This is a genomic window from Caballeronia sp. LjRoot31 (genome assembly GCF_964253885.1).
In the GTDB taxonomy this organism is placed as follows: Bacteria; Pseudomonadota; Gammaproteobacteria; order Burkholderiales; family Burkholderiaceae; genus Caballeronia.
Window position 1 is genome coordinate 2061158 of sequence record NZ_CAXURX020000002.1, and the last position, 55771, is coordinate 2116928.

55 protein-coding genes (1 of these 55 only partly in view) are annotated in these 55771 nt (G+C 60.8%); 20 read left to right on the plus strand and 35 right to left on the minus strand.

Annotation, left to right across the window (positions count from 1 at the left end; genetic code table 11):
* Positions 1-213: 213 nt before the first annotated feature.
* Positions 214-435 (minus strand): hypothetical protein, encoded by a 222-nt coding sequence (locus ACSQ8V_RS27485; RefSeq protein ID WP_436207790.1) that lies wholly within the window; start codon positions 433-435, stop codon positions 214-216.
* A 299-nt stretch (positions 436-734) separates the two neighbouring features.
* The gene (locus ACSQ8V_RS27490; RefSeq protein WP_436207791.1) at positions 735-1055 is read right to left on the minus strand and encodes a hypothetical protein; all 321 of its coding nucleotides are present in this window, start codon (positions 1053-1055) and stop codon (positions 735-737) included.
* 678 nt (positions 1056-1733) lie between these two features.
* Here ACSQ8V_RS27490 and ACSQ8V_RS27495 point away from each other — a divergent pair.
* From ACSQ8V_RS27495 to ACSQ8V_RS27505, 3 genes are all read left to right on the plus strand, one after another.
* Positions 1734-2357 (plus strand): LysE family translocator, encoded by a 624-nt coding sequence (locus tag ACSQ8V_RS27495; RefSeq protein ID WP_213766090.1) that lies wholly within the window; start codon positions 1734-1736, stop codon positions 2355-2357.
* A 311-nt stretch (positions 2358-2668) separates the two neighbouring features.
* Positions 2669-2833: a hypothetical protein gene (locus ACSQ8V_RS27500; RefSeq protein ID WP_213766089.1), complete on the plus strand. Its 165-nt coding sequence runs from the start codon at positions 2669-2671 to the stop codon at positions 2831-2833.
* 255 nt (positions 2834-3088) lie between these two features.
* The gene (locus ACSQ8V_RS27505; RefSeq protein WP_031363615.1) at positions 3089-3250 is read left to right on the plus strand and encodes a DUF1328 family protein; all 162 of its coding nucleotides are present in this window, start codon (positions 3089-3091) and stop codon (positions 3248-3250) included.
* 135 nt (positions 3251-3385) lie between these two features.
* Here ACSQ8V_RS27505 and ACSQ8V_RS27510 read toward each other — a convergent pair whose 3' ends face one another.
* A complete protein-coding gene (locus tag ACSQ8V_RS27510; RefSeq protein ID WP_436207792.1) occupies positions 3386-4795 on the minus strand; it encodes a PLP-dependent aminotransferase family protein in 1410 nt (469 codons plus the stop codon).
* A 171-nt stretch (positions 4796-4966) separates the two neighbouring features.
* On the opposite strand from ACSQ8V_RS27510, the gene ACSQ8V_RS27515 reads away from it, so the two are divergent.
* Positions 4967-6295: an aspartate aminotransferase family protein gene (locus ACSQ8V_RS27515; protein ID WP_436207793.1), complete on the plus strand. Its 1329-nt coding sequence runs from the start codon at positions 4967-4969 to the stop codon at positions 6293-6295.
* Positions 6296-6462: 167 nt separating this feature from the next.
* Here the strand turns inward: ACSQ8V_RS27515 and ACSQ8V_RS27520 are convergent, their stop codons facing one another.
* Positions 6463-6957: a DUF6496 domain-containing protein gene (locus tag ACSQ8V_RS27520; RefSeq protein WP_436207794.1), complete on the minus strand. Its 495-nt coding sequence runs from the start codon at positions 6955-6957 to the stop codon at positions 6463-6465.
* Between the two features lie 442 nt (positions 6958-7399).
* Here ACSQ8V_RS27520 and ACSQ8V_RS27525 point away from each other — a divergent pair, with 442 nt between their 5' ends.
* Complete coding sequence (locus ACSQ8V_RS27525; protein ID WP_436207795.1) at positions 7400-7981, plus strand: DNA-3-methyladenine glycosylase; 582 nt, start codon at positions 7400-7402, stop codon at positions 7979-7981.
* 27 nt (positions 7982-8008) lie between these two features.
* Here the strand turns inward: ACSQ8V_RS27525 and ACSQ8V_RS27530 are convergent, their stop codons facing one another.
* Both ACSQ8V_RS27530 and ACSQ8V_RS27535 read right to left on the minus strand, forming a co-directional pair.
* Positions 8009-8812, minus strand: a complete 804-nt coding sequence (locus tag ACSQ8V_RS27530) for an alpha/beta hydrolase (protein WP_436207796.1) — start codon at positions 8810-8812, stop codon at positions 8009-8011.
* 118 nt (positions 8813-8930) lie between these two features.
* Entirely contained in the window at positions 8931-9773 is an 843-nt protein-coding gene (locus ACSQ8V_RS27535; protein WP_436207797.1) for an EamA family transporter, read from the minus strand.
* 374 nt (positions 9774-10147) lie between these two features.
* Between ACSQ8V_RS27535 and ACSQ8V_RS27540 the strand changes: the two genes are divergently transcribed.
* The 3 genes from ACSQ8V_RS27540 (at position 10148) to folE (ending at position 11864) form a co-directional block, all read left to right on the plus strand.
* Entirely contained in the window at positions 10148-10603 is a 456-nt protein-coding gene (locus ACSQ8V_RS27540) for a hypothetical protein (RefSeq protein ID WP_436207798.1), read from the plus strand.
* 270 nt (positions 10604-10873) lie between these two features.
* Positions 10874-11095, plus strand: a complete 222-nt coding sequence (locus ACSQ8V_RS27545; RefSeq protein WP_436207799.1) for a hypothetical protein — start codon at positions 10874-10876, stop codon at positions 11093-11095.
* A 112-nt stretch (positions 11096-11207) separates the two neighbouring features.
* Positions 11208-11864, plus strand: a complete 657-nt coding sequence (gene folE, locus ACSQ8V_RS27550; protein WP_436207800.1) for a GTP cyclohydrolase I FolE — start codon at positions 11208-11210, stop codon at positions 11862-11864.
* Between the two features lie 26 nt (positions 11865-11890).
* Here the strand turns inward: folE and epsC are convergent, their stop codons facing one another.
* Both epsC and ACSQ8V_RS27560 read right to left on the minus strand, forming a co-directional pair.
* Positions 11891-12850, minus strand: coding sequence for a serine O-acetyltransferase EpsC (gene epsC / locus ACSQ8V_RS27555; protein ID WP_213766077.1), 960 nt, complete (start codon positions 12848-12850; stop codon positions 11891-11893).
* 116 nt (positions 12851-12966) lie between these two features.
* The gene (locus tag ACSQ8V_RS27560; RefSeq protein WP_213766076.1) at positions 12967-13212 is read right to left on the minus strand and encodes a hypothetical protein; all 246 of its coding nucleotides are present in this window, start codon (positions 13210-13212) and stop codon (positions 12967-12969) included.
* A gap of 296 nt (positions 13213-13508) precedes the next feature.
* Here ACSQ8V_RS27560 and ACSQ8V_RS27565 point away from each other — a divergent pair, with 296 nt between their 5' ends.
* Complete coding sequence (locus ACSQ8V_RS27565; RefSeq protein WP_436207801.1) at positions 13509-14123, plus strand: DUF3005 domain-containing protein; 615 nt, start codon at positions 13509-13511, stop codon at positions 14121-14123.
* An 83-nt stretch (positions 14124-14206) separates the two neighbouring features.
* On the opposite strand, the gene ACSQ8V_RS27570 is transcribed toward ACSQ8V_RS27565, so the two are convergent.
* Positions 14207-14371, minus strand: coding sequence for a hypothetical protein (locus ACSQ8V_RS27570; protein ID WP_213766074.1), 165 nt, complete (start codon positions 14369-14371; stop codon positions 14207-14209).
* Positions 14372-14663: 292 nt separating this feature from the next.
* Here ACSQ8V_RS27570 and ACSQ8V_RS27575 point away from each other — a divergent pair, with 292 nt between their 5' ends.
* The 3 genes from ACSQ8V_RS27575 to ACSQ8V_RS27585 all read left to right on the plus strand — a co-directional run bounded on the left by ACSQ8V_RS27575 (position 14664) and on the right by ACSQ8V_RS27585 (position 16207).
* Positions 14664-15080 carry a hypothetical protein gene (locus ACSQ8V_RS27575; RefSeq protein ID WP_436207802.1) on the plus strand — a complete coding sequence of 139 codons (417 nt, stop codon included), beginning with the start codon at positions 14664-14666 and terminating at the stop codon, positions 15078-15080.
* 95 nt (positions 15081-15175) lie between these two features.
* Entirely contained in the window at positions 15176-15775 is a 600-nt protein-coding gene (locus ACSQ8V_RS27580) for a short chain dehydrogenase (protein WP_436184733.1), read from the plus strand.
* Positions 15776-16207, plus strand: a complete 432-nt coding sequence (locus ACSQ8V_RS27585; protein ID WP_436207803.1) for a GNAT family N-acetyltransferase — start codon at positions 15776-15778, stop codon at positions 16205-16207.
* Between the two features lie 15 nt (positions 16208-16222).
* On the opposite strand, the gene ACSQ8V_RS27590 is transcribed toward ACSQ8V_RS27585, so the two are convergent.
* The 8 genes from ACSQ8V_RS27590 to ACSQ8V_RS27625 form a co-directional block, all read right to left on the minus strand.
* On the minus strand, positions 16223-17152 hold the full coding sequence (locus ACSQ8V_RS27590; protein ID WP_436207804.1) for an SMP-30/gluconolactonase/LRE family protein: 930 nt from the start codon (positions 17150-17152) through the stop codon (positions 16223-16225).
* Between the two features lie 49 nt (positions 17153-17201).
* On the minus strand, positions 17202-18779 hold the full coding sequence (locus ACSQ8V_RS27595; protein WP_436207805.1) for an aldehyde dehydrogenase (NADP(+)): 1578 nt from the start codon (positions 18777-18779) through the stop codon (positions 17202-17204).
* 216 nt (positions 18780-18995) lie between these two features.
* On the minus strand, positions 18996-19814 hold the full coding sequence (gene otnI / locus ACSQ8V_RS27600; RefSeq protein ID WP_436207806.1) for a 2-oxo-tetronate isomerase: 819 nt from the start codon (positions 19812-19814) through the stop codon (positions 18996-18998).
* A 181-nt stretch (positions 19815-19995) separates the two neighbouring features.
* Complete coding sequence (locus ACSQ8V_RS27605) at positions 19996-20334, minus strand: thioredoxin family protein (protein ID WP_436207807.1); 339 nt, start codon at positions 20332-20334, stop codon at positions 19996-19998.
* Positions 20335-20564: 230 nt separating this feature from the next.
* A complete protein-coding gene (locus tag ACSQ8V_RS27610) occupies positions 20565-21095 on the minus strand; it encodes a chromate transporter (RefSeq protein WP_213766066.1) in 531 nt (176 codons plus the stop codon).
* Positions 21092-21700, minus strand: a complete 609-nt coding sequence (locus ACSQ8V_RS27615) for a chromate transporter (RefSeq protein ID WP_436207808.1) — start codon at positions 21698-21700, stop codon at positions 21092-21094. The genes ACSQ8V_RS27610 and ACSQ8V_RS27615 overlap by 4 nt, the downstream gene beginning before the upstream one ends.
* 163 nt (positions 21701-21863) lie before the next feature.
* The gene (panE, locus tag ACSQ8V_RS27620) at positions 21864-22820 is read right to left on the minus strand and encodes a 2-dehydropantoate 2-reductase (RefSeq protein ID WP_436207809.1); all 957 of its coding nucleotides are present in this window, start codon (positions 22818-22820) and stop codon (positions 21864-21866) included.
* Between the two features lie 65 nt (positions 22821-22885).
* Positions 22886-23257, minus strand: coding sequence for a hypothetical protein (locus ACSQ8V_RS27625; RefSeq protein ID WP_436184741.1), 372 nt, complete (start codon positions 23255-23257; stop codon positions 22886-22888).
* A 398-nt stretch (positions 23258-23655) separates the two neighbouring features.
* Here ACSQ8V_RS27625 and gndA point away from each other — a divergent pair, with 398 nt between their 5' ends.
* From gndA to ACSQ8V_RS27640, 3 genes are all read left to right on the plus strand, one after another.
* Entirely contained in the window at positions 23656-25062 is a 1407-nt protein-coding gene (gene gndA, locus ACSQ8V_RS27630) for an NADP-dependent phosphogluconate dehydrogenase (RefSeq protein ID WP_213766062.1), read from the plus strand.
* Positions 25063-25246: 184 nt separating this feature from the next.
* Positions 25247-25816 carry a DUF4365 domain-containing protein gene (locus tag ACSQ8V_RS27635; RefSeq protein ID WP_436207810.1) on the plus strand — a complete coding sequence of 190 codons (570 nt, stop codon included), beginning with the start codon at positions 25247-25249 and terminating at the stop codon, positions 25814-25816.
* Complete coding sequence (locus ACSQ8V_RS27640) at positions 25806-26948, plus strand: hypothetical protein (protein ID WP_436207811.1); 1143 nt, start codon at positions 25806-25808, stop codon at positions 26946-26948. Before ACSQ8V_RS27635 ends, ACSQ8V_RS27640 begins: the two co-directional genes overlap by 11 nt.
* Before the next feature lie 93 nt (positions 26949-27041).
* Here ACSQ8V_RS27640 and ACSQ8V_RS27645 read toward each other — a convergent pair whose 3' ends face one another.
* The 5 genes from ACSQ8V_RS27645 to ACSQ8V_RS27665 form a co-directional block, all read right to left on the minus strand.
* Positions 27042-28097, minus strand: a complete 1056-nt coding sequence (locus tag ACSQ8V_RS27645; RefSeq protein ID WP_436207812.1) for a sugar phosphate isomerase/epimerase family protein — start codon at positions 28095-28097, stop codon at positions 27042-27044.
* 44 nt (positions 28098-28141) lie between these two features.
* Positions 28142-29104, minus strand: coding sequence for a substrate-binding domain-containing protein (locus tag ACSQ8V_RS27650; protein WP_436207813.1), 963 nt, complete (start codon positions 29102-29104; stop codon positions 28142-28144).
* 62 nt (positions 29105-29166) lie between these two features.
* Positions 29167-30183, minus strand: a complete 1017-nt coding sequence (locus ACSQ8V_RS27655; protein ID WP_436207814.1) for an ABC transporter permease — start codon at positions 30181-30183, stop codon at positions 29167-29169.
* A complete protein-coding gene (locus tag ACSQ8V_RS27660; protein WP_436207815.1) occupies positions 30164-31651 on the minus strand; it encodes a sugar ABC transporter ATP-binding protein in 1488 nt (495 codons plus the stop codon). Before ACSQ8V_RS27660 ends, ACSQ8V_RS27655 begins: the two co-directional genes overlap by 20 nt.
* Before the next feature lie 2 nt (positions 31652-31653).
* Positions 31654-32673, minus strand: a complete 1020-nt coding sequence (locus tag ACSQ8V_RS27665; RefSeq protein WP_436184747.1) for a LacI family DNA-binding transcriptional regulator — start codon at positions 32671-32673, stop codon at positions 31654-31656.
* Between the two features lie 204 nt (positions 32674-32877).
* Between ACSQ8V_RS27665 and ACSQ8V_RS27670 the strand changes: the two genes are divergently transcribed.
* Positions 32878-33582, plus strand: a complete 705-nt coding sequence (locus ACSQ8V_RS27670) for a class I SAM-dependent methyltransferase (RefSeq protein ID WP_213766054.1) — start codon at positions 32878-32880, stop codon at positions 33580-33582.
* Positions 33583-33613: 31 nt separating this feature from the next.
* Here the strand turns inward: ACSQ8V_RS27670 and ACSQ8V_RS27675 are convergent, their stop codons facing one another.
* From ACSQ8V_RS27675 to ACSQ8V_RS27690, 4 genes are all read right to left on the minus strand, one after another.
* A complete protein-coding gene (locus ACSQ8V_RS27675; RefSeq protein ID WP_436207816.1) occupies positions 33614-35434 on the minus strand; it encodes a cytochrome c biogenesis protein DipZ in 1821 nt (606 codons plus the stop codon).
* A 119-nt stretch (positions 35435-35553) separates the two neighbouring features.
* Positions 35554-36069, minus strand: coding sequence for a peptide-methionine (R)-S-oxide reductase MsrB (msrB, locus tag ACSQ8V_RS27680; protein WP_436207817.1), 516 nt, complete (start codon positions 36067-36069; stop codon positions 35554-35556).
* 1495 nt (positions 36070-37564) lie between these two features.
* Entirely contained in the window at positions 37565-38044 is a 480-nt protein-coding gene (locus ACSQ8V_RS27685) for a hypothetical protein (protein ID WP_436207818.1), read from the minus strand.
* A 487-nt stretch (positions 38045-38531) separates the two neighbouring features.
* Positions 38532-39479: a GlxA family transcriptional regulator gene (locus ACSQ8V_RS27690; RefSeq protein WP_436207819.1), complete on the minus strand. Its 948-nt coding sequence runs from the start codon at positions 39477-39479 to the stop codon at positions 38532-38534.
* A gap of 345 nt (positions 39480-39824) precedes the next feature.
* On the opposite strand from ACSQ8V_RS27690, the gene ACSQ8V_RS27695 reads away from it, so the two are divergent.
* From ACSQ8V_RS27695 to ACSQ8V_RS27705, 3 genes are all read left to right on the plus strand, one after another.
* Entirely contained in the window at positions 39825-40913 is a 1089-nt protein-coding gene (locus tag ACSQ8V_RS27695; protein WP_213766049.1) for an alpha/beta fold hydrolase, read from the plus strand.
* Positions 40914-41101: 188 nt separating this feature from the next.
* Positions 41102-42259 carry an alpha/beta hydrolase gene (locus ACSQ8V_RS27700; RefSeq protein WP_436207820.1) on the plus strand — a complete coding sequence of 386 codons (1158 nt, stop codon included), beginning with the start codon at positions 41102-41104 and terminating at the stop codon, positions 42257-42259.
* 184 nt (positions 42260-42443) lie between these two features.
* Positions 42444-43325: an NmrA family NAD(P)-binding protein gene (locus ACSQ8V_RS27705; protein WP_436207821.1), complete on the plus strand. Its 882-nt coding sequence runs from the start codon at positions 42444-42446 to the stop codon at positions 43323-43325.
* 161 nt (positions 43326-43486) lie between these two features.
* Here ACSQ8V_RS27705 and ACSQ8V_RS27710 read toward each other — a convergent pair whose 3' ends face one another.
* From ACSQ8V_RS27710 to ACSQ8V_RS27750, 9 genes are all read right to left on the minus strand, one after another.
* Positions 43487-44674 carry a thiolase family protein gene (locus ACSQ8V_RS27710; RefSeq protein WP_436207822.1) on the minus strand — a complete coding sequence of 396 codons (1188 nt, stop codon included), beginning with the start codon at positions 44672-44674 and terminating at the stop codon, positions 43487-43489.
* Positions 44675-44704: 30 nt separating this feature from the next.
* Positions 44705-45409, minus strand: a complete 705-nt coding sequence (locus ACSQ8V_RS27715; RefSeq protein ID WP_436207823.1) for an SDR family oxidoreductase — start codon at positions 45407-45409, stop codon at positions 44705-44707.
* A gap of 69 nt (positions 45410-45478) precedes the next feature.
* Positions 45479-45910 (minus strand): MarR family winged helix-turn-helix transcriptional regulator, encoded by a 432-nt coding sequence (locus tag ACSQ8V_RS27720; RefSeq protein WP_436184756.1) that lies wholly within the window; start codon positions 45908-45910, stop codon positions 45479-45481.
* Positions 45911-45983: 73 nt separating this feature from the next.
* Positions 45984-47039, minus strand: a complete 1056-nt coding sequence (locus ACSQ8V_RS27725) for an ABC transporter ATP-binding protein (protein WP_436207824.1) — start codon at positions 47037-47039, stop codon at positions 45984-45986.
* Positions 47040-47045: 6 nt separating this feature from the next.
* Positions 47046-48689, minus strand: coding sequence for an ABC transporter permease (locus ACSQ8V_RS27730; RefSeq protein WP_436207825.1), 1644 nt, complete (start codon positions 48687-48689; stop codon positions 47046-47048).
* Positions 48690-48701: 12 nt separating this feature from the next.
* A complete protein-coding gene (locus tag ACSQ8V_RS27735) occupies positions 48702-49727 on the minus strand; it encodes an iron ABC transporter substrate-binding protein (RefSeq protein WP_436184758.1) in 1026 nt (341 codons plus the stop codon).
* Positions 49728-49800: 73 nt separating this feature from the next.
* The gene (gene efeB, locus ACSQ8V_RS27740) at positions 49801-51072 is read right to left on the minus strand and encodes an iron uptake transporter deferrochelatase/peroxidase subunit (RefSeq protein WP_436207826.1); all 1272 of its coding nucleotides are present in this window, start codon (positions 51070-51072) and stop codon (positions 49801-49803) included.
* Positions 51073-51127: 55 nt separating this feature from the next.
* Positions 51128-52303 (minus strand): hypothetical protein, encoded by a 1176-nt coding sequence (locus ACSQ8V_RS27745; protein ID WP_436207827.1) that lies wholly within the window; start codon positions 52301-52303, stop codon positions 51128-51130.
* Between the two features lie 38 nt (positions 52304-52341).
* The gene (locus tag ACSQ8V_RS27750) at positions 52342-53883 is read right to left on the minus strand and encodes a carbohydrate porin (RefSeq protein WP_436207828.1); all 1542 of its coding nucleotides are present in this window, start codon (positions 53881-53883) and stop codon (positions 52342-52344) included.
* Between the two features lie 757 nt (positions 53884-54640).
* On the opposite strand from ACSQ8V_RS27750, the gene ACSQ8V_RS27755 reads away from it, so the two are divergent.
* Positions 54641-55771 carry the 5' portion of a branched-chain amino acid ABC transporter substrate-binding protein gene (locus ACSQ8V_RS27755; protein WP_213766039.1) on the plus strand. It continues 30 nt past the right edge of the window, so the window shows 1131 of its 1161 coding nt (coding positions 1-1131); its start codon is at positions 54641-54643; the stop codon falls past the right edge of the window.

The window sequence follows — 55771 nt, forward strand, 5'->3', positions numbered from 1 at the left end:
GATAGTGATCCGATACCACCTGAGACAAGCGAACTTCGATGCACATCCACCCGTACAAGACGCTCGCCCGGATGCGGTCCAAAGTGAACAATGGATGGCGGGATCCGCAGGATCACGACGACGATCAAGCCGCGTTTTACCCCGATTCGCTGAACTTGTTCACTCACGCTCCCGTCACGCGCCGCACGATGTCGCGACCGGGCCATTGGCCCATCAGATAGCTGACCGCAGCCGTAGCGAGCGTCCCGCGAGCGCATAAAAGCTGCCCCAGGCTGCGTCAAACACCAGACCCGTGGATGTAGTCAGCAGCGTGATCGCCACGGATATCGCTGCGGTCAGCACGTAAGCTGGCACGATCGCGAGCGGCGCGAGCGCCAAGACATCGATACGTTGGGCCACTTGTGTGAGCGCTTTCAGATTGAGCGCATCGCCCAAGCGGCGTCCAATGCCAGGCCGCCGCAAAACCGACGATCGCCATCGCGAGCAACGCAAACCCGCCAATCAAACGACGCGGCGTCTCGACCGGCACGAACTGTCCAACGCATTCGTCCGGCTCGACCGGTTTCTCCGGATCGATCAACGCTTCGGGCGGCACAGGATCCCGCGCGACTTCACATACTCGAGCGCGTGAACCCTACCGTCTCCCCCGATATCGATCGGCTCGTCGTCGATCACCATCAATTTGCTGTGCACATTCACGCAACCCGTTTCAAGCGGCGGCACGCTCGGCAACGTCAGGCGATACCGGTCGTGAGAAATCCGTGCAGCCGTGCGCGCAGCACGCCCATTGTCATTTCCTGGAGCCAGCCGCGCTGCTTGCCTGCCGCGACAATGGCGAGATCGAGACCATCGGGCTTCTCAAGGGTCTCGCTCGCAAGCGGCCCGATGGCGCGCGCGGCGTCGCCGTCGAACATGGTATGGACATCGTGAAAGAGTTGATACGGTTGCTCGTTCACATCGCGGCGATGCGGATTCGCAACGGCATGCTCAGGAGTGTCCCGGCGCGAACACGTCAGATCGAGGCCGCGGACGAATGCAAGCTTGTCGTCGATCATCACCCTCTTCTGGTGATGCCCCCATTGGATGTTTGCCGTCCATCTGGAACGAGACCCGCCGGTGCGTCCGCCATCCCATCTTGCAGACCGGCAACCACTCGCGCCCGAACGCATGAAGCATCGCGAAATCCCACGCGGGCATGTCAATGCGCAGCCGTTTTTGGGTCGCCGCAACATCATGCAGGAAGCCGCCGAGCGCGTCGGGTAACCATCGCCGGCAGCTTTCGGCTTGAATTGCATGCGGCTGTCGATATCCCAGCCGAAGATGAACACCATGCATGATGGCCGCGTGATCGCCTTCGTAAGGATAGGAAAATAATCCGAGCCGTCGATCGGCGGGCTAAAACGATCAGCTTGCCGAACGCTGTCGCAATTGCAGCCCGGTTGAAAAACGCTTCGGTGCTCATGCGGCCACCGGGTTCGAACGGATCCTCGAACGGATTTGTCGGCCGCAAAAAGCGCTGAACGTGGGATGGATCGTGTCGATCAAGTAAGAGTTCCTATGACAATTTTTTGCAAGCGCAGTGCCCGATTGCGCGCTGTGCGCAATCGGGCACACCGTACAGGAAATGATTCAATCATCTGTACCGGTACTGTACAGATCACATCTCATACACTGACGCCAGCGGATTACCGATCCGACTCAGTTCTCGTCTCAGGGAAACACCAGGAAACACCATGCATCTCGACACTGCCGCCTTGCTGACAGCCCTCCCCGCCGCCGTGCTGTTCGCGCTCGTCACCACTATCACGCCCGGTCCGAACAACACCATGCTGCTTGCGTCGGGGGTGAACTTCGGATTGCGCCGCACGGTGCCGCATGTGCTTGGCATCAGCGTTGGCGTCGCCATTCTGATGGTGCTGGTCGGTCTCGGCGTGGGGCAGGCATTTGCGCGTTTCACCTGGGCTTACACGTTGCTTGAAACCTTAAGCGTGGCGTACCTGCTGTATCTCGCGTGGAAGATCGCGACCTCCGCGACCATGCAGGTTCGCGACGGCGAGCGTCGGCCCATGCGGTTTATCGAAGCAGCCGCGTTTCAATGGATCAACCCGAAGGCATGGATGATGGTGCTGACAGCCGCGACCACTATCCATTTGCATTCAAGCTTTTCGCTCAATGCCGTCTTCATGGCGGTGGTGTTCATCGTCGTCGGATTGCCGTGCATCACCCTGTGGGCCGCGTTCGGCACGTCCATGCGGCGCCTGCTCACGCAACCGCGCTGGCTGCGCGCTTTCAACTGGACAATGGCTACGCTGCTCGTGTTGTCGTTGTATCCGATCGTCGAGCGTGCGTTGGCGTAATGGCATGGTTACGTGATAACGGACGTATTGAAGTAACCACGTAACCAGTGGTTCCGGCGTTGCACGCGCGGCGCGCCGATTTGGTGGTTCCGGGTTCAGATCCAGCCTATTTTTTCGTAGGCGGCGCATACTGGTTCATGCCTGCCCGTCGCGCAAAATATGCAGCCTGATTGCAACTTTGGCCGTAAAAAGCGGCAAGAAATGCGCACACTCCGTTATCCCGGGGGATCGACAGGCATGTACGAAGCTTGCTGCCCGATCAACTCGCGCCGCTGTTGGCGCAGCTTTGAAATCTCCCAAGGAGTTACGCCATGTCTGGAGCAAACCGCCCGTCCGGTCCCGCAACACGCAAGTCCCTCGATCTCGCCGATCAAATTGAACGCGATGAACTCGAGAACCAACTGCCGGATGCGCTAAACCACGCCGACGATGACGACCTCGACGACGAACCCGACAACGGCAAGCCCCGCCGATAACATTTCTCCTCCATTCCCGCGCCGGTTGGCGCGTCTTCCAAAGCCGCACTCGCGCAACGCAGTGCGGCTTTTTTGCGCGTGGATCTTTTTGCGCCCTGTTTTCCGAGGCGAAGGGTTCTGGGCACGGCGGTTGCTCTAAATTCGGGCGTCGCGGGATACAGCGGCACACTGGCGGCACAGTTCAAGCAGTCAAGGCGGCGAAGGCGTCAAGCCAGCACGCAAACCAATCCGATAATCGACCCTTTGGAGGGCTTCATGCTTCGATACGCTGTCATCTTTTTCATCATCGCGATCATCGCGGCGTTTTTTGGCTTCGGCGGTATTGCGAGTGGTGCAACCGAAATTGCGAAGATCCTGTTCTTCATCTTCATCGTGATCTTCCTGGCAACGTTGTTGCTCGGCGTGTTCCGGAGATGAAGCAGCAGGCCGGCGTTTGATCGATTGATCCAATGCCCGAACGCTGGTCGCACAGGACGAAAAAGCCTCGCTTGAATCTCGATTCTCGCGAGGCTTTTTCATTTGGCGGATCAGCCGATCATGGGCAATCACGCTTTAGCGTTCGATCCACTTCTCGATAAACCCCCACAACGCGTCGTCGGTGGAATACGGCACGTTGAAGCGAAACCAGTTGCTCGCGGCATCGCCTGGACGGAAGTACGAACCTGGCGCGAGCCAGATGCCGTCTTCCAGCGCCTGCGTAGCCAGGTCGCTCGCTTGTTCGGGTTCAACCGGTAACCGTGCCCACACGAACAAGCCTGCACGCGGCCGATGAAACAGCTCAAGCCCGAGCGCGTCCATCCGGTCCTCGACCTGCGCGTGCGCGTCCTTGAGTTTTTCGGTGACGGATTCCACGTGACGCGCATAACGCCCTTCAGTCAGCACCTTCTCGACAATGCGTTCCGTCGCCGCCGATGAAGTCAGCCCCACCGCCATCTTTGTACGCGCCAGTTCACGCAGCACATCACGCTCGGCGACCACATACCCGCAGCGCAATCCCGGCGTGATCGTCTTCGAAAATCCGCCGACGTACAGCACGCGGTTCAAGCCTTCCATGGCGGCCAGAAGCGGCGCACCGGGCGGCGCGAGTTCGCGGTTCACATCGTCTTCCACCACCCACAGGCCATAGCGTTCCGCGATCTGCAACAGGCGAAACGCCGCCGCCATGCCGAAGGTCGCACCGGTCGGGTTCTGCAGCGTCGTGTTGAGAAAGATGGCCTTGGGACGATGCTCGATCACCAGTTGCTCAAGCACGTCGTTGTCGATTCCTGCCGGCGTGCGCGGCACGCCTCGCACGACGAGACCACCCAGTTGCAGGATCTGCAGCAGATTGCAGTAACCCGGATCTTCCACAATGACCGTATCGCCGGGACGTAGTAACGTGCGCACAATCAGGTCGAGTGCCTGCGTAGCCCCGGCGGTCAGCAACACGTTCGTAGCCGGGTCGGCGGGCAAACCATAGCGGTCCAGTTGCTCGGCAATCCGCTCGCGCAACGGCGCAAAACCGTACGGGTGCCCGTAGTCGGCCATGCGCGCCGCCGGCACGCGGCTGATCGAGCGCAACGCGTGATGCAGCCCGCTTTCATTGACCCATTCGTTGGGCAGCCAGCCGCAGCCGGCTTTGATCGGCACGGAATGATCGGCGAAGACATCGGACAGGAGCCAGGTCGCCGTGAGGCTCGGCGGTTGCCATGCCACGGCGCGCTTGTGAGCGGCCGGCGCTCGCGGCGCCACCCGATAACCCGAGCCGCGCCGCGCGATGACGAGGCCCATCGACACGAGACGTCCATACGCTTCCGTTACCGTGAAGGTGCTCAGCCGCTCGGCCTGCGCGAGCTGGCGCACCGAAGGCAGCAACGCGCCGGCGCGCAATGCCTGCTGCTCGATGGCGCCGGAAAACGCCCGCACCAGTTGTTCGACGAGCGTCGCCTGCGCACGGTCACGGTCCAGCTGAAGTTCGATCATGAGTCGGCAGGAAGAGGATGATCAAGGGATGATCAAGGTTGACCGCCCAAAATGGATGACCAATACAGTTTGCACCATTTTGCCAGCACAGTTCTCTCCGCGACAGGACAACTGTCTATGCCGCGGGTTTTTATCGAGGACTACATTGCGTGTTCTAACAGGAGATTTCCCATGACTTCGCGCCCCGTCATCGACGACCTTTCGTCGTTCTGGATGCCTTTCACCTCCAACCGGCAGTTCAAAGCTGCACCGCGCCTGATCGAGGGCGCCAAGGGCATGTACTACCGCGCGACCGATGGCCGCGAGATTCTGGACGGCTGCGCCGGCCTGTGGTGCGTGAATGCAGGCCATTGCCGCGATGAAATCGTCGCCGCGATCCAGCAGCAAGCCGCCACGCTCGACTTCGCGCCGACCTTCCAGATGGGCCATCCGCTCGCGTTCGAAGCGGCCACGAAGGTGGCGGCGATCATGCCGGAAGGCCTCGACCGCATCTTCTTCACGAATTCCGGCTCCGAATCCGTCGATACCGCTCTGAAAATCGCCCTCGCTTATCACCGCGCACGCGGCGAAGGCCAGCGCACGAAGCTGATCGGCCGCGAGCGCGGGTATCACGGCGTGGGATTCGGCGGCATATCGGTCGGCGGCATTGGGCCGAACCGCAAGACGTTTTCAGGCGCGTTGCTGCCTGGCATCGACCATCTGCCGCACACGCACGCGCCTGAACACAACGCGTTCTCGAAGGGCCAGCCCGTGTGGGGCGCGCATCTCGCCGATGAACTCGAACGCATCGTTGCGCTGCACGATGCATCGACAATCGCTGCCGTGATCGTGGAGCCGCTGGCGGGATCGACGGGGGTGCTCGTGCCGCCGCAGGGTTACCTGCAAAAGCTGCGCGAAATCTGCACGAAGCACGGTATTTTGCTGATTTTCGATGAAGTCATCACGGGCTTCGGCAGGCTCGGCAAAGCGACAGCGGCCGAATATTTCGGCGTGACGCCGGACCTGATGACGCTGGCAAAAGCAATCAACAACGCTGCCATTCCAATGGGCGCGGTGGCTGCGCATCGCAACGTGCATGACACCATCGTCAATGCAGGCGCGACGAACAGTATCGAGCTGTTCCACGGCTACACGTATTCGGCGCACCCCATGGCCGCCGCCGCCGCGATCGCCACGCTTGACCTCTACGCACGCGATCAATTGTTTGAACGGGCGGCATCGAAGGCACCGAAGTTCGAAGCCGCCGCTCATGCGTTGCGCGATGCGCCTCACGTGAAAGACGTGCGCAATCTCGGCATGGTGGCCGGTATCGAACTGGAATCTCGCGATGGCGCGCTGGGCGCGCGGGCCTACGAAGCGTTCGTGAAATGCTTCGAGGCAGGCGTTCTGGTGCGCTACACAAGCGATATTCTTGCGTTCTCGCCACCGCTGATCATTGAAGATGACCAGATCGAGCAGATTTTCAGCACAGTTCGCAAGGTGCTCGAAACGGTGAAATAACGCGGTTTCGATAGCCGCATACGGTCATTGATCCATGCGACTGCGAGTGATTCACAAGCTGTTGTACAAGCTCAAAGGCCGTTCTGGCGCGATCCGGAACGGCCTTTTTCTTTGCGAAAGCAGCGAATGCAACCTGCTTACGTACGAACCGCTGCACGAACCGCGCTCTAGCGCGCATGCCGCGCCGCGCCCGCCTTCGACGCCGCCTTGCGGCGCGTCTGCCAGCCCTTCTTGGCGGAAGCCGAACGGTCAGCCGCGGAACGCCGGCTTGCGCTCGCATGCGTCTGCTTCGACAGCGACTCGTGCGAAGCGGCCTTGGTGCCCTCACGTTTGAGAACCCGCGTGGACGTCGCGGAACGTTTCGACTTCGATTCCGTGCTCGCGCTGCGTTGGGTCTTGTGCTGACCGGCGTGAGTGTCCTTCGCGGCTTTCTTGCGAGTGGCCGCAGACGCGGCGCCCTTCTTCGGCGCTTTCACGCCCACCCCCGACCTGCGCGCCTCCGATAACCCGATCGCGATCGCCTGCTTCGCGGATTTCGCACCGTGCTTGCCTTCGCGCACGTGATCGATCTGTTCCTTCACGAACGCGCCAGCCTGCGTGCTGGACGATTTCCCCGCACGTTTGGCCGCGTGGGCACGTTCGATGGTTTTCTTCTCAGGCATGATCACACTCCTTTGAGAGAACGTCGTTGGATTACCAGTAACGAGCGCAGCAACGCGCGTGCCATATCTCGCTGTTGGGAGGTTGAGGCCTAAGCGGTTTTCTCAACACATCGCTCATCAATGCCCAGTTGTTCTTTGAGCCCGGCCCATCCTTTCGGCGTCACCTGCAAGGCCCGGGAATTTTTCAAGCGGCGTAGCCACCCCTTCGCGCAAAGCTGCGTCATGAACGCGACCGCCCAACGCCTGGAATGAGCCCGGTTTTGTTGGCGCTTGAAAGATTCGGCCGGCCGCGCTGGTGCCGCGCGGATTCACGCGCGCTAGTGGACGGAGAATGATGCCCGCGGCAAAATCAAGGTGCCGGACCTCCGCTGCAAACGAGAAATCCTGGCCGCCATGGCGAAATCCGCACAGCACTCCGCCGGTGTGAACCCCTCCTTCAATCATGCCCAAATCATCCCGCACTGTGACACCCATCGACTTCAACGCGCCGTCCGAACAGGTCGCGCGCCGCCTGATCGGCGCGATCTTCACCGTCGATGGCGTCGGCGGCAGGATCGTCGAGACAGAAGCCTACGATCGCGAAGATCCGGCCTCGCATACCTTCTCCGGGCTCACCCCGCGCAACGCTGTCATGTTCGGCCCGGCTGCCCATGCATATGTGTATCGCTCATATGGAATTCATTGGTGCCTAAATTTCGTTTGCCGCGAAGAAGGCCACGGTGCGGGGGTATTGATCCGCGCGATCGAACCACTCACCGGTCTCGATGCCATGCGTCAACGTCGCGGCCTCGAACCGTCAAGGCTCTTGTGCTCGGGACCAGGACGCGTCGCGCAAGCATTGGGGATCACGCACGGCAACAACGGCATGTCGCTGCTCGAAGCGCCGTTTCATATCGAAGCGCCGGAGGAGGAATTTCCGCTCGCGATGGGGCCGCGCATCGGCATCACCAAGGCAATGGACGTGCCCTGGCGTTTCGGACTCGCCGGATCGAAATTTCTCAGCAAGCCGTTCCCGAAAGTCTGATCAAAACAATTTAATAAGGGTTCCGAATTACTTCCAATTCTCCATCAATTGAGCCAGCGCCTTGAGTTGCAGACCATCGGGGTCGGCAAGGTCGTAGAGAATGGAAAAGTGGTCTGCTCCAGGCACCGGCACGTAAGTCACACGCTCACCCGCCTCAGCGCACGCGTGGGCATAGTCATGCGAATGGCGAATGAGTTCGGGCCGTTCCGCGTCGCCGACGGAGACGACCATCGGTGCTCCGTGAGCGATGTGCCGCATCGGGCTGAAGCGCGTGATTTCCTCCGCCGATAACCCGAGCTTGTCGTTCAGCCGCCCCGCGCTGATGGGTTCGAGATCGAAGAGGCCGCTAACGGGCAGTGCGTATTTGACCGCCGGATGATGACGATGCATTGCCGTGAGATGACCGCCCGCGGAATGGCCGCCGAGTATGAGTGTCGTGTGGCCTTGCTCGACGAGGAAGTCGAGTAATCGTCCGATCTCGCCGGCAATTTGCGTCATCGGAGCGGTGGGCGCCAGCGTGTATTCCGCTACGACCACGTTCATGCCACGGGCAAGCGGTCCCTGCGCGGCGAAGGCACAGAGCTCTTTATCGCAGCTTTGCCAGTAACCGCCGTGGACAAAAACGAAAGTCGGCGCGGAGGATTGATCGCCGTTCGACACCGGGAAGAAGTCGAAGCGCTCGCGAGGGGCGGGTCCGTACCTGACGTCGAGTTCCCCCGGATGCGATGCGTAGAAGGCTGCGCTGCGGGTCTCAAAATCGGCGGGGGGATCGCCATTGCTGTAGGCGGCGTCGAGGGTCGCGCGGTCCATGGTGCGCCACGGGGATTGCATGTGGTTTATCTCCTGGAAAAGTGCGGGCGTGAGGAGAGTTTACAGGTTGCGAGGGGTTCTCAGTTTCTATCGTTGCGCGCAAAGCAACGCGTCGGATGCAGCTTGAAATTTTGCCGGGTCACAGCCCCAGACAAACCGCCCCAGCCGCGACGATCACGCACGCGATCCACCGCTTTCCACTTACCGCTTCCCGCAGAAACACCCGCCCGATCAGCACCGCGAACACCACGCTGGTCTCGCGCAACGCCGATACCGCGCCCATCGCGCCCGACTGCAACGCCCAGATCACGATGCCATACGCCGCGATCGACACCAGGCCGCCGACGAGCGATGAGCCGATCGCCATTGGCGCCGCCCGTACCGGTGTCCACAGCGCCGCGAGCCCACGCATCGCGACGAACAACACCGGCATCAGCCAATAGAACAGGAACATCCACGCGGTATAGGCGAGCGCCTGGCCGCCGGATAACCGCACGCCGATGCCGTCGATCACGGTATAGAGCGCGATCGTCGCGCCGGTCGTCAGCGCGGCCAGCGCACCTGCGCGCGATACGTGACGTCCCTGTAGCGCGAGCGCGATGATGCCCCCCGATATCATCGCGATGCCGAGCGCGTGCAAGGGGCCGATCGCCTCATGTGCGAAGAGCGCCGCGCCGATCGTGACAAGCAGCGGCGACGAGCCGCGCGCGATCGGATACGCCTGCGCCAGATCGCCGCGTCGATACGACCGCACGAGGCTCACGTTGTAGACGATATGCACGAGCCCCGATGCGACGATGTACGGCCAGGCCGCATCGGCCGGCCACGGCGTGAACAGGACCACAAGCGTTGCGACCGCCGCAATGGCGATGCTCATCCAAGTCATGGACAGGAACCGGTCGCGGTTGCCGTGCAGCATCGCGTTCCAGCTCGCGTGAAGCAGGGCGGCAAAGAGGACGAGACCGCCGGTAAAACTGAGCATGCGGCTCCGGGCCGGAAAGGGTAAGAGAGATTGGGCTTCGGGGGTACCAAGCAAGCATCGCGAAGTGTCAGCGGACTCGAAGATGCCTTTCCGTCGTCGCTCGCCGATTTATGGCTGCCAACGCCAGAATCGGCGCTGCTGTAAGCAGGATATCTATCTTATGATCGACTAACAAACCAGATAAATTGGCTGTTCGAGTTAGATAAACTATCTCTAATGAAATAGGGAGCGCCTTGGCTCATGCATTGCATGCCTTCGAGACGGCGGGCCAACCCGGCCAGGAAATGCTTGGCGCAAGCCGTTCGAGCGCAACTGCGAACGCTTCGGGCGCGCAGCTATAATCGTGGTCGAACTTGGCTAGGGAAGTTTTATTCGTGAAAAAGATCGTTGCTTTTGCGCTCGTTGCGCTTGTGCTCACTGCTTGCTCGTCCCCCGAAAAACAGGCGGCGCAAGCGCAGCAATTCCTCCACAACGAAGCGGGCCTTACCGACGCTCAACGCAATGCGGCTGTCGATTGCGAACCGGCGAACTGCGACGCCGCCTGGGCGCTCACCAAACGCTACATCGAGCAGCATTCCGATACGCCTGTGACGCGCGCGGACGCGGTCGCAATCGACACCGATGTGCCTTCGGGTTCGGGCAAGGCCAGCTTTTCGGCAACTCGTGCTGCGAAAGGTGCGAGCACGACGCTAACCCTCTTTGCGCAGTGCCGCGGTATGTATGGCCCGGACAGCGCGAAAGGGTCGGACTATGACAAGTGCGCCGAAAAGATCCTCAAGACCCAGAATGGGTACGCGGCGTTTCTCAGGGCACACGCGTCGGGTCAGTAATTGCCTTAAGTACCTCGGGCCGCAACCACTTGGCCGAGACGCTGCGTGTAATTGGCAATCGATGTCTCGAGGCTGGCAATGGCAAGTGCAATGTGGAAACGTTTCATAACGTGAGCCAGTAGTCGAGCGCCGGGCCACTCTATATAAGCCCGCGCACGACAACCAGCCTGAGCGTTTATCCCGCTATCGCTGATACCGCGCATCGGGCAACCATCGCCGATGGAACGGCTCTTGCGCCGCTTTGCATGTCACTCACTCAAGGAGGACGACATGACGGACAAGCAGACAGACACCAACTACGCAGGCCGATCGCAAGAAGAACGCCGGGCGCAACGCAAGGGCGAAAAGCAGCGCGCGCGGGAACAACCCGGCGGTCATCTTGCGCAGGAAGGGACGGAACCGGATAAGCATCACAGCTCCGGCAAGCTGTCGGAGGAAGGGAAAAAGGTCTGGCAGACCGGCTCGGGAATCGATGGCGGCGGGAAAACTTGATTACCCGCCTGACTAACCCCGGCATACCCGACATCCCACCGGGGTCTTCCATGCGGTAAAACGTGGAACAATGAGGACTTCATGACTTTGCACCCTGCATCTGGAGCCCTCGATGAGCGCCACGCGAAACTCCCCTAACGCATCTTCGGACATCCACGATCAAACCGATCACGCCGATCGTCCGAGCCGCGAAGAAGCCGAAGCCGCCGTTCGCGTTCTAATCCGCTGGGCCGGGGACAACCCTGCCCGCGAAGGACTCATCGATACCCCTTCGCGCGTCATCCGCTCTTACGAAGAGTTCTTCGCGGGTTATTCGCAGAATCCTCGCGAGATCCTGGCCCGCACCTTTTCGGAGGTCCAGGGTTACGACGAGATGATCGTACTCAAGGACATTCGCTTCGAAAGTTACTGCGAACATCACATGGTGCCGATCATTGGCCGGGCGCACGTGGCGTATTTGCCGCGTGAGCGAGTGGTCGGTATTTCGAAGCTGGCGCGTCTGGTCGATGCCTTCGCGAAGCGTCTGCAGATCCAGGAAAAGATGACGGCGCAGATTGCCGACACACTCGAAGAAGTCCTGCAACCGCTAGGCGTTGGTGTCATCCTGGAAGCCACGCATCAATGCATGTCCACGCGCGGCGTGCATAAAGCGGGTGCGTCGATGGTGACATCGCGGATGCTGGGCACGTTCCGCGACGACCCTTCAACGCGCCGCGAATTCCTTTCTATCGTCGGACATCCGAGCGCGTTCAGCGTATCGAACAGCTAAAAAGCTCGCTGAGGCTTATGTAACGTTCACGCGCCGCGGCCATCGTCCGGCGCGTCGCCTGCACCGCCTTCGCGGACCTTGCCTTGCGAGACGTTACTGCCCGGCGGCACGCTATGCGTAAGCCACACGTTCCCGCCGATCACCGAACCGCGGCCAATGGTCACACGTCCGAGAATGGTCGCCCCGGCATAGATCACCACGTCATCTTCCACTACCGGATGGCGCGCGTTGCCCTTCACCAGCACGCCGTCGTTGCCCGCCGGAAAACTCTTCGCGCCCAGCGTCACTGCCTGATACACCCGCACGTGCTGGCCGATCACCGCCGTCTCACCGATCACCACGCCCGTCCCGTGATCGATGAAAAAACTTGGCCCGATCGTCGCGCCCGGATGGATGTCGATCCCCGTAGCCGAGTGCGCGATCTCGTTGATAAAGCGCGCGAGCAAGGGCACGCCGAGCTTATGCAAAGCATGCGCCAGACGATGATGCGTCATGGCCCAGATGCCGGGATAGCAAAGCAGGATCTCCGTGATGTGCTGCGCGGCGGGGTCGCCCGCGAACGCGGCCTGGATATCGCTTACCAGCAGCGCCCGGATGGCCGGCAACTGCGTGCCGAATTCACGCGCCAGTCCGAACGCGTGCGCGCCGAGTTCGGCATCGCTCAGGTCGTGGTTCTCCGGCAGGAAACGCAAGGCACGGCGGATCTGTTCGGAGAGCAGGCGCAAGGTGCTCTCAAGCGTGTGGCCGACGTAATAGTCCACGCTTTCGGCGGTCAGGTCGGCGGCGCCGTAATGGGTGGGAAACAGCGCCGAGCGCAGCCCGTTGACGATCTTCACGATCGCTTCACGCGACGGCAATTCGCGGATTCCAAGCGGATGGCGCGTGCGATGCAATTGCTCGCGCGATGCCCGCAAGTCGGCCACGATCTTGTCGAGGCCCCATTCGTGGGAGGGCAATTGATCTTCTACGGAAACAGTCTTGGGCATGTCGGGAGCTTGGGCGGATGACGCCGCGTTGAACGGCACGATCTGAACGATGCCCCGAGATTAACCGTTTTTCTGCAAGACTGCCGCCTGTTCGCGAAACCCGTTCGGGCGCGCGCTCAGGACTTGGGGTCGACCTTCACGTGGCTGGCATCGATCCATCGGACCGCCCAGTCGCGGGCATGCGCAATGGCTTCGTCGGCGTTGCCAAAGCGCAGGTCGGCGGGGAAAAAACGATTGGCCACGAGTTCACCGTCGCTCGATCGCGAGATGACCACGTAGGGTTGGAAACAACCGTCGCCCTGACGTGCCGGTGCACAATTGAGTAAGTAGCCGCGATGTGAAAATGCCGCGTCAAATTGCATGAGTCACCCTGATTTTAAGTGCCCCGCTGGATTCGCGATGGTCGTCTCCCGCTCGCTTGAAACGCGCGAATCCGGCAAGCGGCACGGGGCCGTCCGGTGGCGCACGCAGGCCTGGCGAACAACAAATCATACTCTTGAGAAAACTCTCGTTGGGTTGAAAAAAATCAATTTGGCTTAGAACATTTACTGCTGTTTTATCCCGTGGTTTATTCCAATGCGGGGTTGACCCGGCTCCGTCATCCGGAATGTTTCTTGCGTGATGTCTCTTTGTTAACCTGAACCAGGCGGAGCGAATCATGAACAACGCACAGAACAACGAATCGCAGGACAAGCAAACGCAGCGCGCGGCGGACAGCCCGCTGAAGAAGCCTGAAACTGAAACCGCCAAGGCCAAACCCGGCGATGTGGCGGCAGCAGCGCAGGGACGCGAAGCCGGGCTCGGGCAAGCGGGTGTCGGCACATCTGATTTATCGCTGGAACATGCTGGGCCGGTCGGCAAGACCAACATCGAACATCAGGCAATGGATGTTCTCAACGACGGCACGCTGGACGATACCGTCGATGCCGACGGAAAAAATCGCGACGCCTCGCGCGACGAAGCCATGCTCGAGTACAACCCCAACGCATATGTCGGCGTGGATGCAACGCTAGTGAATTCGCGCTTTGAACAAGGTGACGGCCTGGGCGGTTTCGACAGCCGTCCGGCGCGCAACGGGCTGGCGCTCGCATTAGAGGAAGGCTTCAGTGTGGTGGATAAGGGCATGGTCGCGCCCGACGTGGAAGAGGTGGAGCGGCAGTATGAATTCGTCGAGCGCGATCCCCACGGTTACAACTTGCGAGGCCGCAAGCATTTCGCCGTCAATCATGTCAGGCCATCGCGCCTGATCGAGATCCAGCGGCGCGAGGAATAACTCGGCGCGGTTTGTGAAAGGAAAGGACCGGAAGCAGCTAGTCAATGCGGCTTCCGGTCCTTTCCTGTCTTGGAGATTTTCCCTTATTTCTTTTCGCGCTTGCCCTTCTCGTCGTCGGATTCAATCCGTGTCACGCCGCCCGTCGAGGGTGGATCGCTGGCGGGAAAGGTATCTTCCACGGCGCGATCAACGTCCTCCTCCTCTCGATGCGAATGCGGGTGCTGTTCCTTCGGTTTCGTCGTGGTCATGCCGGACTCCTGGTCGGTGGACTGTGTAAAGCCTGCCATCGGATGCAGCATCGTTGCAATGTCGTGGCGTCGTGTCGCTGCTTTCTGCGTTGTTTTGCCCTGTAGTCCCAATAAACCCGCGAAAAGAGCGGCGGCCTTTCGTCAGGCAAATCGCCGCCGCGCGGACTCCAGGTAATTGAAAGCAAGCGATGTTCCCAGCGTTCGTGCGATCTGGCACGACCCATGCATAAGACTTCCACGAATCAGACGAATGCAGCACGATGCATCGAAAAACCAAGCGGCGGGGGTCGGCATGAACACAACCAATACGTATTCGAATGAAGCGTTACAGCAGACGCAAAGCGTGCGCGCACCGTGGCGTGAGCGTGCGCTCTCCACTTCACTGGTGTGCCTCGGGCTGGCGTACACCCTGTCATGGGCCGAGATGGGGCTGGCGCTGATGACCGGTCCGGGCGAGCCCGTTGCCGCGCTTATTGCATCGCGTGCGTTGATTGGCGGCTTGTATATTTGCGTGGCGTTCCGCCTGCAATGGGCACGCTGGATTACCGTTGTGCTCGGCTTCGCATCGGTCGTACTGGTTGGCCCCATGCTTGGCGCTGAATGGCGCGCCTTCCCCGTTGCCGCGCTCGTGACCGGCGTCGTGCTGGTGTTCAAGCTGGCGGCATCGATCTTCCTGCTCTCGCCGGACGCGTCGCACGCGACCCGTTGACGTTGAAGTCCGCTTGAGAAAGACCGACGGGATGCTTGTTCAAGCCGCCTGTAAAACGCACAATGAGAGCCCGTTTCTTCTTCGATGAGCCTCTCATGAAAATTGCCGTCATTGGTGCAACCGGCACAGTCGGCCGCGCCGTCTTCTCCGAATTCCAGCCGCGTCACGAAGTCATCGAGATCGGCGCCACGCGAGGCGCGCACCGCGTCGACCTGACGAAGATCGACAGCATCCATGCGCTGTTCAAATCGATCGGTCAGGTCGATGCCATTGTTGCCACTGCCGGGCATGTCCACTTCGGCGAACTCTCGCAGATGACTCCCGAGCAATTCCGCATTGGTCTCGACGACAAACTCATGGGCCAGGTCAATCTCGTGCTGGTCGCGCAAAGTTATCTGAACGACGGCGGCTCGTTCACGCTGACCAGCGGAATCGTGGGCGATGAACCCATCAAATACGGCGCAAGCGCGGCGGCGGTTAATGGCGCCATTGAAGGTTTCGTGCGGGGAGCCGCGATCGAACTGCCGCGCGGCCTGCGCATCAATGTCGTGAATGCGACCATGCTCGAAGAAGCACGTGAAGCGTTCGGGCCGTATTTTCGCGGCTTCGAAGCGGCGTCCGGTGCGCGCGTTGCACTGGCATACAGCCGCAGCGTGGAGGGTCTTGAAACCGGCCGTATCTACAAGGTGCGTTGAATGGCTGCCGAATGGTCGAGGGACGATTATCGCGTCACCACGGACATCACGACGTTCGACTTCGACGTTGTGCACCGCTACTTGAGCGAGGTCGCTTATTGGTCACCCGGCATCTCGCGCGAGCAGGTCGAGCGGGCTGCCGCGCATTCGCTGGCATTCGGCCTGTTCCATCGCGACACGCAGATTGGTTATGCGCGTGCGATCACGGACACCGTGAGCTTCGCATATCTCGCCGATGTGTTTGTGCTTCCGGGCCGTCAACGCGACGGCCTGGGCACATGGCTGGTGGAATGCTTGCTGGCGCATCCGGATTTGCAGGGCTTGCGCAAGATGATGCTGACCACCACGAGCGCTCACACGCTATACGCCCGCTTCGGTTTTGTCGTGCCTGCGCAGCCGGAAAAGCTGATGGAAAAACACGCGCCGGCGTGATGTCGGGGTGACGTTTCAGCCGCCGATCACGCCCTGCGTGTTGACGTAAAGCGAGTACAGGCCGTGACTCGCCGCCATGAACAAGCGGTTGCGATAACGGCCTCCAAAACACACGTTGGCGCAGCGCTCGGGCAGCGCGATATGTCCAATCGCCTCACCTTGCGGCGTGAAGATCCTGACGCCGTCCAGTTCGTCACTGCCCATGCCCCAGCCGCACCACAGGTTGCCGTGCACATCCACGCGAAAACCATCGGGCGTGCCCTGCCCGGCATTAATCAACTCGCGCTCGTTTGTCAGCTTAAGGCCATCGTTAGAGACATCGAAGGCGAGGATCTTGCGCGGCGACGCACGCGAATCAACGATATAAACCACCGACTCGTCAGGCGAAAATGCGAGTCCGTTCGGGCCGATCAGCGTGTCGGTCATCAGGGTGATCTCGCCGCTCTTGCCATCGACGCGATACACCGCCGGTTTCAACTCAGCGTCCTTGCGCTCGCCTTCATAAAAGCCGTCGATACCAAAGGTCGGGTCGCTGAACCAGATCGAGCCATCGGATTTCACGATCACGTCGTTCGGTGAATTGAGCGGCTTGCCGTTGTATTGATCGGCAAGCACGGTGATCGAACCGTCGTACTCCGTGCGTGTTACGCGGCGCGTGAGATGCTCACACGTGACCAGCCGTCCTTCACGATCACGAGTGTTGCCGTTGGCATTGTTCGAGGGCTTGCGGAACGGGCGGACCTCGCCCGTTTCCTCGTCCCAGCGCAGCATGCGGTTGTTGGGAATGTCGCTCCATACCAGCGTGCGGCTGTCGCCGAACCAGACCGGGCCCTCCGACCAGCGAGCCCCCTGATACAAACATTCGACCGACGCCATGCCGACACGCAGCGCGTTAAAGCGCGAGTCGAGTACTCGGACGGCGGGATCGGGATAACGGCGCTCCATCTGTTTTCATCTCCTGGTTGTTTGAGTTTGATTCGTTTGATTCGCGTGTTCAGTTGGGCCCGAGTTCGCCATCGCGCAGGCGCCACAGGTTTAGCGGATTGTCATCCTGAAGTGCAAGCGGCAGCAAAGCCTGCGGCAGGTCCTGGTAACACACCGGCCGCAAGAAGCGTTCGATCGCCATCGCGCCAACCGAGGTCGCGCGGCTATCGGAAGTTGCGGGATACGGTCCGCCATGCACCATGGCATACGATACTTCAACGCCGGTCGGAAAACCGTTCGCCAGGATCCGCCCGGCCTTGCGTTCTAGGATGGGCAGGAGGCGGCGAGCGAGCGGCACGTCGTCGCTTTCCATTTGCAGCGTCGCCGTTAACTGGCCTTCAATACGCCGTGCCAAGTCCAGTAGCTCGTCCTCGCTGCGGCAAGTCACGATCAGCGACGTCGGTCCGAATATCTCATCCTCGAGTTGCGGCGTGGCGAGGAATTTCTCGGCGCTCACGGTATAAAGCGCGGGCAGCGCCGGACACGACGCATCGGATTCGGCGCCGGTTGCAACGCGCTCCACGCCCGACTCATCGCGCCGCGCAATGCCTTCCTGATACGCGGCTGCGATGCCCGCCGTCAGCATCGTCTGAGCGCCCTTCTTTTCGAAAGCACTCACGGCACAATCGATAAACGCCTGCAAATGCGGTCCCTCCAGCGCCAGCACCAGACCCGGATTCGTGCAGAACTGACCGACCCCGAGCGTCACTGAATCAACGAAACCGTTCGCGAGCGATTCGGCCCGCGCCGCCAATGCACCCGGCAGCACGAAGAACGGATTGATGCTGCTCATCTCGGCAAACACGGGAATCGGTTCGCGCCTCCTGGATGCGATCTCGATCAACGCCAGGCCACCCCGCCGCGAGCCCGTGAACCCGACCGACTTGATAGCCGGATGCGCCACCAGCGCTTCGCCTATCGCGTTGCCCGCGCCAACTACGAGCGAGAACACGCCGTCGGGCAACCCTGAATCCGCCACCGCTTTCTGGATCGCGCGCCCGACCAGCTCCGATGTTCCGAGATGCGCCGGATGTGACTTCACGACCACGGGGCATCCCGCGGCAAGCGCGGCAGCTGTGTCGCCGCCGGCTACCGAAAACGCCAACGGGAAATTACTGGCGCCGAACACGGCAACCGGTCCAACGGGAATCTTCTGCAAACGCAAGTCGGGACGCGGCAACGGCTTGCGTTCGGGCTGCGGTGAATCGAGGGTGGCAGAAAGCCAGCGGCCTTCGCGCACGAGCGATGCGAACAGTTTCAATTGCCCGATCGTGCGGGCGCGCTCGCCTTCCAGGCGCGCTTTCGGCAACGCGGATTCGGCTTGAGCGCGTTCGATCAGCGTATCGCCGAGCCCAGCGATGTTGTCCGCAATCGCTTCCAGGAATTGCGCACGCGTTTCGAGCGGTGCGAGCCGGTAGGTATCGAATGCCTGCTCGGCAAGCTCTGCCGCGCGCGCGACTTCCAACGCTCCGCCGCCACCAAAAGCCGGCTTCAAGTCAACGCCGCGCGCCGGATCGAAGGCATGCAGCGTAGCGTCATTTCCGCGCACCGCCGTGGCACCGATCAGCATTTCTCCGGTGATCTGCATGTGAACTCTCCTGAAAGCAGCATCTATCGCGAATCGCGATGGGCGCCGCGGGTGAAAAAACAGGTGACGTGAAGCGTAAGCGAACTCGCTTTTTGCCGTGGACTATCACGCCGCACAAAAAGTTTCAGCGTCGTGCGGGTGGTTTCAACGCTTGATTCAGCGCTATCAAAGCGAACCACCGGCCCCGACATGGCGCATCGGATCTTATCGGCATGGTCATGATGCGCGGCCCGCATGACGATACGGCGTGAGCCAGCTCAGACCGTCGGACGTGCCTGCGCGCGGCCGATATTCGCAGCCGATCCACCCGCCATAGCCGAGTGAATCGATGAGATCAAAAAGGTACGGATAGTTGACTTCGCCAGTATCCGGCTCGTTGCGGTAGGGCACGCCGGCAATCTGAATATGGCCGATACCCGCGTTGCGCCGTTTCATGTCGCGGCGAAGCTTGACTGCCAGATCGCCTTCGACAATCTGGCAGTGATAGCAGTCGAACTGGACTTGCAGATTCGGCAAGCTGATCTCTTCGCAGATCGCTTGCGCGTCATCCTGCCGGTTCAGGAAATAGCCGGGCATGTCACGCGTATTGATCGGCTCGATCACGATGGTGACACGAGCCGTTTGCGCCATGCTGGCGGCCAGCGTGAGGTTCTTGATATAGACATCGCGATGCTGTTCGCGCGAATGCTGCATTGCGTGCGGCGTTTCCATCAGCCCCGCCATTACATGGAGCCGGTCGTTGCCGAGCGCCGCGGCATAGTCCAGCGCGATCTCGATGCTCCGGCTGAACTCCTCCTCGCGTCCCGGCAACGATGCAAGGCCGCGTTCACCGCCGGTCCAGTCGCCCGGTGGCGCGTTGAACAGCACCTGTTTCAGGCCGTTGTCCACGAGCTGGGCCTTGATCTCCGCTGGCGGAAATTCATAGGGGAACAGGAATTCCACCGCCTTGAAACCATCACGCGCCGCCGCGCCAAAACGGTCGAGGAACGCGTGTTCGTTGTACATCATGGTGAGGTTGGCGGCGAAACGCGGCATGGTGAACCTCCTGCTGGTCAGGGTAACGCCGGAGCGGACGGCGTCGCGCGCACGCATTGCCGAAGCGGCGCGCAAGACAGCGTGCGCAACTCCCGCGCCCGGTTTGCCCGTGGTCCGTTTTACCCTTCGAAGCGATGATATTCCCGGACACCACGCCCCGAATGATCGGTAAAAACCCTCGTCATGGCGAAACCGGATGGTCGATCAGCGCGAAAGCATCGCGGATTTCCGATGTACTTTTCGGCCGTACGACCCGCCCGACCTCCAGCCCGTTGTCGAGGAAGATCAGCGTTGGCCAGAGTTTGACCCGGAATGAGCGGCCGAGCGGGCGGCCGCTGCCATCCTCGATCTTCAAATGCCGGACACTGGCGTGGTCCTGGAAGGCTTCCGCAATCAGCGGCTGGGCCGCACGGCAATAGCCGCACCAGGCGGTGCCGAATTCGATCACTGTCGGCCCGGCGAGCGCGTCGATCTCATCGCGAGACGGCGCAGTAAGCGCGAATTCAGTGGTCATCGCCATCAGTTCTTTCTCCTCGAAACGAAACTCAGGCCATTCTATTCAGCAACGGCCAGACGCGCTCGATGCGGCTTTTTGCCCGATCACAGCGACGCGGCAAAGGTCCCGCTCCACTTCCCAATACCGCCGCTTGCGGGCGGCAAATTCACTTTCCGCGATGTTCATGCCATCCTTGTCTCCAAGGCCCATGCCCGCAACCGGCCCGGCCTTTCACCTTCAAAGCCGGTGCCGGTCTAGAACTGCCCGAAACCGGTCAGCCCGATCAGGCTGCCCAAGGCCAGCAACCACAGCGGATGCAGCTTGGTCTTGAACGACAGGAACGCGATGACCGCCGTGATGGCCGCGAGTATCCAGCGGGTGTCCGATGCTTCGGCAATCAACGACGCACTCGCCGCGACCAGGCCGGCTGTCATCGGTATGAGACCGAGTTGGACGTACCGCCGCCATGGATGGTCCTTGAAGCGTTCCCAGGCGTGCATGGCCGCGACCGTCACGATTGACGACGGGCCGAACTTGGCAATCGATGTCACCAGCACGCCCGGCCAGCCGGCCACATGCCAGCCGATCAGCGTCACGATCATCATGTTCGGTCCGGGCGCAGCCTGCGCGAGCGCGAACAGCGCGGAAAAATCCGCCTTCGACATCCACTGATGTATGTCCACTACCTGCCGCTGCATCTCGGGCAGGATGGTATTGCCGCCGCCGAAAGCGAGCAGTGAAAGCTGGCTGAAAATGGCCGCAAGCGAAACGAGATCGTGATTCATTGGCCCTCCCCGCGCTTCGCTTCCCGATTCGCTTCGGGCTTCACTTCGCGATTCACCCGCGACGCGATGAAAATTGAAACCGGTGTGAGCACGAGCATGACCGGCAACAACGGCAAGCGCAGCAACGCGATCGCGATGAACGCTACGGCTGCGATCGCCGCCATGGAGAGTTTGTGCCGCAGCGGCCACGCTACCTTGATCGCCATCGACACCAGCAAGCCCGCGGCCGCCGCAGCGAGTCCCGCGAACAAATGGCGGATATGAGGGTCTTGATGCGTGCGTTGATACAGCACGCCGAGTCCGATCACGATCAGCGAAGGCCCCACGATCAACCCGAGCAGCCCGGCCAGCGCCCCCGCCACGCCGCGAAATTTCATGCCGACCGCAACCGAGAAGTTGATCACGTTGCCGCCCGGCAAAAACTGGCACAGGCCCAGCAGATCGACGAATTCGTCGGGGGTGAGCCACTTGCGCCGATCGACGATTTCGCGCCGTGCAAGCGGCAACGCGCCGCCGAACGCGATCAACCCGAGCGTGAGGAAGCCGATAAAAATTTCCGCGACAGTCGGCGGGGCGAGCGGCTCTTGCAAGGCATGATCGTGCATGGTTCGGCGAGCGTTACTTTTGAGAAGCGCAAAGCGTAACGCGTTATGCCCGTTGCTTCAAAGTACGGAATGACTGTTTAAAGCGCGATGCGGATTTTTTCAGGCAGCGAGGCAACAAAGGCAACAGCACGGCATCCATCCCGTTCTCATCGCCCGATTCGGCTTACGAAGCCTTGACGTCGCCACGTTCGCGGCGGGATTCGTAAGCTTTCAAGTGCGTGTAGGCCGTTGAGAAAACCGGCGTGCTGATCGGTCCCTGGACATCTTTAGCCCCTTTGGCACGCGCAATCAGATCGCCCACCACGTGGTCCGCTTCGATCCGCGCGCCGTTCTCCAGATCGCGCAGCATCGAGGCAGTGATCGTGGAACCGGCCTCCGTGAACATCCCCCGCGCACGCGCGACCACGGCTTCCCCCGGCGTAAAACCGTTCGCGGTTGCAATGGCGCGGGCTTCATCGAAGAGATCGAGCAGCAGTTTCTGGCCGCCCGGCGCCGCGATGATGTCGCCGACCGGTGCGCGCATCAGGCATGTGCCGGCCGCGAGCGTTGCGAGGAACACCCACTTTTCCCACATCGATTGAATGATCTCGGGGCTGGCTACCGCGTCGAATTGCGCGCCTGACAATTGCGCCGAGATGGCTTCAATTCGCGCGGATAAACCCCCCGCGCGCTCGCCGAACGCCATGGAATGCAGCTTGTTCAAGTGAACGATGGTGCCGTCGGCATCGAGCGTCACGGCCGCGATGCACTGACCGCCAAGCACGCGCTCCGCACCGAATTGCGCTTCGAGCACATCGAGATGATGCATGCCGTTGAGCATCGGCAGGATGGCGGTGTTCGGGCCGACCGAGGTTTTTATCGACTCGATGGCGCCGTCGAGGTCGTAAGCCTTGCAACTAAGCAGGATCAGGTCGAACGGCTCGCGTACGTCTTTCGCCAGCACGATGGGCGGATTGGGTATGGACAGATCGCCGTTCGGGCTGCGCACGTTGAGGCCGGTCTGCGCGAGTTGCGCGGCCCGCCGCTCGCGCACGAGGAATGTCACGTCGCGGCCCGCGTCGAGCAGCCGTCCACCAAAATAGCCGCCAATCGCGCCCGCACCCACCACCAGAATCCGCATGTCCCGCTCCTTGCATTTAGTCTGATCAGAACGCCGGCCGCGGATGCGACGGCGCCGCCTGGTTTCTACGCCTGCCAGACGCCGTATCCGGCTTCCCGCAAGCCAATTGCCAATTCCACTTCCATCTCCCGCGCACCTTCGTAAGGCATCGGGTTATACAGTTCGTAGAGCCGCGGCAACAGTCGCAGCCCGAATTCCCGCGCATACCGGTTCGACTGGATGCCGGCCTTGTGTTTGTCGAAACGAACGTCAGGATCAATACCCGTCATGCCTACGTAAACGAAGGGCATGCCGAGCACGTAATCCGGATTCGCGCGCCGGAAACGCGCTTCGTTCCAGACGGTGTCGGCCAGTTCGATCACGTAGACGTGGTAATGGTGAGTCCTTGGGTGAGTCTTTTCCTGAGTCTTTTGCTGAGTCTTTTTCCGAAGCGCCATGCGGTTGCCCTGTTTCGCCTGGGTTCAAGCGAGTCGCGCCGCGCCTGGAACCGGTCGCGGATGCTCATTCTAGACCGGTGTCAGGCGTGTTGCCCGGTTGCGGCCAGCGTACTGCCGACGTGCTGTCCAACCGCTGTCCGGTCGTGCGGGCGCGTGCGATGTCTGCCAGCGCCGTGTCAAAGTGGTAATCTCGCTCCGTCTGCGCGTTCCGCGCGGCGTTCGCGCGAGAAAAGCCAGCCAGGCTGGCCGATCGCGTAGTGTCCGTGCCGCTTTCGCCACTGTTTCCCGGCGCGAGAGCCTGTCCGGAACGCCGTCGCGGGCACCGCCCCAATTGACAAATCGCATCCGTCGCGTGTGTAGCCACGAGCCGCCCGCGCTTCGGTCATTCGGAGAGAAACATGAGCAAGCAAGCAATCGGCGTTGTAGGCCTCGCCGTCATGGGACGCAATCTGGCGTTGAACATCGAGAGCCGCGGACATGCGGTATCCGTGTACAACCGCAGCCGCGAAAAAACCGACGAGCTGATAGCCGAGCATCCCGACAAGAAACTCGTGCCTTCGTACACGCTGGAAGAATTTGTCGAGTCGCTTGAAAAACCGCGCCGCATCCTGCTGATGGTCAAGGCCGGCCAGGGCACCGACGCCACCATCGACTCGCTACGTCCTCTCCTCGACAAGGGCGACATCCTGATCGACGGCGGCAACACCCATTTCACCGATACCATCCGCCGCAACACCGACCTCGCCAAGTCGGGGCTGCACTTCATTGGCACCGGTGTGTCCGGCGGTGAGGAAGGCGCGTTGAAAGGTCCGTCGATCATGCCGGGCGGCCAGAAGGAAGCGTATGACCTGGTGGCGCCGATCCTGACCGAGATCGCTGCCAAGGCGCCGGACGGCGAACCGTGCGTGGCGTACATGGGCCCGGACGGCGCGGGACATTACGTGAAGATGGTGCACAACGGGATCGAATACGGCGACATGCAGTTGATCGCCGAAAGCTACGACGTGCTCAAGCGCGTGGCAGGCTTGTCGAACGAAGAACTGGGCCGCGTGTATGTCGAGTGGAACAAGGGCGAACTGGATAGTTACCTGATCGAGATCACGTCGAAGATCTTCTCGAAGAAGGATGAAGAGACGGGCAAGGATCTGGTCGATGTCATTCTCGACCGTGCAGCGCAAAAGGGCACGGGCAAGTGGACCAGCCAGAATGCGCTTGACCTTGGCGCTCCGTTGCCGCTGATTACGGAAGCCGTGTTTGCGCGCGTGCTGTCTTCGCTGAAGGATCAGCGCGTTGAAGCAAGCAAGCAGTTGACGGGACCGTCGCCGAAGTTCGATGGCGATCGTGACGCGTTTGTGGAATCCGTGCGACGCGCGTTGTTCCTGAGCAAGATTGTCTCGTATGCGCAGGGGTTTGCGCAGTTGCGCGCGGCGTCGGAAGAGTACAAGTGGGACCTGCAATATGGCCAGATCGCGAAGATCTTCCGGGCGGGTTGCATTATTCGTGCGGGCTTTTTGCAGAAGATCACGGACGCTTACAAGACCAACCCGGACTTGCACAACTTGCTGCTCGATCCGTATTTCACCGACATCGCAACGAAGTATCAGGGTGCGTTGCGCGACGTGGTCGTGGCCGCGGTGAAGGCGGGTGTGCCGGTGCCGGCGTTCTCGTCGGCGGTGGCTTATTACGATAGTTACCGGTCGGAGACGTTGCCGGCGAATCTGGTTCAGGCACAGCGCGATTTCTTCGGTGCACACACGTTCGAACGCGTGGATAAGAAGGGCAGTTTCCACGCCGACTGGTCGTAAGAAGCTGAGGCCGCTGAAAAGCGGCTGGTCTTTCCGGTAGTTCTGCGCCGACGCATTCGCGTCGGCGTTTTCTTTTGCCCTGAGCAAAGCGTCAAATTTTGTCGCAGCGAATTTTTCCACAAGTCGAAAAATCGTGTTTCCCCTATGCTTTCCTGTCGATGGATAACAGAACTGCGGGAAGATCATGGCAACAGCGCTCACAGCAGTAAATCGGGAATCGGAGTTGAGTTACGCTTACCTCCACGCAATTGCATCCCACGCGGGCGTCAACTGCAAGACGAGCAACCGGCACGATGACAATGCCGGGATCGATGCCATGCTCACCGGTTGGGAGCCATTTCCGAATGGCGGAAGCCTGACCGAAGTCGACATCAAGGTCCAGCTGAAGGCAAGCATCAAGCCGCCATTCGACGATGGCGACTCGCTCTCCTATTTCCTGTCCGGCACGCAGCAATACGACGATCTGCGCCGCGAAACACACGCGTCGCCGCGGATACTTGCCGTGTTGTTCCTGCCGCCGAAAGCCGAAGACTGGCTGACACACTCCCACGAGCAACTCGTGCTGCGAAAATGCGCGTACTGGGTCAGTCTGCGCGGCGCGCCGCCCACAGACAACCACGCAGGCGTTACGGTAAAAATTCCGAAGAACCAAGTGTTCGACGGTACCGGTCTTATGAAACTCATGGCGAGCATCTCGCGCCGAGAAATTCCTGCTTATAAAGCGCCCGCTTATCGAGTTCCTCATGGCGATTAAAGATTTATCACCGTCAGGCCTGCGTGATTTCGTGAAATCGCTGGGATGGGAGTCGCTGCCCGATGGCATCGTGGACCGTCTTTACGTCATGCATCACGCCGCCGCGCCGCGTCGCCAGATCGTTATTCCGATGGATCAGGATGCGCCGGACTACGCCGAGGCATGCGAACTTGCATTGTCCAAGCTCGCAGACCTGCAGGGTATGAAGCTGGCGGACCTGGTTCAGCTCGCTGCCATCTCGCGTGACGACTCCATTTACTACCGCGTGACGAGCGGCGGCTCGGTTGATGACGGCCTGCCCTTGTCGTTCGCCGCTTCGTTGCTGCTGGGCGCTGAGCAGATTTTGCTCGCGTCGGCCTGTACCGTACTGCGTCCCCAGACTCATCATCCGCGTCTGCACAGGGCGGAAGCCACACAGCTTGCCGGTCATGCTCGGTTCGGACATACCGAGCGAGGCAGCTTCGTGGTCCGCGTGTCGTGTCCTGTCGACGCTATGGAAACGCCTTCCATGCCCGACCTCGCGCACGCGAACGACTCGTTTGTGCGCATGACCATGCTTACCGCCAGAAATGGCGTGCGCCAACTCGTCAGGGCCATCGAAGAGGACGGGCTGAGCCGTTTCGTTGATTCGCAAAAGGCAGCGGCCTCGCCAGTCGTTTCGTCGAATCTTTGCGAAGCGCTGACTCGTCTTCACAATGACGACGTGCGCAACAACATCGATATGTCGTTTCGTTGGGCGACAACCGTGGCCTTACCGCAGGACGCCACGCCCGGTGAGAACATCAGGATTCGAAGCGATTACTTCGGGCGTATTGACGACGTGCGCCGGGAACTGCGTGCGGTCGAGCGTGACCGCGACGACGTCTTCATCGGAACAGTCGAGCATCTGAACGGTGAATTCGATATTGAAGGAAATCGGGCCGGCGAGGTAGTCGTGGCGCTGCTCTTGCGTGAGGGCGAGATCATCAAGGCCCGCGTTGTACTCGATCAGGAACAGTATGCGAGAGCAGTCACTGCTCACCTTGATGATCGCACCCTGGTTCGAATCGCGGGACGCCTGCGTCCCGGTCGTCAACCGCGTACGATGACCGACGTGACGAGCTTTATCCTGATTGGCCCGGGTCTTGGCTAAGAAAATTCGGGGTCGGCCTGGAGACAGGGTGATCGACTGGCGTTCGGTGCTTCAAGACCCGGGTCTTGAGGCCCGAGTCTTAAAGCCCGAGTCTTAAGGCCCGAACCCCAGCACCTCCCGTATTTGCTCACCGTTCGCGCCGCTTCCCGCGAAGTCATCGAACGCTCGATCCGCTACGCGAATAATATGCTTGCGGATATAGTCCGCCCCCTCCCGCGCGCCATCCTCCGGATGCTTCAACGCGCACTCCCATTCAAGCACGGCCCAGCCGGGAAAATCGTACTGCGCCATCTTCGAAAAGATCGCTCCAAAGTCGATCTGCCCGTCGCCCAGCGACCGGAATCGCCCTGCCCGATCCACCCACCCCGAATAACCGCCGTACACGCCCTGCCGGCCGTTAGGGCGGAACTCGGCGTCCTTCACATGGAAAGCCTTGATGCGTTCGTGATAGATATCGATGAACTGAAGATAGTCCAGTTGCTGCAGCAAGAAGTGACTCGGATCGAACAAGATGTTCGCGCGCGGATGATGGTCGACAGCAGCAAGAAAACGATCGAAGGTCACGCCGTCGTGCAAATCCTCACCCGGATGCAACTCGTAGCAAACGTCCACGCCAGCCTGATCGAAGGCGTCGAGCAACGGCCGCCAGCGCCGCGCCAGTTCCTCGAACGCGGCCTCCACCAGACCCTGTGGACGCTGCGGCCACGGATACAAATAAGGCCACGCCAACGCCCCGGAAAACGTCACGTGGGCGCTCAACCCCAGGCGCTTCGATGCCGCCGCCGCGAACCCGACCTGTTCGATCGCCCAAGCCGTGCGAGCCTTGGGATCGCCGCGGACATGCGCGGCGGCAAAACCATCGAAGAGCGTGTCGTAGGCTGGGTGAACCGCGACAAGCTGCCCCTGCAAATGCGTCGATAACTCCGTGATGCTAACGCCCGCGTCTTCCACTACGCGAAGCAGATCGTCGCAATATGCATCGCTCTTTGCAGCCTGCTCGAGATCGATCAGCCGCAGATCGCACGGCACCTGGATACCTTCGTAACCCAGGCCCTTCGCCCAGCCCGCAAGATGCGCGAGGTTATCGAAGGGCAAGGTGTCGCCTAGAAACTGCGCCAGGAAAATGGCGGGGCCTTTGATGGTTTTCATGAGCATCGATCCGCTAACGTAGCTGTGTTCAAACCGCCCGGAATTCAGAACGGCGAATTCGGATAATAGAACTGTTTGGCGTTGTCTTTCGTGATCAGCACCGAAGGAATGATGGTCGTCGGTGGCAACTTTTCGCCCTTCAAACGGGCTTCAGCTGTGAGCTTGATCGCGTCATAGATGAACTTGGGCGAGTACGACACATCCGCCTGGACCAGCTTGTCACCGTCCATGATCCGCTTGACCGCTTCCTTCGATCCCGCGCCGCCAAACACCTGCTTGATGTCCGTACGCTTCGCCTGATCGATGGCCTTCAGCACGCCGATCATCATGTCGTCATCGGCCGCCCAGACCGCGTCGATATGCTTGAAGCGCGTCAGGTAATCCTGCATGACCTTGAACGCGTCGTCGCGATTCCAGTTGGCGTATTTGGCATCCAGGATCTTCATGTCGGGATGCTGCTTGATCACCGATTCAAACGCAGTCCAGCGTTCGTTATCGAGCGTGGTCGGGATGCCGCGCAACGCCACGATATCACCCTTGCCGTCCATCGTCTTCGCCAGATATTCAGCCGGCAGCTTGCCGAATGCGGTGTTGTCGCCGGCTACGTACGCGTCCTGCGCGCTGGTATCGGTGAGCCCGCGATCCACCACGGTGACGTACACGCCCTTCTTCTTGACCTGCGCCACCGGCTGCGTCAAGGAAGCCGATTCGAACGGGAAAATCACCAGCGCGTTGATCTTGTTCACCGTCACCAGGTCCTGCAACTGATTCGCTTGTTCCGGCGCGCCGGCCGCGGTCTTGATGATGATCTTCAGGTCAGGATGCGCCTGTTCCAGTTCCTTTTTAGCCTCGTTGGCCCACCAGACAATACCGCCGGTGAAGCCGTGCGTCGCCGTCGGGATAGCAACGCCGAGCGTGACTTTATCGGCGGCGTTGGCCGAGACGGCGCCCGCCGCCAGCGCTAATGTAACGAGTGGGGCGCCGAGTGCGCGAAGAATGTTTTTCATGCTGTGTCTCCATTGTTTTGACAGGCGCCTGAGAGGATGTCAGGGCACGGTTCGAACACACTTCAACGACGTCCACGCTGTAAAAACGCTACGAAAATAATCACGGCGCCTTGCACTGCCGCGTTGAGATACACGCTGATGATGCTGGTGAGATTCAGGATGTTCGCAATCACCGACAACAGGATCGCGCCGATCACCGTCCCGATCACGCGCCCTTCGCCCCCCCTTAACGCGGTTCCGCCAACGACCACCGCCGCAATCGCTTCAAGCTCCCAGAGCAGGCCGGTCGTAGGGGTTGCGGACCCGAGGCGCGGCACATACAGCACGGTCGCCACGCCTACACACAGTCCAAGCAGCACATACGTGACGATCTTCACGGTATCCACGCGAATGGCCGCATAACGCGCGACCTGTTCGTTCGACCCGATAGCCTGCACATGCCGCCCGAACACGGTCCGGTTCAGCACGATCACGCCGCCCGCTGCGACGATCAGGAACACCCAGATCGGCACGGGAATGCCGAAGAGGCTGGCGTAATACACAGGGCCATAGAGATCGGACAAATTGTTGTCGAGCGTGAGCGCGCCTCCGTCCGCGAGCCACGTCAGTACCGCACGAAAAATGCCGAGCGTCCCCAGTGTCACGATGAACGGTTCTATCCGTCCCTTGGTCACGAGCAGGCCATGCGCCAAACCGAAAAGACCCCCTAAAACAAGGGCTAAAACGATCCCGACAGCGATAATGGCGAGTGGCGCAAGGGTGCGTCCGCCCACGCCGTGCGCGAGCGCGTTCATGATCCAGATCATGCTGCCCGCGATCAATGCGGCCATCGATCCGACCGACAAATCGATACCGCCCGAGATGATCACGAAGGTCATCCCCACGGCAATGATGCCGATGAACGAGGTTCGCGTGAGGACGTTCATCGCGTTGTCGAAGGTGGCGAAATCCGGGTTCAGCAGCGTGCCGCCTATGCATAGCGCGACCAGCCCGAGCAGTGGCCCGACGCCGTGCAGCCGCCGCGCGATGTTGCCCAGCCGGCTCGATCCTTCAACGCCTTCAGTGTGTGCCGGTCGCATGCGCGATCAACCTCTCTTCAGTCAGATGTCCGGGCCCAAGCGTGGCGACAAGCTGGCCGCCGCGCATCACCGCCACGCGATGGCATAAACCAATCAGCTCGATCAGTTCGGATGAGATGACGATCACCGCACGGCCTTCAGCGGCGAGCGCGTGGATCAGGAAATAGATATCGCGTTTCGCGCCGACATCGACACCGCGAGTGGGCTCGTCGAGAACAACCACGCGTGGATCGGGATGCAGGAACTTCGCGAGCGCGAGCTTTTGCTGATTGCCGCCCGACAACATGCGTGCGCGGCTCGCCAGATTGCCCGTGCGGATACCGAAGTCGCCGACCGCCTTTTTAAGCGCATCGCGTTCCGCTTGCGCGTCGAGCAGCGGATGCGCGTAGCGCTCCAGCGTCATCATGGTGAGGTTGTCCTTCAACTCCATGTCGACGTGCAGGCCACGTCCCTTGCGGTCCTCGCTCAGATACGTGATGCCATGTTTCATCGCGGTGCGGGGATCGCGCGGATTGATGCTCTCGCCGTCGAGCATGATGCGTCCCGCTGTGCGCGCCCGCAGGCCGACCAGTCCTTCGAAGAGTTCCGTGCGTCCCGCGCCCACAAGTCCCGCGAAGCCGAACACTTCGCCTGCCCGCACCGAGAAGCTCACGTTCTCCGCCCATCCCGGCACATAGGCGTTATCGACCTTGAACACAACGCGGGCATCGGCGGCGAGGATGGGTTTATCGGGGAACATGTCGGACACTTCGCGCCCGACCATCAGGTTCGCCATCTGCTGGCGCGTGGTCTCGGCAGTCAGCCCGCGCGTGACGAAACGGCCATCGCGCATCACGATGACCTCGTCAGTGACAAGCTCCACTTCATCGAGCTTGTGCGAGATATAAACGATGGTCACGCCGTCGTCCTTCAGCCGCGCCATCAACGCGAACAGGCGTTGCGTTTCAGCGGGCGTGAGCGTGGCGGTGGGCTCATCCATGATCAAGAGGCGGGCATCGCGCAGCATGGCCTTGGCGATTTCCACGAGTTGCTTCTCCGCGACGATCAGGTCGCGCACGCGTGTATCCGGGTGCTTGTGCAGGCCGACATCGGCGAGACGCGCGCGTGCGTCTTCGCGCATGGCGGGTTCATCGAGGAAGAAGCCGCGCCGTTTCTCATGACCGAGAAACATGTTCTGCACAATGCTCAAATGATCCGCGAGGTTCAGCTCCTGATGGATCAGCACGATGCCTGTGGCTTCGGCATCGCGCGAACTGTCGAAGGACTTGACGACGCCGTCGATGGAGAACGTGCCCGCGCTCGGGCGTTCATAGCCGGCGAGGATTTTCATCAACGTCGACTTGCCCGCGCCGTTCTCGCCAAGCAAGCCGTAGATGCGTCCAGGTGCGAGGTCGAAGCTCACGCCGTGCAGCACGCGAACCGGTCCGAACTGTTTTTCGATGTTGTCGAAGCTGACGGCCAGGCTCATGATCACGCGCTCCTTCTTATCATCAGCTTGTGCGGGAGCAGCACGCCGGGCACGTGTACGTTTGGTTCGCGCAGGCGTTTGAGCAGCAGGCGCGCGGCGGTTTCGCCGAGTTCGCGCATGGGTTGAGCGACCGTCGTCAGCGGCGGATCGATTTGCGCGGCGACGGCGATATCGTCGAAGCCCATTACGGCCATGTCGTCCGGCACGCGCAAGCCGACGCCCCGCAAGCCGTTGATTACGCCGATGGCGAGGGTATCGGAGACGGCGAACACAGCAGTCGGTCGGTTGCGCCGCAGGCGTGTCAGCGTGCGCGCGGCGCTTTCGCCGGCCGCGTAATCGAGGGTATCGAGGTCGATTTGCCAGGCGGCATCGGCGTCGATCCCCGCAGCGCTCAGCGCATCGCGGTACCCCTCTGCGCGCTGGCGGCTATATAAATAGCCTCGGCCCGAATTAATCAGCGCGATTTTCCGGTGGCCTTGGCTGAGCAAGTAGCGTACTGCATCGCCAGCGGCTTGATAGTTGTCGATGCCTACATACGGCACGCCTGCCGCGGGATCAAACTCGCAACACGCTACCCAGGGCAGCGTGGCAGTTTCCTCGACTAGCGCCTGCTGAATGGCGGCAGGATCGAGACAGATGGCGCCGTCGGCGCGGCGGCCTCGCAGCAGGTCGAAGTAACTGCGCTCGCGGCCAGGATCGGCGCCTGTATCGCAGAGCAGCATGAAATAGCCGTTTTGACGGGCGACGCTGTCGATACCGCGAACGATGGCGGCATAGAACGGGTTGCCGAAGTCGGGAACCATGGTGAGCAGCATGCGGCTTTCGGCCGTGCGCAAATTGCGGGCGAGTTCATTGATTCGATACCCGCTGGCCGCAACCGCTGCGAGCACTTTGTCGCGGGTGGGTTCACGTACGTTGGTGTGGCCGTTCAGGACGCGGGAAACAGTCGCGACCGATACGCCCGCCTTCTGGGCGACATCGGAGATCGAGATTTCATCGGCGGTGCGAAATGTTTCCGTCATTTGTTTCAACTCACAGCCCGCAGGATGTAATGGATTACATTATTGGAGTGGAGGCCGGCGGGCGCGATAGGGACAAACACGAAGGAAGGTCGTTCACACGAACACCCAAAACAGCAGGCACGCGGGACATCCCGGCCCCCGACGCCCAAACTGGCGCATACTACGTCCCCGTCTCCCCGCGCGGCTTCACTTTGCGCCTCCCTGATGCCCGGTTACCTGACCAAGCAACAAAACATCGCCGTTGCTGGCGTTGAAGACCTCATCATTCGCTCGCTGCTGGACCTTCAGCAATTCTCCGACCCCACCGGCGACGCCGAGCGAATCGGCATCTCCTCCGCCATGTGGCCGCTATTCGGCATGCTGTGGCCATCCGGCGCGCATCTCGCCGCACGCCTCGCCCTGCGGCCAGTATTGTTGGACGAACGAATTCTCGAAATCGGCTGCGGACTGGCGCTCGCCAGCCTCGTCGGACACCGTCGCGGCGCGGACGTGACCGCCAGCGATTGCCATCCACTGACCGCAGACTTCCTGGACAAAAACCTGCGCCTGAATCACCTGCCGCCCATGAAATACCGGCACGGCAACTGGTCCATTCCTGAACTGGAAGACACGCTGGAAGATGAAGCAGGACGCCGTATTGTCGATGGCCGCTTCGACCTGATCATGGGCAGCGACCTGCTCTACGAACGCGATGCCAACGCAACGCTCGCCGCGTTCATCGGACTGCATGCGTCGGCGGCGGCCGAGGTCTGGATCGTGGACCCCGACCGGGGCAATCGTGCCGCGTTCAACCGGCAAATGGGCGACCGCGGCTTCCAGATGCGCGAGGAACGGCTGGATAAAATCGCCTTCGACGATACCGCCGCCTATAAAGGCCGCCTGCTGATTTATCGCTTCAACGACGCATAAGGCGGCGCCCTATGCGTCCACCGTTCGTGGCTCAACCAAACGTGAATGCATACGCCTCGACACCAGGATCCAGGAATTCAATGGTAAACGTGCGATCTTTTACATCGCCCGGCTGGCGTACGAGTTGATATAAGCGCTGCTCCGTGATCGTGCCGGTGCCATCGGCCATCACATCCGACCCGTGTGCGTTGCCCGGCGCCGCGCCGTCGATGCTGACGCGGAACCTCACCGGCTTGTTGTCCTTTCCTGGTCCCAGCACGAGATGCAAGTCACGCGCGTGGAATCGATAAACAATAGTTCCCGTCGATGCCGCCAGCGTCGCTTGCTCGGCTTCTACCTTCCATGCACCCGCCAGACCCCAGTCGTTAAGCGCGAGTTGAGCAGGCGCCGCATACGTGTGAACGCGGTCATGCGACTCGCCGCCGCCGTCAGCAAAGTTCTCCGCACGCTCGTAGCCTACATAGGTTTCCGGCGACTGCATGTCGGCGTTATCGGCGGCCATTTGCACGCCCTTCGCTACGGTGTCGTCGCTGACCATCGCGCCCGCATTCGCGTGACCGGCTTCCGCGAGTAACTGCTGGATCACCTGTTCCGAATGCGCATAGTCACCTTCGCCAAAGTGATGAAAGCGAATCTGCCCCTTGGCATCGATAAAATAATGCGCCGGCCAGTACTGATTCCCAAATGCACGCCAGATTGCGTAGTTGTTATCGATGGCAACCGGATAGTCGACACCCAGATCGTGCGTCGCGCGCTTGACGTTGTCCACGTTGCGCTCGAATGCAAACTCGGGCGCATGCACGCCGATCACCACCAACCCCTGATCACGATACTTCTGCGCCCACGCTTTCACGTAAGGCAGCGAGCGCAGGCAGTTGATGCACGAGTAAGTCCAGAAGTCGACGAGCACGACCTTGCCGCGTAAATCCTGCGCCGTCAGCGGCGGTGAATTGAGCCATTGAACGGCGCCGGACAACGACGGCAATTCGCCCTCTACCGGCAGCGACAGCGGCGCGTCGGCGGGAGCGGCTGCACGCATCATCGCGGGTCCGGCGGCGGCATCGGTTGCCGTGGCGGTCTGGGCGGGTGTCGCCGTTTCGTTGTTGACAGCCTTGGCCTGCGCCGTACCGCCTGATAACAGGTCCACCAGTTTCTGTTCGATGCCGCCCGTGGCAACAGTCGACACGCGCGCGAGCACGCCGGTATCGAGTCCTAACGAGATGGCGACAACACCGAGCAACATCGCAGCGCCAATACCGCGACGAATCCACTCGCCCGCCCCCAGCGAGCGTTTCATTGCAGCAAACACCCGGCCGCCGATGAGCAATGCCACCGCCAGCGACGTCGCAGCCCCTGCCGCGTAAGCGACCAGCAGAAGTGTCGTGCCGACACTTGCGCCGCGCAATGCCGCACCGGTCAGTACAAGGCCCAAAATCGGGCCGGCGCACGGCGCCCACAGCAAGCCGGTCGCAATGCCCAGCAGGAACGACGAACTCGCGCGCACTTGTTGTCCATCGGCCTGGGCGAATTCGGTCAGCCGGTTGCCCGCGCTGACAAACGGTCGCATCAGGCGTTCTGCGAAACTTGGCAACAACAACGTCAAGCCGAAGATGCCCAGCAACGCGACAGCAACCCAGCGGCCGTACTGGTTCGCCTGCGTCACCCAGCCGCCGCCCACTGCCGCGAGCGTCGCGACCGCTGCAAAGGTGATGGCCATGCCGGCAAGCAAGGGCAGGCCGCTACGCACGAACGGTTGATCCGCCCGCGAGAACACGAAGGGCAACACGGGCAAGATGCAGGGGCTCAGGATAGTGAGCGCGCCGCCAAGATAAGCCAGGACAATGAGTAACATGAGCGTGAAGGTTCTTAGGTCTTTGGGTGGTCGGGATTCAGCGCAAAGCAGTTTCGGTAGCTTGTGCAGCGGATCAGGCGGCGTACTCGGGTAACGCTTAGGTGACGCTTAGGTAGCGCTCAGGCAGCGGCAGGTTTGAACGTCATTGCCAGGCCGTTCATGCAATAGCGCAAACCTGTGGGTTTTGGACCGTCATCGAAGACATGGCCCAGGTGTCCACCACAACGCCAGCAATGCACCTCGGTACGCGAGACGCCGAAAGACAAGTCCTCATGCGTTCCCACCGCGTGGTCGAGCGGTGCCCAAAAGCTCGGCCAGCCGGTGTGGCTGTCGAACTTCGTACGCGACGAAAAGACGTCGAGCTGGCATCCGGCGCACGCGAACGTGCCGCTACGATGTTCGTCGTTCAACGGGCTGCTGTAAGGACGTTCTGTGCCTTCCTGCCGAAGTACGTTGTATTGCGCAGGCGTCAGCAGGCGGCGCCATTGGTCGTCAGGGTGAATGACCTCGAACGATTCATCGGCGGTGCTGGCGTCTTTTCCGGTCGCACCTAATACTCGACGTTGATTGAACGCGGCAAACGCCGCTGCCGCAAAGACGCTGCCTGCGAAAATAAATCGACGCCGGGTCTGCATGATGTGCTCCTGAACAAAACCAACTTTTCAAGGAAGGCCGTTCTTGTATGAATCGGCTTTCCGGGTCGCGACAGGGAACTGCGGTTGTGGTTCTAACAGGCAAACACTCCAATCACGGCTTTAATCCCTCGGAACGGAAAAATCGTGATGAATTTTGAAGGGCCTGTCGGCTATTTCAACCGGTTTGTGGCGCGGTTTATCAACCCCACTATTCTCTGCGCGTCTGTTTGTTAGTTCGTCCAGGGGTGATGGCCGGTTACACGTGACCGGTTAAATTCGTTTGACCGGTCTGTGGATACCGCCGCGGGTATTTCGCGTTTTTTTGCTGCGCTATATTTTTGTAAATATAGCGTAATACGGGTGGTATTGAGTTGACATGACATGCTTAGGGGCTCAGGGTTGATGCTTTCAGGGGCTGTGGTCGGGGCTGGGTTCTGGGGTGGTGGTCGGGGTCTATGCTGGGGTGCCTGGTTCCGGGGTTAGCGGTCGGGGTCAGTGCCGGGTTGGTGCTTTCGGTCGTGGTGGTCTGCGAGAGTCGGATTTTCTCTTTATCACTATTAGCCACTGTGCGTGGCGGCACGTCATTTCTTTGTCCAAAGCGACAAAGAAACGAAGCAAAGAAAACGCTTTCAACCACGCTACCCTAAGTGTCCACAGCGTGCAGTTTTCATTCATAGGTGCCCCAAAAGCACGGTGCTCGCCAGAGCGAAGGATGTTTGAACCCCTCCTTCTCGCGAATCCTGACACGAACACGCTTCGCCCCGTACGCTCTCGGGCAAGCACCCTTGCTAAGGAACCCGCACGGCCTTACAGGTATTTACGGCTGCGGTTTTTTGACAGGTTAGCTACCTGGTCTGTGTGACCGTATTCATAGGTCACAGCTTGATGCGTGTTTGTGGTTACTGCTTCAGTTCTTTGTGAATTGGCTGCGCGTTCTGTACAGCTATTTTCGTCGGTTACGGCCACCCGCATCTTTGCGGCCTCGTTTCTTGGCGGGTTGGCGACGCGGTTCGAGGTGCGTACACATTTGGCGGGAGGTCGTCCGCGGATAGCGCGGGGTGCTCCTTGGGCAGGTTCAATCACTGGTGGCGAAGCGTGTGGGTATCGGTGTTCGGAGAAGGAGGGGTTCACACATCCGTGGCTCTGGCGAGCACCGTGCTTTTGGGGCACCTATGAATCAAAACTGCACGCTGTGGACACTTAGGGTAGCGTGGTTGAAAGCGCTTTCTTTGCTTCGTTTCTTTGTCGCTTTGGACAAAGAAATGACGTGCCGCCACGCACAGTGGCTAATAGTGATAAAGAGAAAATCCGACTCTTGCAGACCACCACGGCCGAAAGCAGCAACCCAGCATTGACTCCGACCGCTAACCCCGGAACCGACCACCCCGGCATAGACCCCGACCACCACCCCCAGAACCGACCACCCCAGCATAAACCCCAACCACTAACCCCAAAACCCCAAAACCCAACCCCGTCCACCGGCGCGAGCGAAAAATCACCGCACCATATACCCACGGTCAGTCATGCATTCGCCATATGATCGCCAGTACTGAACCATCGGCGGCTCAGGCGGTGGCAACGCGGGCATAGGTGCATCGGCGGACGTCGAACTTGCGTGCGCGGCCGCGCGAGCATCCGCAGCAACCCCGGGCGTGGGCGTCGAGGATGCCTCCATCGCCGATGCAGCAACCGGCGCCGACCCAGGCGAAATCGCAATCGCCGACGATGGCAACGGCGCCGCCACCGCAACCGGATGCACCGCACCAGGCTTCACGGTCTTCGGCTTTTCAGGTGCCTGGGACACCCGTGCCATCACCACGCCGGTATGTTGATTGGCGTAGCTGTAGCACATGGCGGTATCGATACTGGTTTGCGCCGGACTCTGGCTGCGCATCGGAAAAGCGATAGGTTGTTGCGCAAGCGCGCTGGTGCTCAGGAACAGCACGGCAATGCCGGCGGACAGGGAGATTCTCATAGCTCGTGCACTCCGAAAAACAAGAATGACGACACCCAGCTCTAGCCGATTCCTAAGGGCCGCCAAACGAGCTTTCACCTTACTGTCCGCGTCCCGTCCCCATGCGAAAGACTATCGCTGTAATCCGCCAACTTCTCGCGTTATTCGTCCGCTTAGCGCGCTGGACCGCGTTTCTCCAACAATCCTGAGCGATCCGGGAGCTGTCAGTTGCCGTAAATGGTGAAAAAATACGCCTTGATTTAGTAGGATTTTTTAACGATCGCTATCACCGGCCCGCGTGACGCGAAAGCGGCAAATGCCATTGCTTGTGCCGCAGAACATGAAAATCGCGGAGGCAGGATAGTGCCGCCGACGACAGATAGGCCGTGCGCGTTACAGTTAGACCGGCGTAAGTTCCCCACCCTGAATTCCGTGTACACCGAACGACAATTCGTGCTTAACCGGGCGCGACGGTACGTCGCCACCGGAGGGAAGAGGAATTTATATGTCAACCGTTCGCCTGGCCACGCGCGTTGCGGCGGATAGCCTGGGGCGGTTGACCGAAGGCTCGCAAAAACGCCCGACGCATTCTGTCGGGATCAGCAAAACCGGTTTCTCGTGCAACGACGTCAATTGGCAACCTTCCCTGCTCAACCATGAGACGCGCAGCTTCTAGCCGCAAATTCTCGACAGCCTTCGCGGGTGACTGCCCCGTCTCCTCACGAAATGCGCGAGTGAACTGCCGCACGCTCAAATTGGCAGCTTCAGCGAGTCTGTCGACCGTCAGTGGGGTGTGCAAATTGCTTTTCGCATAGACCAATGCGGTCTGGATTCTATCGGTCTTCGCATCGAGATCCAGCAACGTCGAGTGCTGTAACTGTCCGCCGGCACGTCGATGGAACATGACCATTCGCTTGGCAATAGTCCGCGCTATTTTTACACCAAGATCCCGTTCTACCATCGAAATCGCGAGATCAGTTCCCGCGGTCATGCCCGCAGATGTCCATACCGGACCATCTACGATAAATATACGATCCTCTTCGACGTTGATTCTCGGATACGTCGTTTGCAATTCGCGTGCGTGCGCCCAGTGGGTCGTGGCGCGCCGATCGTCAAGAACGCCGGCCTGAGCCAAAAAGAAGGCTCCCGTGCACATTGATGCAACGCGGCGAGTGTTTTTCACCGCTCCTCTTAAATAATCGACCAGTGCGGGGCTCGCCGCGTAAACGCCATCAATGACGCCGCCGATGATTACCGTGTCGAAACCGCCATCATCGAAACTGTCCGTCAAAACCGAATATCCAAGAGAACTTCGAACCGGTCCTCCACCTTCAGATATCAGACGTATGTCGTAGTGCGGTTCTTTAGTCATCCGGTTCGCCATTTCAAACACCGTCAGGCCGCCGAAGATCATGACCTGGAAGTTTGGAACGACGATGTAGCCGATGCGCAACATGACAAATCCTGGAAGGTTGTACAGCCAACTTTAAGCCTTGCATGCCGGCGCAGTGCGCGAGCCGTGCCGGCTGTCGAATCACATTGATCAGCGATATCACTGATGCGAACGCGCCACATCTGCCAGCTTTCACAATAATTCCACTGGTGCGGCTGGCAACCGGCGCTCAGGCATTGCTTTCGCGATCACGCCTGACGCGCGGCGATTCTACTGTCGATACTGACGTGATGCGCACGACTGCGCAAGTATGGCCAGAATTGTCGGATATACGGCCTTCCGACTGTATTGCCAGGTTCTACCATGAGCGGGTTCCCGAGTTCACGCATCCCTATTCGAGGCAACCCTATGGTTGGCAATATCACAGCATCCGCTTCAGTTTCCAGGTCAATTATTTCTCGCCGCACGTTCCTCGCGAGTGGGACTGCCGTTGCTGCAAGCCTGCTGCTGGGTCAACAGGCTGAAGCAGAGAGCCCTGGCGGCGACGAGGGCCTCAAGGAGTACGACATTGCTACCAATGGCGTCACCTTGCACGTAACTGAACAAGGCGAAGGGCCTGCCGTTCTCTTCTGCCACGGATTTCCAGATACCTCCTATACATGGCGCCGACAGATGAAAGCGATCGCATCTGCCGGATATCGAGCAATTGCTCCTGATATGCGCGGCTACGGACGCAGCTCGGCTCCGGCGGACGCAGCCTTGTACACGCCACTGCAAACGGTCGGTGACCTGGTTGGTCTGCTCGATGCGCTGAAGATCCCGAGTGCCGTCCTCGTGGGTCACGACTGGGGTGCAACCCACGTATGGCAAGCGGCGCTGATGCGTCCCGATCGATTTAAGGCTGTGTTCTGCCTCAGCGTGCCTTTCGTTCCTCGTGGGGATGTCAGCGTCTTCGAGAAGATGCGGAAGTCCGGCCATCAAGACGATTTCTACATGTTCGAACAGATCCGACCGGACGCCGATCAGATCTGGGCCGACGCCACGGTGACCATTCCGGGAATTCTGTATTGGGCCTCGGGCTCCGCTCCGGCAGACACGCGGTGGAGTCCCATGGATTCCGCACGAAGCCTTCACCGTGCGGCCCCCGGACCGTTGCCGTCATGGGCGGAACCTGATTACGTCGCTCATAACGTCGCGGAATTCCAGCGCACCGGCTTTCACGGTGGTCTGAACTACTATCGAGCCGCCGAACCGTACTTCTATTTGTCCGCTCCGTGGAAGGGCGCCAGGATTACCCAACCTTCATTTTTCATTTGGGGGAAGGCGGATGGCTTGAAAGAGCTTTATCCGCTTACCGTGGACCAGATGCGCGCCGGCGTTCCCGGTCTCGTCGGGGGTCTCGAACTCGATGGTGTCGGCCACTGGGTACAGCACGAAGCCCCCGACGTGGTCAATGACCAACTCGTGAAGTTCCTGCGAACCGTCATCCCCACCTGACTCGCAACGGGATGGGTACCCGGAAGAGACATCTATCCGGTGTCATGGCATTAATCCCGAGTACCTTGTACCAGAGGAAGTTCAGGCAATCAGCGCGCGCGACGCCGGCGAACGCGGCGGACCAGACCCGGAGCAGGTGAGTCCGCAGGCCTTTCCTATAATCAATCGTGACTAAATGGGACCTCCCTATGTCAGCTATGTCAGCTATGTCGCGCCGCGCTCTCCTCGAAAGTGGAACCGCCTTTGGTGCAAGCCTGCTGATGAGTAAAGCAGCTTTTGCGGCTGGATCTGTCGCCGCCGGCGGCACGGTTAACCCCGCCGCTAATTCAAGTAACGTCTCCAACCTGACCGTACGTAGCTTCAGCACGCGCCGCCACACGACACGCTACCTGGAGGCCGGCCCGGCCGACGGGCCGTTGATAATCTTTCTCCACGGCTGGCCCGGGATCGGCCTCATGTGGCGCACGCAGATCGAGGCCTTCGCGTCCGAAGGCTGGCGCTGCGTTGCACCGGACATGCGTGGCTACGGCGGCTCATCGGCGCCGGCCGCCTCTGAGTCCTACGCCTTGAACGAGATCGTCGACGATATGGTCGAGCTTCACGATCATTTGGGCGCGCGCCCGGCAATCTGGGTTGGCCACGACTGGGGAAGCCCCGTGGCCGGAGCGCTGGCCGCGCACCACGGGAAGCGCAGTCGCGGCGTGGTGCTGATCTCAGTCCCTTACTTTCCGGAGGGCTTCGCGCTGCCTAATCTCGTGCCGCTGATCGACCGTCAGTTGTATCCCGCCGATCAATATCCGGACGGGCAGTGGGATTACTTCCGCTTTTACCTGACGCACTTCAGCCAGACAGTTAGCGATTTCGAGGCGGACATCCCGGCAACCCTCGCGTCGATCTATCGGCGCGGCAATCCCGCGTCCGTGGGCCAGGTCTCGCCATCCGCCTTGATCACAGAAAACGGAGGGCGTTATGGCTCGGCTCATCGCGCTCCGGCAACACCGCCTGACCCAGCGCTCTGGACGCCCGCTGACTTTAACGCCTTGGTCGCGGCGTTCCAGGCCAGTGGTTTCCGTTCGGTCAATGCCTGGTACCTGAACGACACCGCCAACATCGCCTATGCCCATGCCGCACCCGATGGCGGCCGCATAAGCCAGCCTGTGTTGTTCGTCAACAGCGATTGGGACGCTATCTCCGACATCAACCGCAGTCGCCTCGGAGAACCCATGCGCGGCGCCTGCCAGGACCTTTCCGTAACGAACCTGCCCGCCGGCCACTGGCTCCCGCTCGAGCGCAAGACCGAACTTGTCCAGGCGATCCGTTCGTGGCTTGAGGCAAAAGGGCTATAGAAGGCGACGCGGCCTGTTGTTTCCCTCGTCTTGTCGAGTCGTTCATCAAGAGGCTCAGGTAAGTTACACCGCTTGACGTTTGACGATTGTGCGAAAGACATAAGCTGCGACGTCACTTCTCGTTCCCTTCATTGAGGATCGACTGGATGTCGCGGACCAACTAGAATTTTTTTGGAGATGCTCCATGACTAACCGGACAATTTTTGTAGCGGGCGCCACAGGCGATACCGGCGGGGCCGCGGCGGATGCGCTTCTGCTTGCGGGTGAACTGGTTCGGACATTGGTCCGGAAGGAAGACAAACGGTCTGAACGGCTGAAGGCACGGGGCGTCGAGATCGTCGTTGGAGACCTCTCGGATATCGACGACGTCTGCGGCGCGCTCGACGGAATCTATTCTGCCTATTTTGTGTTCCCTATCGAATCAGGCGGCGTCTCGGCCAGCGCTTATTTTGCGCAGGCTGCGCGCGAGACGGGGATCAGCGCAATCGTGAACATGTCACAGATTTCCGCGCGCCGCGAGGCGAAGAGCCATGCCGCGCTCGATCACTGGATTTCCGAAAGGATCTTTGACTGGTCCGATACACCGGTTACGCACCTTCGCCCTACCTTTTTCGCGCAATGGCTGACCTATCCCGGGCAGGTGGCAAGCATCAAGAAGGATGGCGTGCTGCAACTTCCTTTCGGCGAGGGGCGACATGCGCCTATTGCAGCGGAAGACCAGGGCCGCGTCATTGCAGCCATCCTCCGGGATCCTGCGCCGCACGCAGGAAAGATATATCCATTGCATGGCCCCGTAGAGATGAACCACTACGAGATTGCAGCGGAGATGAGCAAAGCCTTGAAGCGCGAAGTGGCATATCGGCCAATAGACCTGGAACTCTTCAAGAAACGGCTAGATAGCGATGACAAGTTCAGCGACACGTTTGCCCAGCATTTAATGTCAGTCGCCGTCGATTACCAGAACGGGGTATTCGCAGGCACGAATACGGTCGTCAAGGATCTTACCGGCACGCCACCAATGACCGTCGAGGCGTTTATCCGAAAGCACGCCGCTATGTTCGACTGACTGAGTAGGCTCGAACCGCCGAAATGCCCGGTACGATCGGCTGGAGTTCCGGCGTCGGCCACTGATCGCCTTCCCGCAATCACCGGGTGGGGATCCAGGGTGCGCGCCCGGTCGAGCAAGTTGGAGCGACCGTGCGCTGAACTCGCCCTCGCCCACCCGGATCAAACGCTTTCCAGCGCCAGCGCAATACCCTGTCCGCCGCCGATACACAACGTCACCATCGCTCGCTTGAGTCCCTCGCGTTTCATCGCGTGGACGAGACGCGTGACCAGCACCGCGCCGGTTGCGCCAATCGCGTGGCCATGGGCAATCGCGCCGCCTTCGGGGTTCACGACGTCATCAGGCAAACCAAGCTTGCGCGCAACCGCGATCGGCACGGCGGCGAACGCTTCGTTAATTTCGATACGTTCAAGATCTCCCAGCTTCCAGCCTGCACGATCCAGCGCCTGCTGCACGGCAGGCACCGGTCCCAGGCCGAACATGCCCGGTTCGACCGCCGCGATGCCGTACGCGACCAGCCGCACCGATGGCTCGATCCCCTTGCGCTCGGCAAACGCGCGATCCGCCACGAGCATCGCCGCCGCGCCGCTGTTCAGGCCCGGCGCGTTGCCTGCGGTGATCGTTCCGTCGGGGCGAAATGCAGGCCGCAGTTTGCTCAACGTCGCGAGCGTGGTGTCCGGCCGCGGCTGTTCGTCGATATTGAAGATAACGTTTTGCTTGCCCGCCTTCACCTCAACGCCGACAATCTCCGCCGCGAACCAACCCTTCGCCTGCGCTGCAGCGAAACGTTGCTGCGAGCGCTCGGCGAAGCGGTCCTGCGCTTCGCGCGTGATGTCCATCTGCAGGACGAGATCTTCCGTGTGCCAGCCGGAATGCTTGCCGGAGAACGCGTCGTCGAGACCATCGCGCAACATGCTGTCGTGGATTTCCGCGTTACCCATCCGATACCCGAAGCGGCCGTTATCGAGCAGATACGGCGCACGGTCCATGTTCTCCATGCCGCCCGCCACCGCGAGCTGCACGAAGCCGGCGGTGATCTCGTTAGCCGCCGATACAATCGCCTGAGCGCCCGAGCCGCACACGCGGTTCACGGTCAGCGCAGGAACTGCCACAGGCAAACCGCCGTTCACGGCCGCCTGACGCGCCGGATTCATGCGGTTGCCCGCCTGGATCACGTTGCCCAAGGTGACGGAGTCCACGTCCTGTCCCGCAACCCCGGCACGCCGCAGGGTTTCACGGACAACGGCCGCGCCAAGCTCCGTCGCGGGCGTGCCTTTCAGCGCGCCGTTGAATGCGCCGATCGCGGTCCTGACCGGCTCGCACAGCACGATTTCACGTTGTTGGCTCATGGTTCTTCGCTCCTGGTTGATCTGCGTATCTCAATGCGCCGGCGTGAGATAAGCAGGTGTTGCCGACGACAACGACGCCTTCACGCTGCGGCCGACTTCATCGACGAGAATCTCTTCCTTGCCCTGCTCGATGCCTTCGAGCACCTGCCGCACGACCTCTTCCGGCGATGTCTTCGGCGCGTCGATCCCCGCGGTCATATCGGTATCGATAAACGCCGGATGCACGCCGACCACCAGCGTGTTCTGCCCGCGCAGTTCGGTGCGCAAGCCGTTCGTGATCGCCCACGCGGCCGACTTCGACGCGCTGTACGAACCCGTGTTGTCGATGGTCAGCCAGCTCAGCACCGACAGGATGTTGACCACCGCGCCGCCGCCGTTGCGCTTCAGGATCGGTGCGAAGGCCTGGGTGACGGCAAGCGGACCGATCGCGTTGGTCTCGACCTGCGAGCGCACGGCGTCGATCGACGCGGCATCGAGCAACGAACCGCCAATGATCGCGCCGGCATTGTTGATGACGACCTGCACGTCGGTCAGACGATCGGCCGCAGCGGCAATGCTCTGCGCATTCGTGACGTCGAGCTGCACTGCTTCCACGCCGGGCACTTTGACCTGGTTTTTATCGCGCGCCGATGCATATACCTTCGATGCCCCCGCCGCGAGCAACGCTTTCGCAAACTGCTCGCCAAGGCCACGATTCGCGCCCGTTACCAATACGACTTTTCCTTTGATTTCCATGCCAATCTCCGTAGTGCATATGCACTTAATGAGGTAAAAAAACGCCAGCCATCACGGCCGGCGACTGTTTCATTCCATCGATGTCAGTTCAAGCAGCGACTTTCTCAGTTCCCCGGCGCGTTCCCGGCCGAACTTGTCCTCGAATTCCTGTTGCGCCTCGCGCCAGCGCAGCGATGCCTCGCCGAGCGTCTTTCTGCCAACATCGGAAAGGGACAACGCAACGGCGCGCGTACTGGCGTCTTGCTGGGCGGCCGTGACCAGGCGGTCACGCTGCAACGGTTTCAACGCCCGGACCAGCGTGGTGCGCTCCATCACCATGGCATCCGCGAGTTCCGCCATGGTCACGCCCGGCCGCCGATGGATTGCCGCAAGCAGCGTGAACTGCGCCGCCGTCACGCCTGCCTGGCTGACGTGGCGCTCATAAAGCTGCGACACAAACCGCGCCGCCTGACGGATGGCGAAGCAGTTGCAGTCGAGGTAGGACAAATCGGGGGTAGTCATACACCTAATGATAGTTGTGTATATGCACTTTGTCAAACCAGCAACATGGCCGGCCATTAGAACCGGCCCTCAATTACCCCTTGGGATACGCCACGACATCGCCTTCGACCGACAGCACGATGCGCTCGCCAACACGCGGATGCGAATGCCCCGCCACGCGAATCTGCACACCGCGCTCGCCCGTGAGGGAACGCAGCATGACGCTGGCATCGTGGCCATAGAACACGACTTTCTCGACCACTGCGTGAACACCATCGCCGTTCAAACGATGATCGGAAACAATCCGGATCTGCTCCGGCCGGATCATCACATCGACATCGCTCGCGGCCATCGCGCGTGCGATCGGCAAGGTGCCGAACTCGCATACCACCTGCTTCGAATTCGCATGATCGATCGATCCCGGCACGATCACCGCGTCGCCGACAAAACTCGCCAGCTCACGCGATACCGGCCGCCGATACACCGCTTCCGGCGAATCCGTCTGCACGAGACGGCCACGCCACAACACCGCGACCTCGTGCCCGAGCGACAACGCCTCGGCCTGATCGTGCGTGACCAGCACCGCAGTCGCACCCGTGGCCGCAAGCGCATTCACCACGGCTTCACGCGTTTCGATCCGCAAGGCGGCATCGAGGGAAGAAAACGGTTCGTCCAGCATCACAAGCGAAGGCGACGGCGCAAGCGCGCGCGCCAGCGCAACGCGCTGCTGCTGTCCGCCGGACAATGCCTGCGGCGGCCGATCACCATACGCCGCGGGCAGGCCGACCAGCGCCAGCAATTCGTCGACTCGATACCGCGCCCGACGCTGCTGCCGCGGCAAGCCGAAGACGATGTTATCGGCCACAGAAAGATGGGGAAAAAGCGCGCCTTCCTGCGGCACATAGCCTATCCGCCGCGCTTCGGACGGAACATGAATGCCCGGCCCCGCCACGCGCACGCCATCGATTTCAACGGTGCCGCCGTCCGCCCGCTCGAAGCCGCAGAGCACGCGCAACAGCGTGGTCTTGCCGCTGCCGGACGGTCCAAGCAACGCAAGCAACGTGCCGCGCTCCACCGATAAATCGACGCCATGAAGCACGGGTTGACCATCGAAGGATTTGGTCAGGCTGGTAACGCGAAGTTCGCTCATATCGATTTACTTGTCAGGCGGCGAACCGGCCTGTAGACCTTCTTTTATAACAGCCGCACGCCCCGCTACCGCCGATCGACCGAGCAACGTGAACAGCGCGATCGATGCCGCCAGCGAAATGCCCACGAGCAATGCGGCATAAGGCGCAGCGGCAGCAAACGCGAGCGTGGACGTATCGATCCAGACTTGCGTGGCGAGCGTGCGTGTACCGCTGGGCGACAGCAATAACGTGGAATTGAGTTCGGTGACGACCGAGATGAACACCATCGTCGCGCCCGCGCCCAGACCCGGACCGGCCAGTGGCAAGAGCACGCGCCGCACGGTTTCGCGCCAGCTTAGCCCAAGCGATCGAGCGGTCTCTTCCAGACGCGGCTGGGCTTGCGTAAACGCCGCGCGCACGCTGACCAGCGCGAGCGGCAAGAACAGAATGGCGTAGGCCACGACGAGCAGTTCAGCGCTTTGATACAGGGGCCTCAACGCGTGCACGGCCAGCGACACAATCGCCAGCGCGACCACGAGGCTTGGCAAACCCTGCGCGAGGAACACAATACGTTCGAATGTAGTCGCGATCCTGCTGGGAAAACGGACCAGGAGGAACGCCAGCGGTACGCACGCGAGCGTAGTAACGACCGCCGCAGCGCAACCATAACCAATCGATGACAACGTCGATTCGAGCAGCAGTTCCGGCGACACTTCCGCCGGCGTGATGGCCGCAGCGCCGCTTTGCGTCAGCCAGAAACCGATCATGCCGATAGGCACGCCCAGCGTCACGATCGCCAGCGCGACAAACGCGGCGACCACCGCCCATCGCCATGCGCCGAGTTCGTAGCGCAATGCGGCACGCCTCACGCCCCGATCAACGCGTTCATAGCGCGCGCCGCCACGCACGCGCATTTCCAGCGCGAGGCAGAACAGGCACATCGCGATGAGAATGCAGGCGAATACCGACGCGCCGCTGCTGTCGAAGCTCGTCCTGTATTCAGCGTAGATCTGGGTGGTGAAGGTCCGAAAGCGCAGCAGCGTGAACGCGCCAAATTCTGACAGCACGCCCAGCGCCACCAGCAGCATTCCGCCGAGCAGCGCGGGCCGCAATTGCGGCAACACCACACGCACGAACACGCCAACACGGCCGCAACCGAGCGAGCGGGCGCTTTCTTCGAGCGCCGGGTCCATGCCCCGCAAGGCGGCGGCGACCGGCAGATAAACGAGGGGAAAATACGCGGTGGAAATCACGAGCAACGCGCCCGCGAAGTCCTGCAAATCGAGGCTCAGCGAGACCCACGCGTAACTCGTGATGAACGCAGGCATGGCGAGCGGCGCGACCGTAAGCGCAGCCCAAAGACGCCGCCCAGGCAAACGCGTTCGTTCGATAAACCATGCGGCCGCCGTCCCCACCACCGCTGACACGAGCGTGGCGCTCACGGTAATGGACAGCGTGTTGATAAGCAGCTCGCCCACCAGCGGCCTGAAAATCAACTCGATGGCGTCATCCCAGCCGAACGTCACGGCGCGATACACCGTGAAGGCGAGCGGCATCAGCACGAGCAGCGCGCACAATCCAGCCGCCACGAGCAAACCCCGCGGCGCGCGTTTGCGGCTGCGGGGTTCAGGCAGCGCGGATACGCCAACCGCCTTCACGACATCGCTCATACTTGCATACGCTTACAGTAATCCGGCCTGGCGCATCAGCTTCGCGGCCTTGCTGTCATCGCCGAGTTGTTCAACCGTCAACGACGGCGGGCTCAACTGGTCGAAAGGCTTGAGCAGCGGATCGGGAGAAACACCGGCATGCAGCGGGTATTCGAACGCGATCTTGCCCTTGGCCATCAGGTCCTGCGCACGTTCGCTGACGAGATACGCCAGGAATTGCTGCGCCTCCTTCTGGTTCTGGCTCGACTTCAATACCGCCGCGCCCGATACGTTCACAAGCGCGCCCACGTCACCGTTGCCGAAGTGATAGATCGCGCTGCGAGTCGCGCTGTCGCCGAGTTGCACGTGCAGGCGCGCCCAGTAGTAGTTGTTCACTACGCCCGTCGCCACGCCGCCGCGATTCACTGCTGCCACTACACCTTCGTCGTCATCGAAGATCTGCGAATTTTTCTTCAGGCCCTTGAGCCAGTCCAGCGCTTGCGCTTCGCCCTTCATCGCGATCACTGCGCTGACCACCGGCAGGAAATCGCCATCGCTCGGTGCAATGCCAACCTTGCCTTTCCATTCCGGCTTGGCCAGATCCATCAGCGATGCCGGCAGTTGCGCCGCATCGATCTTCTTCGTGTTGTAGACCAGCACGTTTTCACGCGCGAGCACGCCGACCCAGTCGCCCTGCGGCGAGTTGTAGCGCGACGGGATGGTCGAGAGCGTGGAGGCATCGGTCTTGGCGAGCAAGCCTTTCTCGTCGAGCAACATCAGTTCGGGCGAATTCTCGGTGAAGTAGACATCGGCGGGAGAAGCCGATCCTTCCGCGACCAGTTGCGCCGCCATGGCAGGGCCTTCGCCGTTACGGACCTTCACCGAAATGCCGCTTTGCTTCTCGAAGTCCTTCGCCAGCGCGGCCACGACCTGCTCGTGTTGCGCGTTGTACAGGGTCAGCGTCGCCGCTTCCGCGTTCAGCGGCAGTGCCGCTGCGGCAGCCAGCACCGCGATGCCACAAAGCGTGCGCAGCACGGGCAGGGAGCGTGTGGTGTTCATTAAAGTCATTCCTTTTGTTGTGGTGCGCCGGCTTGCCGCCGGCGTGTGCTTTATTACTTCAACTTGCCTCAATTCAGGCTTCAAACAGCCCCGCGCCGATAAACGACCCCGGCCGCACGCCCGGCGGGCACGCGAACACCGCGCTGCCCACGTGCGTGGTGAACTGATTCATCATGTCGAACTTCGCCAGCCGGTCATTGATAGGAATGAAACCGGTGCGCGGATCGGCTTGATGCGCGACGAAGATCAACCCCGCGTCGTACTCGGTTTCCTGGCGCCATGGCGGCCACCGCTCGATATAAAAATCGGTGCCGTCGTTGTAGGAATACGAACGGCGCAGGATTTGCGCACCGTTATTCGTCGCCTGGTTCGACAGACGCACATGCGAGTTTTCCGGGATCACCTGGTTACCGTCTTTATCGGCGGCATCGAGGTCCAGCGCATCGAATTCATTCTTCTTGCCGATCGGCGCACCGCTGTATTTCTCGCGGCCCATCACCTGTTCCTGGAACCCACGTTCCATTGTGTCCCAGTGTTCCAGCGTGATACGGATACGGCGCACGACCGTGTACGTGCCGCCGTTCATCCACGGCGCGTCGGGCGCGTTGGCCCACACGAACTGATTCATCAGCGCCGGTTGCGCGGTCGACGGATTGTTGGTGCCGTCCTTGAAACCCATCAGGTTGCGCGGTGTCTGGCCACCCGGACCGGAGAGGAAACCCGCCTGACCCCAGCGCATGGCGACAATGCCGTAGCCCATGCGTGAGAGTTGGCGCACGGCATGGAATGCAACTTGAGCGTCGTTGGCGCAAGCCTGGATCAGGATGTCGCCGCCGGTTTTCTGCGGCAGCAACTGGTCGCCGTTAAAGCGCGGCAGGTCGACCAGCGCGGCAGGCCGGCGCTTCGCCAGGCCGTAGCGATCCTTGCCTTCGTGCGTGAAAAGCCCCGGGCCGAAACCGAACGTGATCGTGAGGCCCGCTGCACCGAGGCCGAGGATATCGCCGGAATCGGGTGCGGCTTTGTCGTCGGTCGGCAAAGGCTTGGCCGTGTCGCCACGCGACATGCGCGCGGCCGCGTCCGTCCACGTTTTCAGAAGGCCGATCACTTCCTCACGTTTGTCGGTCGTCAGATCGAGTGACGCCACATAGGTGTGGCTCTGCTGCGGCGTCACGATACCCGCCTGGTGCTCGCCGAAAAACGGCTCGACCACGAGCATCGGGTCGACGGGCTGCTTGAACTGTGCCTTGGTCGCGGCGTGCGCGACGGAACCTGCGCCTAACGCCGCGCCCGCAGCAACGCCGGCTTTCAGAAAGCGCCGGCGTGGTGAATCTTGATCGTTTGCCATGATGTCGCCCTGCTGTGCTAATTACTTCGCTTTGCTTGACTTTACTTGCTTTGCGTTACTTCGCCAGGACCAGCGTGTTTACATCGTCCTGTACGTAATAAAAACCATCGCCTTCAGGCGTCATCGCGATGCCGAACAGGTCACCATTGCCCGGCGGCGATTGCGCTTTGTCGGTATCGATCCAGCGTGCATACAGTTGCTTGCCCGTCGCCGGATCGATCTCCACCACCTGGCCGTTCAACGCATTCGTGACCAGCAAGTGACCGTTGGGCGCCGTCACCATCGCGAGCGGCCGATGCAGGAAACCATCGGCGGTCAGTTCGCGGCCGACACCCGCGCTGGTATCGCGGGTCATGGGTTCATCGATTTCCGTCACGCGGTTGCCGATAGCATCGGACGCATACAGCAGCTTCTGATCCTGCGATAACGCCAGGCCCGTCGGACCGACCAGGAACACGCCCTTGTCAGCCTGCGCGCCGAAACCGCTGGCGATCACCGTTTCCTGCTTGACCACCGGCGCCTTGCCTTGCGGGATATCGAGGTCAAGACGCAGGATGGTCGCCTGCTTGAACACCGGCGGGTTGCCGTCCGCTCCGCCCACGCCGAAGCCCGCATTGCTCACGAACAGCGTCGCGTGATCGCCGTTATCGACAACCGCCATGTTGCCCCACGGGTCATTGATGTTCGCGCTCACAATAGTGGACGCCACCTTGCCCTGGTTGTCGAGCACGATCAGGCAGCCCGCGCCCTTGGTGCCGGTCGTTCCATCATTGCTCGGCGTGCTGCCGATGATCACCCAGCCCGACTTCAGCATGGTCATCGCGGTGGAGAGGCCGATACCGCCCGGACAATCCTTCAGATCGCGCGGCACGGTGGCGAACACCGTCATCTGATTGGTGTCGGGATGATAGTTGATGATCGTGCTGCCGGTACCCTGCAGGTTCGCGGCGTTGTTGAAGTTGCCTACCAGCACGTCGCCCTGCTTGACCGTGCCCGATGATACCGGCGCGACCACGATTGCATACGGGTTCTGGTCGCCGTTGGACGGCACGGTATTGATGAGCGTGGTGTGCTTGTGCAGCGTCTCGAGGAAGCCGATCGGCGCTGCGTGCGCCACGCTGCTGACAAGACCGCCAGCCAAACCGCCCGCCAGCAACGCCGCTGACGTAAGGGCCAAACGCGTGGTCGAAAGCGTGGCCGAAAGCGCTCTGGATTTGATAAGTTGTTTCATACAAAAGCCTCGGGTGCGTGCGTTCAAGATCACGCCGATCAGAAAGTGATAGTGGTGCGCACGCCGACGACGAGCGTGTTGCGCAACGGCTGCGTGGGATCGTTCGGATTCTGGCCGGCGCCCGCGTTGAAGGTGTATTGCAGATCGCCCTGCATGACCCACCACGGGTTGACCTGGTACTGATAGGTCGCCTCGACCGCGGTTTCCTGCGTGCGGATACCGTACGGGCCGCCGCTTGCGGCTGCAGCCGCGATATCGAGGTCATGCACGTGGTTGCCGACCTTGATGTAGGCGAGGCCAAGGCCCACGCTGTCGTTGTCGCGGCCGGCGAACGGGGCTTTCATCACAATGCCCGCGTTGGCGCTGAAGCTCACCAGATTGCGGTCGCCCGGCGCGCCCATCACGCGCGCAAACACGCCGATGCTACGCGGTTCGTCGGGGTCCGGACGCCAGATCATCTGATCCGCGACGGCATAAAAGCTGTAGTTGCCGTTATGGTTTTGCGGCGTACCCGTGCTCAGCGGATTCGCGAGCGACAGGCCGGTGTTGTCAGTACTCTGGTCAGCGAAGCGTTCGTTGTTGTACCAGAAGCCGATCTTGTACGTCCCGGGCAAACCGTTTTGCGGCACGCCGACCATCTCGCCGTCGGACGGCTGATTGATCGAGTACTGCAATTCGCCGATATACATCGCGCCGTTATGCACGTTGAAGTTCGTGCCGCTGAGATTGTTCGGGTTGTTGCCGAGCGGATCTGCGTCGAACACGCCTGCGAGCGCCGTCAATGAAGGCGAGATCTGGCCGCGTACGCGCACGCCAAGTCCGGACAGCGGATACGCCGGACCGCCCGAAGGCATGTCATACGACGGCAGGCCCGGCCAGCCGAACATGGTGTTCACGAACGTGGCGGCATAGCTGCTGACCATGAACTCCTGGTCAATACTTTGCTGGCCGACCTTCACGTCCACGCGTTTGTTCAGGAACGACTGCTGGTACCAGAGCTCCCACAGCCGCGTGGTGTCCTGCGCTTCGATCCCGCTCGCGGTGTTCAGCGTACCGAGGTTGAACTCGCTCAGGTTACGGCCGTGAATTTGCAGCGCGCTCGCATTGAACGTGCCGCCCGGCAGGCCGAAGGCCTTTTGCGTATCGAGACCGAGGGTAACGGTGGTCAGCCCGTCATACGTGCCGCCGGTTTTCAGGCCACCGCGCGTGTTGTCCAGATATTCCGATACTTCCGTCGCTTGCAGCGTCACGCCGTATTGGCCGAGGAATGAGCGGATGCCACCCATGTCGCCGAGCAGGGTGGAGCGACCCCATGTGCCGGTCCACTGACCCGCCTGTTGCGCCTGGATGTTCAGGTCGGCTTCGGGGGCATCGGAAGGGGTTGCGTCCGGATTGGCCGGCGCGCCCGCGGCAAATGCTGCCGAGAATGTCGCCGATGAAGCCAGCGCGAACAACGCCAGGCTGGTACCGAGCACTGCCCGGCGAAAAGGCGCGCCACGGCGCTGGTTGGCAGCGCGCAGGGTCGCGTCAGGGCGCGAATCGTGTCGCGATTCACGCGAAGCGAGCTGGACGGGTTGCATCGAAATCCTCTTCTTGTTGCGACGGCTGCTAACGCGTCGTGTTGATTGTTCTAAAGACGTTGCGACGACATGCGCGATAACCCCGCACATCAGCGCTGAAACGTCCTCCGGGCCACCATCCAGAAGGCACCGGCGAAGCGAATCGTACCCACGCAAAGTTTGAACGTCAATATAAATGAGAACGATTCTCATTATAATTACATAGAGGTGAAAAATCCCTTACAAAAGCAATTTATTACGGCTTACTAACATATTTATTTGAAATAATTTAGTAATGTATTCGATATATATGAATAACAAGGAGATCACGCGTCTTTGCCGTTTAAGCGCGTTCGGTTTGTGCCGCAATCTTCAGGGTCTAACCGGGTAGGTGATCGGGTGCATCAGGGTATTGCCGGAGCACGTCAACCACGGCGGCGGCAGTGCCAGCTCCGTGAGCCTCGGCAATCCGCTTAAACCCGCTATGCCGAAATCCGCATTGCCGATGCGATGAACTGCCAAGACGCCGCTAATTTGGCTTCCTAAATTGCATCTGCTGCTGGTCGTCCGCGAGTTCGTTCAACAAGCTCAACCGGTTTTTTCGTCCACACGATAATGATGGCGCACGGGCAAACCCCGTCTTGCTTGCGGGAAGCTCGCCGTGGTGCAGTCGTGTATCGGGAAATGGAGTTGAAAACGTGTAGATAAGACCAAAACGCGAAAGCGAAACTTAACCGCCCTGCTCGCCGGACCTGTTCAACCCCGAAGGAGAATAAAAATGCATCTTCGAACCAATCTCAAACCGCTTGCCTGGATTCTTGCGTGTGCCGCCGCCACCTTGGGCGGGTTGCCGCTGTCCGCCGCTGCCGACACGTTCGACGTCAAGGTCGGCTTTGCCGCCCCGCTGACGGGCGCGAACGCCGGTTACGGGAAGGACCTGCAAAACGGCGTGCAACTGGCGCTGGATGAAGCGAATGCAAAGAAGATCCAGATTGGCGGCAAGACGGCCAACTTTGTCATTCAGGCGGAAGACGACCAGGCCGACCCTCGGATCGGCGTGCAGGCGGCGCAAAAACTGGTGGATGGCGGTGTAGCCGTTGTCGTCGGCCACTTCAATTCGGGCACGACGATTCCGGCGTCGCAGGTCTATCAGACCGCCGGCATTCCTGTGATCGATCCTGCGGCAACCAATCCGACCATTACGCAGCGCGGGTTCGACAACGTCTTTACTGTCATTTCCAGCGATGCCCAGAACGCCGGTACTGCCGGGACGTACGCGGTGACGGTGACGAAGGCGAAGAAGATCTCGATCATCGACGACCGGACGGCCTTCGGCCAGGGTGAAGCCGATGAGTTCGAGAAAGCGGTGAAGGCGGCGGGCGGCACGATCGTCGCGCGTCAGTACAGTGATAACCAGACCGTCGATTTCAGCGCGCAACTGACGGCGCTGAAGGGTGTGGGCACCGACCTGATCTTTTTTGGCGGCCTCGACCGGCAAGCGGCGGCGGTGGCGAAGCGGATGAGACAGCTTGGTATTAATGCGCAGTTCGTGGGCGGTGGTGGCGTGATGGACGCGGATTTCCTGAAGCTTGCCGGCGAAGCCTCTGATGGTGCGATGGCGTGGGAATACGGCAGTCCGCTTGAGAAGCTGCCGCAGGGCAAGGCGTTCGCCGAGAAATTCCAGAAGCATTTCGGTGTGGCGATTCTCTCGTATGCGCCGTTCGGTTATGACGCTGCGTGGGCCGCGATCAATGCCATGCAGAAGGCTAATTCCATCGATCCGAACGTGTATCGTCCGGTGCTGAAGGCTATTTCGTTCCCGGGCATTACGGGCACGATTGCCTTTGACAGTAATGGCGCGTTGAAGAATGCGTCGTCGACGATGTATCAGGTCAAGGGCGGCGCGTGG

What these genes read in the sequence shown, in the direction of transcription:
- ACSQ8V_RS27660 (WP_436207815.1), bottom strand. Translation starts at nt 31,651, where the DNA reads ATGAGCCTGGCCGTCAGCTTCGACAACATCGAAAAACAGTTCGGACCG.
- ACSQ8V_RS27535 (WP_436207797.1), bottom strand. Translation starts at nt 9,773, where the DNA reads ATGCTCAGTTTTACCGGCGGTCTCGTCCTCTTTGCCGCCCTGCTTCAC.
- ACSQ8V_RS27625 (WP_436184741.1), bottom strand. Translation starts at nt 23,257, where the DNA reads ATGGCGCTTCGGAAAAAGACTCAGCAAAAGACTCAGGAAAAGACTCAC.
- ACSQ8V_RS27715 (WP_436207823.1), bottom strand. Translation starts at nt 45,409, where the DNA reads ATGGAAATCAAAGGAAAAGTCGTATTGGTAACGGGCGCGAATCGTGGC.
- efeB (WP_436207826.1), bottom strand. Translation starts at nt 51,072, where the DNA reads ATGGCAAACGATCAAGATTCACCACGCCGGCGCTTTCTGAAAGCCGGC.
- ACSQ8V_RS27515 (WP_436207793.1), top strand. Translation starts at nt 4,967, where the DNA reads ATGACTTCGCGCCCCGTCATCGACGACCTTTCGTCGTTCTGGATGCCT.
- ACSQ8V_RS27595 (WP_436207805.1), bottom strand. Translation starts at nt 18,779, where the DNA reads ATGCAGATCACCGGAGAAATGCTGATCGGTGCCACGGCGGTGCGCGGA.
- ACSQ8V_RS27725 (WP_436207824.1), bottom strand. Translation starts at nt 47,039, where the DNA reads ATGAGCGAACTTCGCGTTACCAGCCTGACCAAATCCTTCGATGGTCAA.
- ACSQ8V_RS27710 (WP_436207822.1), bottom strand. Translation starts at nt 44,674, where the DNA reads ATGAGCCAACAACGTGAAATCGTGCTGTGCGAGCCGGTCAGGACCGCG.
- ACSQ8V_RS27545 (WP_436207799.1), top strand. Translation starts at nt 10,874, where the DNA reads ATGACGGACAAGCAGACAGACACCAACTACGCAGGCCGATCGCAAGAA.
- ACSQ8V_RS27565 (WP_436207801.1), top strand. Translation starts at nt 13,509, where the DNA reads ATGAACAACGCACAGAACAACGAATCGCAGGACAAGCAAACGCAGCGC.
- ACSQ8V_RS27520 (WP_436207794.1), bottom strand. Translation starts at nt 6,957, where the DNA reads ATGCCTGAGAAGAAAACCATCGAACGTGCCCACGCGGCCAAACGTGCG.
- ACSQ8V_RS27640 (WP_436207811.1), top strand. Translation starts at nt 25,806, where the DNA reads ATGGCGATTAAAGATTTATCACCGTCAGGCCTGCGTGATTTCGTGAAA.
- ACSQ8V_RS27695 (WP_213766049.1), top strand. Translation starts at nt 39,825, where the DNA reads ATGGTTGGCAATATCACAGCATCCGCTTCAGTTTCCAGGTCAATTATT.
- ACSQ8V_RS27730 (WP_436207825.1), bottom strand. Translation starts at nt 48,689, where the DNA reads ATGAGCGATGTCGTGAAGGCGGTTGGCGTATCCGCGCTGCCTGAACCC.
- ACSQ8V_RS27530 (WP_436207796.1), bottom strand. Translation starts at nt 8,812, where the DNA reads ATGCAATCCCCGTGGCGCACCATGGACCGCGCGACCCTCGACGCCGCC.
- ACSQ8V_RS27585 (WP_436207803.1), top strand. Translation starts at nt 15,776, where the DNA reads ATGGCTGCCGAATGGTCGAGGGACGATTATCGCGTCACCACGGACATC.
- ACSQ8V_RS27665 (WP_436184747.1), bottom strand. Translation starts at nt 32,673, where the DNA reads ATGACGGAAACATTTCGCACCGCCGATGAAATCTCGATCTCCGATGTC.
- ACSQ8V_RS27570 (WP_213766074.1), bottom strand. Translation starts at nt 14,371, where the DNA reads ATGACCACGACGAAACCGAAGGAACAGCACCCGCATTCGCATCGAGAG.
- ACSQ8V_RS27700 (WP_436207820.1), top strand. Translation starts at nt 41,102, where the DNA reads ATGTCAGCTATGTCAGCTATGTCGCGCCGCGCTCTCCTCGAAAGTGGA.
- ACSQ8V_RS27495 (WP_213766090.1), top strand. Translation starts at nt 1,734, where the DNA reads ATGCATCTCGACACTGCCGCCTTGCTGACAGCCCTCCCCGCCGCCGTG.
- ACSQ8V_RS27690 (WP_436207819.1), bottom strand. Translation starts at nt 39,479, where the DNA reads ATGTTGCGCATCGGCTACATCGTCGTTCCAAACTTCCAGGTCATGATC.
- ACSQ8V_RS27500 (WP_213766089.1), top strand. Translation starts at nt 2,669, where the DNA reads ATGTCTGGAGCAAACCGCCCGTCCGGTCCCGCAACACGCAAGTCCCTC.
- ACSQ8V_RS27575 (WP_436207802.1), top strand. Translation starts at nt 14,664, where the DNA reads ATGAACACAACCAATACGTATTCGAATGAAGCGTTACAGCAGACGCAA.
- gndA (WP_213766062.1), top strand. Translation starts at nt 23,656, where the DNA reads ATGAGCAAGCAAGCAATCGGCGTTGTAGGCCTCGCCGTCATGGGACGC.
- ACSQ8V_RS27675 (WP_436207816.1), bottom strand. Translation starts at nt 35,434, where the DNA reads ATGTTACTCATTGTCCTGGCTTATCTTGGCGGCGCGCTCACTATCCTG.
- msrB (WP_436207817.1), bottom strand. Translation starts at nt 36,069, where the DNA reads ATGCAGACCCGGCGTCGATTTATTTTCGCAGGCAGCGTCTTTGCGGCA.
- ACSQ8V_RS27685 (WP_436207818.1), bottom strand. Translation starts at nt 38,044, where the DNA reads ATGAGAATCTCCCTGTCCGCCGGCATTGCCGTGCTGTTCCTGAGCACC.
- ACSQ8V_RS27560 (WP_213766076.1), bottom strand. Translation starts at nt 13,212, where the DNA reads ATGCAATTTGACGCGGCATTTTCACATCGCGGCTACTTACTCAATTGT.
- ACSQ8V_RS27615 (WP_436207808.1), bottom strand. Translation starts at nt 21,700, where the DNA reads ATGCACGATCATGCCTTGCAAGAGCCGCTCGCCCCGCCGACTGTCGCG.
- ACSQ8V_RS27650 (WP_436207813.1), bottom strand. Translation starts at nt 29,104, where the DNA reads ATGAAAAACATTCTTCGCGCACTCGGCGCCCCACTCGTTACATTAGCG.
- epsC (WP_213766077.1), bottom strand. Translation starts at nt 12,850, where the DNA reads ATGCCCAAGACTGTTTCCGTAGAAGATCAATTGCCCTCCCACGAATGG.
- ACSQ8V_RS27745 (WP_436207827.1), bottom strand. Translation starts at nt 52,303, where the DNA reads ATGAAACAACTTATCAAATCCAGAGCGCTTTCGGCCACGCTTTCGACC.
- ACSQ8V_RS27645 (WP_436207812.1), bottom strand. Translation starts at nt 28,097, where the DNA reads ATGAAAACCATCAAAGGCCCCGCCATTTTCCTGGCGCAGTTTCTAGGC.
- ACSQ8V_RS27655 (WP_436207814.1), bottom strand. Translation starts at nt 30,183, where the DNA reads ATGCGACCGGCACACACTGAAGGCGTTGAAGGATCGAGCCGGCTGGGC.
- ACSQ8V_RS27610 (WP_213766066.1), bottom strand. Translation starts at nt 21,095, where the DNA reads ATGAATCACGATCTCGTTTCGCTTGCGGCCATTTTCAGCCAGCTTTCA.
- ACSQ8V_RS27720 (WP_436184756.1), bottom strand. Translation starts at nt 45,910, where the DNA reads ATGACTACCCCCGATTTGTCCTACCTCGACTGCAACTGCTTCGCCATC.
- ACSQ8V_RS27605 (WP_436207807.1), bottom strand. Translation starts at nt 20,334, where the DNA reads ATGGCGATGACCACTGAATTCGCGCTTACTGCGCCGTCTCGCGATGAG.
- ACSQ8V_RS27590 (WP_436207804.1), bottom strand. Translation starts at nt 17,152, where the DNA reads ATGGAGCGCCGTTATCCCGATCCCGCCGTCCGAGTACTCGACTCGCGC.
- panE (WP_436207809.1), bottom strand. Translation starts at nt 22,820, where the DNA reads ATGCGGATTCTGGTGGTGGGTGCGGGCGCGATTGGCGGCTATTTTGGT.
- ACSQ8V_RS27510 (WP_436207792.1), bottom strand. Translation starts at nt 4,795, where the DNA reads ATGATCGAACTTCAGCTGGACCGTGACCGTGCGCAGGCGACGCTCGTC.
- ACSQ8V_RS27705 (WP_436207821.1), top strand. Translation starts at nt 42,444, where the DNA reads ATGACTAACCGGACAATTTTTGTAGCGGGCGCCACAGGCGATACCGGC.
- ACSQ8V_RS27670 (WP_213766054.1), top strand. Translation starts at nt 32,878, where the DNA reads ATGCCCGGTTACCTGACCAAGCAACAAAACATCGCCGTTGCTGGCGTT.
- ACSQ8V_RS27490 (WP_436207791.1), bottom strand. Translation starts at nt 1,055, where the DNA reads ATGATCGACGACAAGCTTGCATTCGTCCGCGGCCTCGATCTGACGTGT.
- otnI (WP_436207806.1), bottom strand. Translation starts at nt 19,814, where the DNA reads ATGCCGCGTTTCGCCGCCAACCTCACCATGATGTACAACGAACACGCG.
- ACSQ8V_RS27735 (WP_436184758.1), bottom strand. Translation starts at nt 49,727, where the DNA reads ATGAACACCACACGCTCCCTGCCCGTGCTGCGCACGCTTTGTGGCATC.
- folE (WP_436207800.1), top strand. Translation starts at nt 11,208, where the DNA reads ATGAGCGCCACGCGAAACTCCCCTAACGCATCTTCGGACATCCACGAT.
- ACSQ8V_RS27505 (WP_031363615.1), top strand. Translation starts at nt 3,089, where the DNA reads ATGCTTCGATACGCTGTCATCTTTTTCATCATCGCGATCATCGCGGCG.
- ACSQ8V_RS27635 (WP_436207810.1), top strand. Translation starts at nt 25,247, where the DNA reads ATGGCAACAGCGCTCACAGCAGTAAATCGGGAATCGGAGTTGAGTTAC.
- ACSQ8V_RS27580 (WP_436184733.1), top strand. Translation starts at nt 15,176, where the DNA reads ATGAAAATTGCCGTCATTGGTGCAACCGGCACAGTCGGCCGCGCCGTC.
- ACSQ8V_RS27750 (WP_436207828.1), bottom strand. Translation starts at nt 53,883, where the DNA reads ATGCAACCCGTCCAGCTCGCTTCGCGTGAATCGCGACACGATTCGCGC.
- ACSQ8V_RS27525 (WP_436207795.1), top strand. Translation starts at nt 7,400, where the DNA reads ATGCCCAAATCATCCCGCACTGTGACACCCATCGACTTCAACGCGCCG.